We start from the raw sequence: 44,987 nt of genomic DNA, 5'->3' as shown, positions 1-44,987 counted from the left end.
CCGTCACCCAAGTTCCACGAGACTCGGGACATGCTCTTTCACTCGACACGGCCTGACTACCAAGTAATGGGCATCGCCGGGATGTGCCTGGCCGCCGAAACTCACCGCAACCCTTTGCGGGTCGATCTCGACGGCGCCGGTGGGGTGGCTGCCTCACCGGAGTTCAACTCCTATGTCGACGGGTTGTACCGGTTAGAGTTGGCGACGCACCGCCGTCTGTATCGGCTGTTCTACGGGCTGTGCGCCCATGTGGGCTTCGACCTCAGTAAGGATCCGCACTTATTCCACAGTCCCGATGACGTGGACCGGCGGGAGTTGTGACGGTGGCGACGAAATTCAGCTGCGGCCGAGGCCTTTTCGGTCACGACGATCGTGCGAGGTGGACGTATGGGTGACAAGATCAGGGTTGCCGCTGAGGAATTGGAAAAGCGGGCCCAGTGGATCAAGGGCAGAGATTGGCCGAAGGACATCCCGAAAGCCACTCCGCCGGACGGGTTGGGGTCGACGCAAACGGCGATCGCCAATCTCAACGCCTATGGGGAATGGTTACAGCAGTACACCGAAGCCACCAAGCAAGAAAGCATGCGCTTGGGCGAGACAATAGGTAGTTGCGCCCAGGCGTATAGGGAAGTCGACGAGGCGTCCCAAGATGCGATTGAACGATTGCAGCGGGTGGAGGCCGTGACAATTCGGCAGCCCGATACTCCTGCGCCGCAGTTGCCGCCGTCGCAGCCGCCGCCGCAGTCTGTTGTCGCCGATGGGGCCGCATCGGTGCCTGACACCGAGGAGATGCTGCACAACCCAGGTGACACCGCGTCACTGAACGACGCGGTGACGGCCGCGGAGAACGCGCAAACCGCCCTTAAGGCCGCCGCGCCCGACCCTGAGATAGGCGATTGGGAAGGCGACGCCGCGGATGCGGCGTTTGCGAAGTTCAACAAGTTCCGCGCCTGGATCGACGACCTCTCGGCGGCGTGGGGTAACTACGCCGACGCGGCGAGGGCCATCAGGGACGCCCACAACAAAGCGGTGACCGATCATCACCCGATCTATGAGGCGTACAAGTCCCTGGAAGACGCAATGGACGATGCGCTGGCGGGGACGACGCGCAATCAGGCTGACATCAACGCCATCGCCAAGGCCATGGAAGCCGAGCATCAGAAATCCGTTGAAGTCCGCGAAACGCTGGCGCGGGAGGAAAGCCCGGATATGCCGCCGGTGCCCAATCCGCCGTTCGGGCGGTCATCGGCGACAGGGCCGGGAACCCAAAGGAGTGGCGACGGCAGCCCCGGGGGCGGTGGCCCCGCGGGTGGGGCACCGCAGGATAAGCCGGCCGTATCACCGGCCAGCGCGGATACCGCTGCAGCACAACCGAAGTCGGGATCACCGGCCGGGGGTGGCGCACCATCCGGTGGCGGGGCGCCGTCTGGTGGTGGAGCTCCCTCTGGCGGCGCGCCAGGCGGGATGCCCGGTGGTCTGCCCGGTGGCGGCGATACCGGCCCGTCAAAGCTAGACGACCCCAGCCTCCAACCCGCCAGCTTCGGCGGTGGTGGCGGTGGTGCTGGCGCCGGTGGTGGAGGTGCCGGTGGTGGAGGTGCCGGTGGTGGTGGCGGTGGCTCGCCGGCCTCGCCCATGGGGCCAGCGGTCACCGCCGAAACGGTTGCGCCATCCCAACCCGGAGGTGGCGCCCGGGCCGGCGCGGCTCCGGGCGGCGCGTCGCCCGGCGGCGGCATGATGGGCGGCATGGGCCCGATGGGTGGCATGGGCCACGGCGCCCAGAACCAAGGCAAAGAGAAACGTCGCGACCCCAACCTCGCGCCCGACGAAGATCTCTACACCGAGGACCGTCCCTGGACCGAAGCTATTATCGGCCAGCGTCCCCGAAGCCAGCGAAAAGAAGCGCAGGACAGCACGGACAAGTAGGAGCCCCAGCTACCTCGGTGCCACAAATCCGACCGGCCCCGGCGAGATGCACACCGACAGCGCGGCGGTGTTCGCCCGCACGTTGATCACATTCCCGGCACCGGACAGCCGCACGTACACCCGGTTGAGGCCCGGCCGCACGGGCACCCTTGTCTCGCTTCCCTCGGAGAGCGACATGCTCAGTGAGCCCTCGGTGTTGGCAAGGTAGTTGATCTCCGCCGTCCAATCCGCCGGCAGCAGCGGCCCATCCAACGGCACACGCACCGGAAAATCGGGCTGGATGAAGTAGCCGCACTGCGGCGCCGGCCCCGGCGTGATCGCGCGCACCCACGTCACATGCGCATCCACCACATGTCCCTGCGCATTGATCATCCGCAGTTCCGTTGTCGTGCTAGCGAATTCAGGTCGATCGCGCAGCAGGGCAAACATGTGGCTCGCCAGATGCTCCGGCGCCACCACCCTCTGCAGGATCAACGGGTCCACTTCCTGATCCAACATCGGCGCCGACGACTCGGCATGTGCCGCCGCCAGCCCTGCCCGCGCATTCTGCAAGTAAGCCGGCACCGGGCTGTCCCGCCATATCGTGTAAAACGTCGCCGTCGAATACAGACTGCTCGCCACGAAAGCCCCTGTTGCACCGGCAATTACCGCCGTCCGCGCCCGCGACGCATTCAGCCAGTCGGATCCTGGGCGGTTCGGTGCGCACAATCCCACCGCCAACAGCAGCGCCAGCACCACGACAAGATCCGGCAAGTACCGCAGCGTCTGCGCCAACTCGAGTGCGGTGAACCTCGACGAGCGCAACAGATAGATCGGGATCTGGCATGCCACTGCATATCCCGCCGCCACCAGCCACACCGGCCAAATACGTTCCTTGCGAATCAGCGACACCGCGAATACCACCGCCAGCGCCACCCAGCCCAGCACCATCACCGCAAGACCCGGTGTCGCCCAAGGAGATGCCGGTGCCCAACGCTGCCAATCCCACGGCCCCCCAACCAGTCCCGGCACGATCCCGTGAGTGACCGACCTGCTCAACAGGTTCCACGTCATCGCCACGTCGAAGCTCCACCGCTTCTCGTCGACGACGATGAGATACACGACGACCCACGCCACGGTGAGTGCAAAAGACCACGCCCACAGCCGAAAACCACGCCGCCACACCACCGCAACGCCCGAGCCGTTCACATAGGACAACAACGCGACGACGGCAAACGCCACAAACGGAATCACCGCCGACTTCTCAAAGAACAGCAGCCCACCGAAATACACCAGCACACCAGTTACGGCATAGCGTTGATTCCCGTTGCGCACCAACAGAATCGCATCCGCGCACACCCACGCCAGCGCCGCCAGCATCGGCAGCGAGTTCAGCCCCGCCGCCCACCACGCGAACGCGGGCACACCCAATGGCGTGAACAATGCGAACGTCAGCGGCAGCAGCAGCACCGGCCGCCAGCCCAGGATGACGTACAACGCCCGCAGCAACGCCAGCGACGCCAACAGCTGCAGCACGACCAAGCTCACTGCCGGAAGGATCCAGTTCAGCGGTGCCAGCCGGCTGATGCCCCCCGCGACCAGGAACGCCGCCGGCATGACGTGGCCGTCGTGGTCGTCGAACAGATACCCCGGCGACAGCAGATTCTGCGTACCCGCGCGGCCGATCAGGATGAGGTCGTCCCAGTAGAAATAGCCGCCGAACGCCAGCACCCCACGGATCAGCAACTGCACCGCGATCAACGCGACGGCGGTGCGGGCGACCCAGTTCACGCTTGCCGACTGTACGGAAGCCGCACAGCTGCCGTCGGTATGGTGACCCCGTGCGAACACTGGTGACGGGAGCAGCAGGCTTCATCGGATCGACGCTGGTAGACCGCCTGCTCGCGGACGGACACACCGTCGTGGGCCTCGACGATCTCAGCACCGGCAGTGCCGCCAACCTGGCCAAAGCCGAACAGCACGCGGACTGCGACTTCGTCAAGGCCGATATCGTCGACGCCGACCTGATCGGCCTGCTCGCCGACGCCAAGCCCGAGGTCGTCTACCACCTGGCCGCCCAGATCTCCGTGCGCGTGTCCGTCGACGACCCGCCGTTCGACGCCTCGGTCAACGTGGTGGGCACCGTGCGCCTCGCCGAGGCCGCCCGCCGCGCCGGGGTGCGCAAAGTCATCCACACCTCCTCGGGCGGATCGATCTACGGCACCCCGCCGACCTACCCGACCAGCGAAGCCATCCCCACCGACCCCGCGTCGCCGTACGCGGCGGGCAAGGTCGCCGGCGAGGTCTACCTCAACACCTTCCGCAACCTCTACGGCCTGGACTGCTCGCACATCGCACCGGCCAACGTCTACGGCCCCCGCCAAGACCCGCACGGCGAGGCCGGCGTCGTCGCCATCTTCGCGAAGGCGCTGCTGGCTGGCCGCCCCACCAAGATCTTCGGCGACGGCACCGACACCCGCGACTACGTCTACGTCGACGATGTCGTCGACGCCTTCGTCAGAGCATCCGGCGACCAGGGCGGCGGGCAGCGGTTCAACGTCGGGACGGGGGTGGAAACCTCTGTGCGCCAACTCCATACGGCGATCGCCAAGGCCCTCGGCGCGCCCGACGATCCCGAATTTCACCCGCCGCGGCTCGGCGACCTGAAACGATCGTGCCTCGACATCAGCGCCGCCGAACAAGTGCTGGGGTGGCGGCCGCAGGTCACGCTCGACGACGGGATCGCCCGGACCGTCGCGTTCTTCCGCGACGTCCACGAGCAATCCGGATAAGTGGTATCGCCGGCGCCACCGCATTTCAGAGGCATATACCAATCGCTCCAGGTGCCAGTGTGGCCGTTGTGACGGCTGTGGCTATCGACGCGCCACTCAGCGCTCGTCGGGCACCTGCGCGTTCTGCAACGCGACTTCCCGCGCCAGCCGCGCGTACTTCAATTCGATGTCCTTGAACCGCATATAGGTGCTCAACGTGGTGAACGCGAACGCGACGATCAGCATGTAGGTGATGAGATCCGCTCCACGGTCTACGCCAAGCCAATTCGCGACGACGGTGGTGTCATCCGGCCGAAGAATCGCATAGATGCTGACGATCACGAACACGATGTAACCGACCTTCACCCACGCTTTCGACCGCGCGCTGCGGCGTGACCGCAACAGATAGACCAGCAGCGCCAGCACCGACGCGATCAGCAACACCTGGATCCAGTTCATCGGGATAGCCTCCCTCGCAGCAGTCCGTCGAAGAGGATGTTGACGCCGTTGAGCAGTGGCTGGCCCTTGGACTTCGCGTAGTCGGTGTAGAGAATCTCGACCGGCTCTTCGGTTACCCGCCAACCGTTTTCATACGCCAGCGCGATGAACTCACTGGCATGGCTCATGCCACTCATGGTGATGTTCAGCGCGTCGGCCACCGTCTTGTTGAACACCCGCAGCCCGTTGTGCGCGTCGGTCAAACCCAGCTTGCGGCTGTGCGGGCTCAGAGATGCCGCCAACCGCAACAATATTCGCTTCGCCACCGGCGTGCGGCTGACGACGCCGGCGAACCGGGTGCCGATCACCAGATCGACGTCCTCGGCGCTCAACCGGTCGATCATCCGGACGACGTCTTTGACCTGATGCTGGCCGTCGGCGTCGAACGTCACGAACACCTGCGCGCCGGGTTGACGGCGGGCGTACTCGACGCCGGTCTGGATCGCCGCGCCCTGGCCCAGATTCACCGGATGACGCACCACATGCGCGCCCGCCCGCAACGCGATGTCGCCGGTGCCGTCGCGGCTGCCGTCGTCCACACACACCACGTGAGCAAAAACGGAGCGAACGTCGGAGATGACGTCGCCGATGACGCTCGCCTCGTTGAAGGCGGGGACGACGATCCAAACGTCGTGGTAACGCATGTCGATGCGACTAAGTTACACGCCTGCTCAATGTCGCGGCCGACGCCGCTCCGTCAACCTGCGGGTCCTCTGGCAAGCGCGGCCAAGTGCACGGCGATTCCCACCAGCGGCCCGCACAGCAGCGCGACCACCGTGCGCGTCTCCAAGCTGACCGGCAGCAACAGCAGCAGCACCGACGCAACCGTCGCACCCACCCACCCCAGCGCATACGCCCGATGCAGCGCCGCCGCCACCGTCGCGGCCCCGGTCAACGTCAACAACGCGATCGCGACCGCCGCCGCCGTCAGCCACGCCAGCAGCGCTCCGTCGGCCCGGTATTCGGGCCCGAACGCCGCCCGCAACAGCCACGGCCCCAGCAACCCCGCGGCCACCACACCCACCAGCCCGAGGCCGACGACCACCGCGGCCGGTGCCACCAGCGCCCGCAACCGCTCGTCGCGCTGATCGACGAAATGGGCGATCAGATTGCCCTGCATCGCGGTCAGCGGCACCAGCAGCGGCGCCCGGGTCAACGTCACCGCCAGAATCACCACACCGCCCGCCGCTCCGAGATCGCCCGATGTCGCCTTGAGTAGCACCGGGAAACCCATCACCAGAATCGCGCTGGCGCCCGCGGCGGTGATCGAATGCGCCGCGCCGCGCAGGAAAGTCACCGCCCCGCCGGCGGTGAGCAGTCGCGCCGCCGCCCGGGCCGCCGGCGACGCGAGAACCATGAGCAGCCACGCCACCGCGCCTGCCACGGTGGCCCACAAATAGCCGACCAAACCCCACCCGACGACGAACGTCGCCGCCGCAACGGCCACCCTGATGCCGGCGTCGGTCACCATCAGCGATCCGTACTGGGTCCAGCGGTTCACCCCGGCCAGCATGCCGAGCAGCGTTGCGTGCACACAGAATCCGGCCAGCCCGACGCTCAACAAAACGACGCTGAGCCACGGTGATTCGACGAACACGTGCGACGACCACAGCGGCGAACTCCCCGCGATCACCAGTGCCGCAACGACACCGACCATCGCGGCCACCCGCATCGGGTGCGTCCGCGGCCCTACGGCAACGTCAGTGGACTGCGCCGACCGCACTTCGCGCGTGGCCTCCTGCAGCAGCCCGTTGGCGGCACCGGTGACCAGTCCGAATGCGCCCCAGAACACGCCGAACACCGAGAAGCCCTCCGGTTCCAGGTCGCGGGCGGCCAGATACAGCACCGCGTACCCGCACAGCGCGGTGAGCGCGGTGGCCACGCCGACGCGCGCGACGCTGCCGCGGGTGATCGGGCCCGTCGCGGGAGGACCGCCGACATCGGTCACAACGCCGGCACGTCCTTGGAATACAGCCACGCGTCCCACAGCCCGCGCAGCGAGTCGTCGGCGTAGTTGGCAGCCAATCCGGTGAAGTCGTCGGTCAGCACGGTGGCGTGACGGTACCGACTCGTCCAATCGCGCAGCAGCGCAAAGAATTTCTCGTCACCGATGCGGCCTCGCAAGACGTGCAGCGTCAGTGCGCCGCGCTTGTATACCCGGTCGTCGAACATGTCGCGCGGCCCGGGATCGGCCAGTAGCAGATCCTGCGGCGAGTCGAGCAGCCGCTGGTGGTAGTGACGCGCCCACTCGTCGGCGCTGCGGCCGCCGGAGTGCTCCGACCACAGCCACTCCGCGTAGCAGGCGAATCCCTCGTGCAGCCAGATGTCGCGCCAACGCCGCGCGGTCACCGAGTTGCCGAACCACTGGTGGGCCAGCTCGTGTGCGATCAGTCGCTCCGCGCTGCGGTGCCCGTCGCAGTGGTTGGCGCCGAAGATCGAGATCCCTTGCGCCTCAAGCGGTATCTCCAGATCATCGTCGGTGACCACGACCGTGTAGCCGGAGGCCAGCGGATACGGCCCGAACAGCTTGACGAACAGCTTCATCATCTGTGGCTGGCGCGCGAAGTCATGCTCGAAGTTGCGCCGCAGCCGGGCCGGTAGCGCGGCGCTGATCGGCACGCCGTTCTTGGCCAGCCGATGCGTGTCGTACATGCCGATCTGCAGCGTGATGAGATAGCTCGATGTCGGCTCGGCCAGCTCATAGGTCCACGTGGTCATCCCGGCGCGCGCCCGGCGGGACACCAACTCGCCGTTGGCGATCGCGCGATACGGGCCTTCGGTGCTGATCCGGATGCGGTAGCTGGCCTTCGAGCTGGGGTGGTCGTCGCAGGGAAACCATGACGCCGCGCCGTTGGGCTGCCCCGCGACCAGCGCCCCGTTGGTCAGCTCCTCGAAACCGACGTCGCCCCAATAGGATCTGATGGGCCGAGGGGATCCGCTGTAGCGCACGACGATGGTCATCGCGGCCCCGGCCGGAAGCGGGGAGGACAACCCGATGTGCAGTTTTCCTGCCGCGCAGCTGAACTGGGAGGGGCGGCGGCCGTTCACCGACACTTTGCTCACCGTGAGGGCGTCCGAGAGATCCAGCGTGAACGTGCGCAGCGCCGCCAACGTCACCGCGGTGATGGTCGCAGTGCCGGACAGCCGGTTGATGGCGACCTTGTATTCCAGGTCCAGTTCGTAGCGCGACACCCGGTAGCCGAAGTTGCCGTTGCCCGGTAGGTACGGGTCGATGACGGGAGCAGTTGAAGCCTTCTTCTTGGATCTCGTCACGCGGCGGATTCCTTGGGCGCCTTGTCGGCCCGGGTGTCGCGGTGCTTCTTGCGGAACACGTTCCACGGCGCGATCGGGTTGCCTTGCCAGCGGGTCGACGGCGGGACTTCGTCGCCGCGCATCACCAGTGACGCGGGGCCGACGGTCGCGCCGGCGCCCAACCGCGCCGCGGGTAGCGCCACACAGTGCGGCCCCAGCGTCGCACCCTGCTCGAGCACCACGGTGTCCATCCGCATGATGCGGTCGTGGAACAGATGCGTCTGCACCACGCAACCGCGGTTGACGGTGGCGCCCTCGCCGAGGGTGACCAGGTCCGCCTCGGGCAACCAGTATGTCTCGCACCAGACGCCGCGCCCGATCTTCGCCCCCAGCGCCCGTAGCCAGAGATTCATCACCGGGGTGCCGCTGGCCGCACGTGCGAACCACGGGGCGGCGACGGTCTCGACGAAGGTGTCCGACACCTCGTTGCGCCAGACGAACGCCGACCACAGTGGATGTTCGATCGCCCGAATCCGCCCGACCACAACCCATTTCGCGATGACCGCGACCGCACCCGCGAGAGCCCCTGCGGCCAGCAGCACCACACCGCCGCCGAGCGCCGCCCACAGCCAGCCGAACGAGACCGCCAGCCATTGCAGCGCGAACAACACTGCGACGCCGATCGTGAACGTCACCATCACCGGTATCAGCCGGCACGTTTCAACCGCCGAGCGCATCAACTTCAGCCGCAGTGGCGGGTGGAAGGTGCGCAAGGCGTCGGCCGCAGTGGGCTTGCGGCGCAACCGGACCGGCGGACTGCCCAACCACGACGAGCCCTTCTTCGCCTTGTGTGGTGCTGCCGAGAGCACGGCGACCAGACCGTCGTCGGGCACCTTGCGGCCGGGCTGGGTGATGCCCGAATTGCCGAGGAATGCGCGCTTGCCGATGGTCGCCGGGGCGACGTGAATCCAGCCGCCGCCCAGCTCGTAGGACGCCACCATGGTGTCGTCTGCGAGGAATGCCCCGTCCTGCACGACGGTGAACTTCGGGGTCAGCAGCGCGGTCGAAATCTCGGTGCCCTGACCGACTTTCGCGCCCAACGCGCGCAACCACCACGGTGTCAGCAGGCTGGCGTACAGCGGGAACAAGTAGTTGCGGGCGGCGTCCATCAGCCGTTCGGTGGCCCACACCTGCCAGCCCACGCGGCTGCGCACCGGGTGATAGCCCTCACGCAGCCACAGTGCCAATGTCCGCACCCCGAGGATCGTCAACCCCGCGTAAGTGATCAGCGCCGCCAGCGTCGCGACCGGCGTCCACAGCGCGGCGGGCAGGATGGCAGCGGTCAACGAGGTGGCGTCGCGAACACCCCAGCCGATCACCACCAGACCAACGGCCAATGCCACCAACGGCAATCCGCTCAACACCACCGACGTCAGCCCGTACACCGCGACCCACAGCGGTGCCCGGCGCGGTCGGTGATCGGGCCAGGGATGGCGCGCCTTGCCGGACTTCACCGCGGGCGAGCCCTTCCAGTACTGGCCGCTCTTCACCTTGCCCACGACGCCGGAACCCGGTGCGACGTCCGCGTTCTTGCCGACGACGGACCCAGGCAGCAGCGTGGTGCGGGCACCGACGGTCGCGTCGTTGCCGACGGTGATCGGGCCGACGTGAAAGCGGTCGCCGTCGATCCAATGGCCGGACAGGTCGACCTCGGGCTCGATGGAACAGCGATGGCCCAGCGTCAGCATGCCCGTCACCGGCGGCGTCGAATGCAGGTCGACACCCTTACCGACCTTGTTGCCCAGCGCGCGGGCGTAGTACACCAGCCACGGCGCCCCGGCCAGATTCTCCGCGCCGCTGGCCTCGGCCAGCCGTTCGGCCAGCCACACCCGCAGGTGCACCGAGCCGCCGCGGCGATACGTGCCCGGCTGCAGACCGGTGAGCAGCATGCGGGCGAACAGCACCGCGATGCCCATCCGGCCCAGCGGTGTCACGAACAGCAGGAAGCCGCCGAGGATCCACCACCAGTTCACGCTGACCAGCCACGGCATCGGGCGCACGGCGTTGACGACGTTGTTGACCAGCGCCAGCCACACCACCCACTGCAAACCGGTCAACGTGGCCAGCGGCAACGACAATGCCAGCTGAACCGCCTGCGTCCACCGCGAAACAGGCTTCACCACACGGGTTTTCACCTGCGGCGGCGGGTCGAGGTCGTCGAGGAATCCGGCCAGCGAGCCCAGCCGTGGGTGGTCGTAGAGATCGGCGACTGTCACCTGCGGGTAGCGCTGCCGCAGCGCCGCGACGAGTTGAGCCGCCGACAGCGAGCCGCCGCCCAGTGCGAAGAAGTCCGCTTCGGGCCCGTCGACCGCGGCGCCCAGCACGTCGCGCCACAACCCGGCCAGCCAGCCCGCCGTGCCGGCCAGCTCCGGAACGTCGTCCTCCGCGACCGGCCACGGCAGCGCGTCGCGGTCCACCTTGCCCGAGGTGCGGGTCGGCAGTTCGTCGACGAGCACCAGCCGCGGCACCAGCGCGGCGGGCAGCGTCTCGGCAAGCGCGGCGCGCGCCGCCGCCACGTCGAACTCGGGGTCGGCACTGGCGACGTATCCAACCAACAGCGGGGCGCCGCTGGCGGTATGCCGAACCGCGGCCGCCCCACCGGACACACCCGGCAGGTTCACCAGCGCGGCGTCCACTTCGCCCAACTCGATGCGACGTCCACCGACCTTGACCTGGTCGTCGGCGCGGCCCATGAAGTACAGGCCGTCGGATTCCAGACGCACCAGATCGCCGCTGCGATACGCGCGGTCCCAGCCCAGCGTCGGCATCGCGGCGTATTTCTCGGCGTCCTTGTCGGGGTCGAGATAGCGGGCCAGACCGACCCCGCCGATGACGAGTTCGCCGACCTCGCCGTTGCCGACGGGCACGCCGTTGCGGTCGACCACCGCCAGATCCCAGCCCGGCAGCGGCAACCCGATGCTGACCGGGCCGCGACCGTCGAGCTTGGCCGCGCACGCCACCACCGTGGCCTCTGTGGGGCCGTAGGTGTTCCACACCTCGCGACCGTCGACCGCCAGTCGCGCCGCCAGCTCCGGCGGGCAGGCCTCGCCGCCGAAAATCAACAGCCGCACCGCTTCCAACGCCTCGGCGGGCCACAGCGCCGCCAACGTCGGCACCGTCGACACGATGGTGATGTCGCGGGATACCAGCCACGGGCCCAGGTCCATCCCGCTGCGTACCAGCGATCGCGGCGCCGGCACCAGGCAGGCGCCGTGCCGCCAGGCCAGCCACATCTCCTCACACGACGCGTCGAACGCCACCGACAACCCGGCCAGCACGCGATCGCCCGGCCCAATCGGGTTGTGCTGCAGAAACATCTGCGCTTCGGCGTCGACGAATGCGGCGGCGCTGCGATGCATCACCGCGACACCCTTCGGCGTGCCGGTGGACCCGGACGTGAAGATGATCCACGCGTCGTCGCGCGCCAACGGGCGTGCGGCGCGCCAGCCGCGGGAGGCGCCGGCCGCGCGGATGAGTCCCTGCTCGGTGATCACCGCCACCACACCCGCTTCGCCGAACACCAGCGCCGCCCGCTCGTCGGGATCGTCGGCGTCGACGGGCACGTACGCGGCACCGGTGGCCAGCGTCGCGAGAATCGCCACGTACAGCGCGTAACTGCCCGACGGCATCCGGATGCCGATGCGGTCGCCGCGGCCGATGCCCCGGGCGGCCAGCCACGCGACGGATTCCTCGATGTCGGCGATCAGCTCGCCGTAGGTGAGTTGCACGGTGCCGTCGTCGATGGCCGGCGCGTCGGGATAGCGCGCGGCGGTGTCGTAGAGGATGTCGACGAGCGTGCGTGGTTCGGGGGCGTATGGCGACAGCACGTACTGAGCCGGAACGTCGGTCACAGAATCCCCAGCCACGCATACAACGTACTAAGCGGGTTGCCTGTCAGCGCGGCGCCGAGACGGGTGTCGCGGATCGGCCCACCGGCGCGCGACTTCGCCACAATGGTGGTGGTGAGGAGTTGCGACCATGGAATGGTTCACGGCACCCGAGTACTGGTTCGGCCGGCTGGTACTGGAACGCGGCCTTGCCGCCCTCTACCTCATCGCCTTCGTCGCCGCCGCCCGCCAATTCCGCGCCCTGATCGGCGAGCACGGCATGCAGCCCATCCCGCGGTTCCTGCAACTGCAGTCTTTCCGCCAGGCGCCCAGCATCTTCTATCTGCACTACTCCGACCGCTTCTTCGCGGCGGTGTCCTGGGTGGGCGCGGCGCTGTCGGCGACGATCGTTGCCGGGCTGGCCGACGTCGTGCCGCTGTNGGCGCCCAGCATCTTCTATCTGCACTACTCCGACCGCTTCTTCGCGGCGGTGTCCTGGGTGGGCGCGGCGCTGTCGGCGACGATCGTTGCCGGGCTGGCCGACGTCGTGCCGCTGTGGGCGGCGATGCTGATGTGGCTGGTGCTGTGGGTGCTTTACCTGTCCATCGTCAACGTCGGGCAGTCGTGGTACTCGTTCGGCTGGGAGGTCTTGCTGCTCGAGGCCGGTTTCCTCGCGATCTTCCTGGGTAATGACAGCGTCGCTCCGCCGGTGCTGACGATGTATCTGGCGTGGTGGCTGCTTTTCCGCGTCGAGTTCGGCGCCGGACTGATCAAGATGCGCGGCGACCGGTGCTGGCGCGACCTGACGTGCCTGTACTACCACCATGAAACGCAGCCGATGCCCGGTCCGCTGAGCTGGTTCTTCCACCATCTGCCCAAGCCACTGCATCGCGTCGAGGTGGCGGGCAACCACTTCGCCCAACTCGTGGTGCCGTTCGGGTTGTTCGCGCCTCAACCGGTGTCGAGCATCGCCGCGGCGATCATCATCGTCACCCAGCTGTGGCTGGTGATTTCGGGCAATTTCGCCTGGCTGAACTGGATCACCATCGTGTTGGCGTGCAGCGCCATCTCCAATCCCGTTGCGTCGCAGTTCCTTCCAGTGCCACAGGACCCCGCGCTGCCCGATCCGCCGGCCTGGTTTGTCGTGCTGGTGATCGCCTTCACGGTGCTCGTCGCGTTCCTGAGCTACTGGCCGGTGCGCAACATGTTGTCGCACCACCAACGGATGAACCTGTCGTTCAACCCGTTCCGGCTCGTCAACACCTACGGGGCGTTCGGCAGCGTCGGCCGGACACGCTTCGAAGTCGTGGTGGAGGGCACCGATGAACCGGAGATCACCGAAGAGACCGTGTGGAAGGAATACGAGTTCAAAGGCAAGCCCGGCTCGGTGCGTCGGGTCCCGCGGCAATGGGCGCCCTACCACCTGCGCCTGGACTGGCTGATGTGGTTCGCCGCCATCTCGCCGGCATACGCCGAGGGTTGGCTGGGTCCGTTCATCGTGCGTCTTCTGAAGAACGACCGGGCGACGCTGCGCCTGCTGCGGCACAATCCGTTCCCCGACGAGCCCCCGCGCTTCGTGCGTGCGCTGTTCTACCGGTACCGCTTCACCACCTGGCAAGAGCTACGGCACGACCGGGCATGGTGGCACCGCACGCTGGTGGGGGAGTACCTGCTGCCGGTGGCGCTCGCGAAAACGGCTCAGCCACCCAAGGCCGGTGACTGAAATATGCATCGATCACAATAGGTTATCTATTAAAGAAGCATAGATTGCTTGGAGGTGACGACGATGTTTGGGCTCGACCCATACTTCCGTGACCTTGACCGTCTTACCGATTGGCTGTGGGGAACCGCGGCGGGCACCCCGTCCCGCCCGTTGACGATGCCGATGGATGTTTGGCGCGAGGGTGAGAAGTTCGTGGCGGAGTTCGACCTGCCCGGTATTTCCGAGGACTCGCTGGACGTGAGCGTCGAGGGCGACGCGGTGACGGTCCGCGCCGAGCGGCCCGACGCGGGCGACGACCGCACCCGGTTGGTTGCCGAGCGCCCCGTCGGGATGTTCACGCGGCGGCTGCAGTTGGACAGCCGGATCGATGTCGACAAGGTCAGAGCCGACTACAGCGATGGGGTGCTGCGCGTGACGCTGCCGTTGGCAGAGGCGGCCAAACCGCGCAAGATCGCCGTCGTACCAGGATTGCGGGAGGCAATCAGCGCCTGACGAGGCTTGCGGGACCTTGGGGCCGCTCACCCAACCGACCGCGGAGCGGCCCCGCCCCTTGCCGTGATCGTTGGGGATGTGGCCATGCAGATTGATCAGCCCGGAATCCTTCAGGTGTCCAAGGCGATGGTCGATGACCACTGCGTGCTCACGGTGCGAGGTGTGCTCGACAGCAACACCTATCTTTCCTTGCGCGACACCATCATTGGGGCGGCCTTGAGCCGGCCCCTCGCGGTCATCGTGGACGTCAACGAGCTGTCGGTGCCGGCCACCTCCGCGTGGACCGTGTTCAGCAGCGCCCGCTGGCATGTCAGCCGCTGGCCCGACGTCCCCGTGGCGCTCGTCTGCTATCGCCACCGTTATCGTCGAGAAGCATTGGCGGACAGCAAGATCAGTCGCCACGTCCCGGTGCATCCGACGGTCGAGTCAGCGATTGCGCAGGTGTCGCGGACCGGGCGGCACCGCTATCGCCTGCACGCCCGTGCCGAGCTGATGCGCGGTCAGCCGAGCATCTGGCGGGCGTGTGAACTGACGGCCGAATGGCTGCGGGCGTGGTCCAAACCCGAACTCATCCCGGCGGTGCGGTCGGTGGCGGCGGTGCTGGTGGAAAACGCCGTCGCGCACGCCGGTGGCGCGGTGGCGATCCGGCTGGAGACCGACGGGTCATCGGTGATCGTCGCCGTCGAGGACACCAGCAGCGCCGTCGCGATCCGGCGCGAAGCCAGCGCCACCCGGGGCCGCATCGGCGGTCTGGAAGTGGTGGCGGCGGTCTGCGACGCATGGGGCAACGCGCCGACAACCACGGGTAAGACGGTGTGGGCGCTCATTTCTCGGACGGCCGACGTCTGAGCGCGTCACCAATTGTCGTAGCCGCCCTCCGGGCCGAGCATGCGGTCCAATCGCGTGCGGTTGATCTTGGCCAACTCATTGCGCACGATCTTGCGCTCGGTGTCGCGGTCGTTGTGCAGACGGTCGGTCATCGCCGCGAGTACGTCGTCGGCGCTGTAGCCGTTGACGAACATCACGAAGCCGAAACCGAAATGCTCCAGGTAGCGCGCGGCGGCGCCCTCCAGCGCGGCCATCATCTCCGGACGCTCGTCGAACACCGCACACTGCTCGGCCCGTGACTTCTCGCTGCCCGGCCTGCGGCCGATGTCGGGATAGGCCTGCAGGATCGAGTCGATGGAATCCTCGCCCAGCGCGAACAGCAGCGCGTCGGCGCGCCGGAACAACTGGTCATGGTTGGCATACGGGCGCCCACGCGCCAGATCGGCGGCCAGCGACACGCTGTAGCAGCATTCGTAGACCGCGTGCACCGCGCGCTGCAACGGCATTTTGTTGTATGCGTCCAGACCGATGCCTTGATGCAACAACACACCGCAATGATCGAACCCGCAGAGAACGTGGGCGTTACGGCGTGTTACAGCGGCGCAAAATCCTCTAAGGGGTTGATTACTCGCACCTGGCGCGAGCAATCAACCCCTTAACGCATTGAGAGCTCAGTGGCCAGAGCTTTTGAAGCGCTCCAGCGACCGCTGCACCTCGGCTTCGGCCTCGGCGCGGCCCACCCAGTCGGCGGCCTCGACGAACTTGCCCGGCTCGAGGTCCTTGTAATGCACGAAGAAGTGCTTGATCGCGTCCAGCTCGTACGACGAGACGTCGTCGATCTCCTTGATGTGGTCCCAGCGCACGTCGCCCGCGGGCACGCACAGCACCTTGTCGTCACCGCCGGCGTCGTCGACCATCTTGAACATTCCGACCGGGCGCGCCTCCACGAGGCATCCGGGGAACACCGGCTCGGGCAGCAGCACCAGAGCGTCGAGCGGATCGCCGTCCTCGCCGAGGGTGTGCTCGATGAACCCGTAGTCGGTGGGATACCCCATCGCGGTGTACAGGTAGCGGTCGAGTTTGACCCGCCCGGTTTCGTGGTCTACCTCGTACTTGTTGCGTGAACCCTTCGTGATCTCGATCACTACGTCGAACTGCACCGCCGCGGCTCCTTGCCCTGTGCTCCGGTCTGGGGGACGGGGGTAACCCTAATTGAGCGATACGCTGCTTTACGGGGGAGGTTCGGCAGGTCAATCAAGAGCAGGAGAGATATGCGGCCCACGCGGTGGCGGCGGTCCACCCATGTGCTGATCGGGGTGGCGGTACTGCTGCTGGTCGCGGCGCTGGTGGCGGTTGCCGCGGTGATCACCACCGGGCATTCGACCAGTGACGCCGCAGTCAAACCGGTGCCCCCGCCCGCGACGGCCGAGCCGGGCATCGTTCCGGTCGCCGACAGCGCCGACAAGCCGACACCGGAGGGTCTCGCCGCCACACTCGCGCCTGCGCTGGCCGATCCGAACCTCGGCGATCTGACCGGACGCGTCACCGACGCGCTCACCGGCGCGCAGCTGTGGGCGCTGGGCGCCGACGTCCCGATGCAGCCGGCGTCCACCAACAAGGTGCTCACCGCCGCGGCCGCCCTGCTGACGCTGGACCGCGACGACCGGCTGACCACCCGGGTGATGAGCGGAAGCCGACCCGGTGTCGTCGTGCTCAAGGGCGGCGGCGACACCACGCTGTCGGGGGCACCGCCCGGCACCGAGACCTGGTATCCCGACGCCGCCCGGATCAGTGACCTCGCCGACCAGGTCCGGCGCAGCGGCGTCGACGTGACCGCGGTGCAGGTCGATGTCAGCGCCTACACCGGCCCGACGATGGCGCCGGGATGGGATCCCGCCGACATCGAGGGGGGCGACATCGCCCCGATCCAACCGGTGATGCTCGACGGCGGCCGCACCCAGCCGGTCAGCGAGGAATCCAAGCGCTCGCCTACCCCTGCCCTCGACGCCGGCCGCGCACTGGCTGCCGCGTTGCGCGTCGACCCCGCCACGGTCACGGTGTTGCCGTCGGCCTACACCGGCGGCCAACAGCTCGCGGCGGTCGAGTCGCCACCACTGATGGAGCGGCTGAGGGTGATGATGGTGGCATCCGACAACGTGCTGGCCGAGGCGATCGGCCGAGAGGTGGCCGCCGCGATGAACAGGCCGCAGAGTTTCGAAGGCGCCGTGGCCGCCGTGTTGGATCGCCTCGAAACCGCCAAAATCGACACCACCGGGGCGACGCTGGTCGACTCCAGCGGGCTATCCGTCGATGACCGGCTGACGGCTGAAACGCTCGACGAGGTCATTACCGCCGCCGCCGGCAGCAGCCACCCCGAGTTGCGGCCGCTGGTCGATTTGCTGCCCATCGCTGGCGGCAGCGGCACGCTGTCCTACCGCTATCTCGACAGCGAACCCGGCCGCGCCGCCGTGGGCTGGCTGCGCGCCAAGACCGGATCGTTGACCAACACCAACGCGCTGGCCGGGATCGTCACCGACGCCAGCGGTCGGGTGCTGACGTTTGCGCTGATCTCCAACAATGCCGGCCCGACCGGACGCGTCGCCATCGACAACCTGGCCGCGGCACTGCGGTCGTGCGGATGCCGTACATGAGTCCCACAACCAAGACCAAGACCAAACTCACCGTCGGGCGCGCCGTCGACTGGCAGTTCGCCGCCACCGTGGGCGCGAAGCTGGCCCGGCCCGGGCCGGACTCCACCGACTACACCCGCCGCCAGGTCATCGACGAGCTCGCCGGCGCGTCCCGCAGCGCTGAGCTGCCGGTGCGCGAGGTGACCGGGCTCATCGAGGGCGGCGAGATTCCCGACGCGCGCATCGTGGACCGGGTCCAGTGGATCCGCGCGGCCACCCAGTCGATGCGGGTGATGACGGGCGGGGCGGACGACGGGGCCAAACCGCATTTCATCGCGGGCCGCATCACCGGCGCGCAGACGGGCGCGGTGCTGGCGTTCGTGTCGTCGGGAATCCTCGGCCAGTACGACCCGTTCGCCCCCGACGGCGGCGAACTGCTGCTGGTGTATCCCAACGTGATCTCCGTCGAGCGCCAATTGCGGGTGCTGCCCGCGGATTTCCGGCTGTGGGTGTGCCTGCACGAGGTCACCCACCGGGTGCAGTTCCGGGCCAATCCCTGGTTGGCCGATCACATGGCGCAGTCGCTGGCAGTGCTCACCGATGAGACCGGCGAAGACGTCGGCCAGGTGCTATCGCGGCTCGCCGAGTTCGTTCGCAGTCAACGCAACGGCAATGCGGCAGAACCGAATTCGGGCGGGGTGCTGGGACTGCTGCGGGCGGTGCAGTCCGAGCCGCAGCGCCGCGCCCTGGATCAACTGCTGGTGCTGGGCACGCTGCTCGAAGGCCACGCCGACCATGTGATGGATGCGGTCGGTCCGGCCGTGGTGCCGTCGGTGGCCACCATTCGGCGCCGATTCGACGACCGGCGCCAGCGCAAACAGCCGCCGCTGCAGCGCTTGCTGCGGGCCCTGTTGGGTATCGACGCCAAGATCAGCCAGTACACCCGCGGCAAGGCGTTCGTCGACCACGTGGTGTCGCGCGTCGGGATGGCCAGGTTCAACGCCGTCTGGTCGGGGCCCGAAACACTGCCGCTGCCAACGGAAATCGAAGATCCGCAACGATGGATCGACAGGGTCCTGTAGCCGGTGTGACGAGAGCGGTGGCCACGTTCGCCCGGACGTACGCCACCGATGACGACCGCTGGTGTGTGGCGCTGTCGGGCGGTGCGGATTCGCTCGCGTTGACCGCCGCCGCCGTCGCCGTCAAACCCACCACCGCGTTGATCGTCGACCATGGGCTGCAATTCGACTCCGCATCGGTGGCGGCCACCGCCCAACAGCAGGCGTTGGCGCTGGGATGTGTTGACGCACACATTCTTCCGGTTCAGGTCGGCACCACCGGCGGCCCGGAGGCCGCGGCGCGCACCGCGCGGTACGCCGCATTGCAGTCTGCGCGCGACGGGGCGCCGGTGCTGCTCGGCCACACCCTCGACGATCAGGCCGAGACGGTGCTGCTCGGGCTCGGTCGCGGCTCGGGGGCCCGCTCGATCGCCGGTATGCGACCGTACGATCCACCGTGGTGTCGCCCGCTGCTGGGCGTTCGGCGCAGCGTCACGCAGGCGGCGTGCGGCGAACTCGGGGTGGCGCCGTGGCAGGACCCGCACAATGCCGACCGCCGATTCACCCGGACCCGGTTGCGGCTGGACGTGATGCCGCTACTGGAGGACGTGCTCGGCGGCGGGGTGGCCGAAGCGCTGGCCCGCACCGCGACCGCGCTGCGTGAGGATACCGACACGCTCGACGAGTTCGCCGAGCTGGCGCGGTCGGAAGTGGCCGTCGGGGAGGGGCTCGACACGGCGCGGCTGGCGGCGCTGCCGACGGCGATCCGGCGCCGGGTGATCCGCGGCTGGCTGCTGGCCGGCGGGGCCTGCGATCTGACCGACAAGCAGATCCGCGGCGTCGACGCGCTGGTCACCGCGTGGCGCGGGCAGGGCGGGGTCGCGGTCGGCTCGCCGCTGCGCAGTCAGCGGTTGATCGCCGGCCGCTGCGACGGCACTCTCACGCTGCACACCGAAGCCGTCCGCTAAAGCGTTGCTTGGGTGGAGGATCGGTGCCACTATGTGGCCTCAATCCTCGATCTAAACGGTTGGGTTTGTTTTGCCGCGGCCGCGTTGGTTATGCGGGGTATCGCATGGCACGCTGTGGACGTGGCTGCGCACACCACCGAGCTGTATCCGGGCGACATCAAGTCGGTTCTGCTTTCGTCGGATGAGATCCAAGCCAAGGTCGCCGAGCTCGGCGCACAGGTCGGCGCGGACTACCGCGACGTCATCGCCGAGAATTCCCAGGACCTGCTGCTCATCACGGTGCTCAAGGGCGCGGTCTTCTTCGTGACCGACCTGGCGCGGGCGATCCCGGTACCCACCCAGCTTGAGTTCATGGCGGTCAGCTCGTATGGCTCGTCGACGTCGTCGTCGGGCGTGGTGCGCATCCTCAAGGACCTCGACCGCGACATCAACGACCGCGACGTGCTGATCGTTGAGGACGTCGTCAACTCGGGCCTGACGCTGTCGTGGCTGCTGCGCAACCTGGCCACCCGCGGGCCGCGGTCGCTGCGGGTGTGCACGCTGCTGCGCAAGCCCGACGCGGTGCGCGCCGACGTGGACATCGCCTACGTCGGCTTCGACATCCCCAACGAGTTCGTCGTCGGCTACGGGCTGGACTACGCCGAGCGCTACCGCGACCTGCCCTACATCGGCACGCTCGACCCGAAGGTCTACGAACAGCAGTAGTTCCTTTTCGGCGCAGGCTGGGCGCAAGATGAACTGATGACCACCACAGCCCTGCGGATCTGCCCCCTGTGCGAGGCCACCTGCGGCCTGACGCTCACCATCGACGACGGCCGCGTCACCGGTGCCCGCGGTGACAAAGACGACGTCTTCAGCAAGGGCTTCATCTGCCCGAAGGGCGCGAGCTTCGCCGAACTCGACAATGACCCCGACCGGTTGACGCGCCCACTGGTTCGGCGCAACGGTGAACTGACCGAAGCCACGTGGGACGAGGCTTTCGCGGCCGTCGCTGAGGGTCTCGGCGGGGTCATCAGTCAGCACGGCGGCGCATCGGTGGGCGTGTACCTCGGAAACCCCAACGCGCACACCGTCGCCGGCGCGCTGTACACGCCGGTGGTCGTGCGGGCACTTGGCACCCGGCAGGTGTTCAGCGCCAGCACCCTCGACCAGATGCCCAAGCACGTCGCACTGGGCTACATGTTCGGCAGCCCGGTCGCATTCACCGTGCCCGACCTCGACCGCACCGACTACCTCGTCATCATCGGCGCCAATCCCGTCGTGTCCAACGGCAGCTTGGCCACCGCTGCCGATTTCCCCGGCAAGCTGCGGGCGCTGCGCAAGCGCGGCGGGCGGCTCACCGTGATCGACCCGGCCCGCACCCGCACCGCCGAAATGGCCGACCGTCACATCGCCCCGCGCCCCGGTACCGACGCCGCGCTGCTGATGGCCGTCGTGCACGTGCTTTTCGACGAGGGCCTCGTCGATCTCGGGGCGGTGGCCGAGCACGTCAATGGCGTCGACGAGGTTCGCGAGCTGGCCGCCGGGTTCGCCCCCGAGGACGTCGCCGCGTACTGCGGTGTGGCCGCCGACGACATTCGTGGCTTGGCCCGCGAAATCGCTAATGCCCCCACGGCGGCCGTCTACGGCCGAATCGGTACCTCCACAGTGGAATTCGGCACACTCGGCAGCTGGCTGGTCGACGTCGTCAACACCCTCACCGGCAACCTCGACCGGCCCGGCGGCGCGATGTTCCCGCTCTCGCCCGTCGCGCCCGCTCCGCGCCCGCCGAAGGCCGGCCGCGGATTCGCCACTGGCCGGTGGCATAGCCGCGTCTCCGGCTACCCCGAGGCGCTGTCCGAACTGCCCGCCGCGGCGCTCGCCGAGGAGATCGACACCCCCGGCGACGGGCAGATCAAGGCGATGATCACGATCGCCGGCAACCCGGTGCTCTCCGCCCCGGACGGCGATCGGCTCGACCGTGCGCTCGACGGGCTCGACTTCATGCTCAGCGTGGACCCGTATCTCAACGAGACGACGCGGCACGCCGACGTCATCCTGCCGCCACCGCCGCCATCGCGAAGCGCGCATTTCGACGTCGCGCTCAACAATCTCGCGGTGCGCAACAACGCGCGGTATTCGCCGCCGGCGCTGCCGCTCGACGGGCGTCCCGACGAGGCGGAGATCCTGTCCCGTATCGCCTTGATCCTGTACGGCGTCGGTTACGACGGCGACCCGAAGCTCGTCGACGACCAGGTCATCGCGGCCACGCTCGCGAAGGAGACCGGAGATCCGACGTCGCCCGTCGCCGGTCGCGCCGTCGAGGAGTTGACCGCGATGCTGATCGACGGCCCCGGCTACGAACGGCGCCTCGACATGATGCTGAGGCTCGGACCGTACGGCGACTGGTTCGGCGCTCGCCCCGACGGGCTGACGCTGACGCGGCTGAAGGCGGCGCCGCACGGCATCGATTACGGGCCGTTGCAACCTCGTCTGCTGGAGGTGTTGCGAACACCATCCGGGCGCGTCGAACTCGCACCGCCGCAACTCGTTTCGGAAGTGGGGCGGCTGCGGGAATCCCTGGGGCGCCGCGACGACCGGTTCATGCTCATCGGCCGACGGCATCTGCGCTCCAACAACAGCTGGATGCACAACCTGCCCGCGCTCGCGGGTGGGACCAACCGGTGCACGCTGCGGATCCACCCCGACGACGCCGCCGAGCTCGGCCTCACCGACACCGCGGTCATCAAGGGCCCCGGCGGTGAACTACTCGCGCCTGTCGAGGTGAGCGACGGGATGCGGCGCGGGGTGGTGTCGCTGCCACACGGCTGGGGCCACGACCGCGGCGGCACGCGACTGGGCTTCGCCGCGGGGCAGCCGGGCGGCAACGTGAATCAGCTCAACGACGGCAATCATCTGGACCCGCTGTCGGGTACCGCCGTGCTCAACGGCATCCCCGTCGACATCGCCCCGGTGGGCTGAGTCGGACGCCTAGGTCAGCTCCCAGACCACCGTCACATTGAAGCCGACGGTCTGCTGGCCGGGCTCCAGCGGCACCGCCTCCATCGCGGCTCGCGGCATCGGCGTGGGTGTCGGCGGCGTCGTCCCGGCGGCGACCTCCGATATCGAGATCACGTCGCCCAACGTCAGACCGGACAGCTCCGCATACTGCTCGGCGCGTGCCCTGGCGTCTTCGAAGGCCCGTGCGCGGGCGTCGATCACGAGCTGGGAATCGTCCTCGATCGTGTAGTTGACCGAGTTGATGCGGGTGGCGTCGCCGCCGGTGCTGACGATCAGCGCCAGCTTCTGCGATGCGGAGCTCAAATCGCGGATCTTGACGTCGATCGAGTTGCTGGCCCGATACCCCACGATCGACTGGGGGTTGTCGCCGCCGCCGGCGAACTGCGGCTGCAGGCTGACCTCGGTGGTGCTGATGTCATCGCGATCCACGCCGGCGCCCGTCAGCGCGTTGATGACGGCCTGCTGCCGCTCGCTGGACTGGTTCATCGCCCCGGTGACGTCGGGCGCGATGAATTCCATCGAGACATTGGCGGTCAGCGTGTCCGGGGTACCCGACACTTTGCCGGCGCCGACCACGGTGACCTGCCGAGTGTCGCTGTCGGAGGTCAGGGCGGGACCCGAGGATGAGTCACACGCTGACAGTCCGGCGATGGCCAGTCCCGCGGCGATGACGAGGAATCGGACACGCATCTTCCCTGGGATCGGCATGGCTGGCACCCTACTTCAGGGCTCCACCAGGATCTTGCAGTGCCGGTCGGGGTCGGCCAGCGCGTCGAATGCCTCACCGACGCCGTCGAGCCCGACCTCGCCGGTGATCATCGGGGCCACGTCGATCTCACCTTCGGCGATCGCCCGCAGGGAATCCGCGAACTCCGTGGGGTCGTACGCGAGTACGAACTGGATGTTGATCTCCTTGGCGATGGCGAAGAACGGGTGCATCGTGTCGGGCTGCATGCAGACGCCGGCGACGACGGCCCGGCTGCCGACCGGGGCGCGGCGCATCACGTCGTCGAGGATGCCCGGCACGCCGACGGCTTCGAAGATCACCTTGGGTGAGACGGTGTCGAATGGCGAGCCCTGCTGCGGGTCGATGATCTCGGTGGCTCCCATGGCGTTGGCCAGCTCGCGTCGTTTGGTCGAATAGTCCGCGGCCGCAATGCTTTCGACGCCCTTGCTCCTCAGCGCAGCGATGATGGCGATGCCGATCGGGCCGCATCCGATCACCAACGCCGGTTCGCCGCGTTCGATGTGGGACTTGTTGACCGCGTGCAGACCCACCGCCATGGGTTCGGTGAGCGCGGCGTGGCGTGGATCTAATCCGTTGGGGATTGGCATAAGTAGCGGCGCCGAGAGCAGCATCCGCTCCGAGTAGCCGCCGATCATGGTGTTGGAGTAGACGATCGGGTCGATGCCGGTGGCCGATATCAGCACCGGAAGCGATGTCACCAGCGTGCCCGGCGCGGGAGCGTCGGTGTCCGGACCTGCTTCGAGCACCTCGGCGCTGAACTCGTGGCCCATGAAGATGTCGCGGTGCAGGTCGATGTCCATACTCCCGCCGGCGGGATAGCCACTGATCTGACCGGTGAGCTCCAGCACGTCCTTGCCGTGCTTGGCGAAGTGCAGGTCCGACCCGCAGATTCCGCATGCCTTCACCCCGACGAGCACCTGGCCGGGGCCGGGCACAGGTTCGGGCACGTCATCGCGCAGCACCATCCGCCCTTCGCGTAATACCGCTGCTCGCATCACTTTTGCTCCCTTTCCTTCAGTTCGTCGGTGTGCTCGGAGATCGCCTTGACGATCGCCTCGCCCGCACGGCCGAGCAACTGGTCGCGCATGCCTTTGGCCCAGTCGTGTGACGCGCGCGGCGCGACGAGCTGACCTTTGAAGTGCGGCATCACTTCTCGGGCGAACAGCTCGTAGGAGTGATACGTCGCCTGCGGTGACGCCCAGTCATGGCCCAGCAGCAGCAGGGTGCCGAACCCGCCGGAGGTGTCCAAGAGATCTTGGATGTAGGTGATCGCGTCGCCGGGCGTTCCGATGCAGCAATTGCCTTTGCCCGCATACTCTTCGACGAACTCGCGGGGGGATTGATCCCCTTCCACCGCATTGGACAGCGGCACAAAACCCGCCGCGCCGAAGTAGTTGGCGAAATCCTGCAGGCCGTAGGTGCAATCGTCGATGGCCTGGTCGCGGGTATCGGCGAGGTGCACGATCGCCAGCACCCGCCAGTCGTCGCGGCTCGGCTCGTCGCGACCCGACTTCTCGGCCTGGTCGACGACGATCTCCCAGGTGTTCTCCAGCGCGGCATACCCGCCGGGCACCGACATCGACAACGACAGCAGCGACGTGCCCAGTGCGCCGGCCAGCCGTGGACCCGACGGCGAAATCATTGCCGCCGTAGAGATCTCGGGATACGGCCAGGTGTAGGGGCGAATGTGCAGCTGCGCGTCGCGCAGGGTGAACCAATCCGACTTGCGGCTGATCCGCTCGTCGGGCGCGGCCCGGAACAACGCCAGGATCGCCTCCAGCGACTCCTGCATCATCTTGCGCTGGTCGACGGGATCGATGCCCATCATGTAGGCATCCGACGGCAGCGCGCCGGGTCCGGTGCCGAACATGACTCGGCCCCGCGTGAGGTGATCGAGCAGCACCCAGCGATCGGCCACCATCAGCGGGTGGTGATAGGGCAGCGACACCACGCCGGTGCCCAGCCGGATGTGCTTCGTCCGCTCGGCGGCCGCGGCGATGAACACCTCGGGGCAGGCGATGAGTTCGTAACCGCCGGAGTGGTGTTCACCGAACCACACTTCGTCGAAGCCGAGCCGGTCCAGGGCGACCGTCCGTTCGAGGTCGTATTCCAGTGCGACAGTGGGGGATTGACCGACAGGGTGGAAGGGGGTGATGAAGACCCCGAAGTTCAGCGGGCGTGTCACTTCAACTCCAATCCGGCCAGGAACTCGAGCAGCAGCTTGTTGACATCCTCGGCGCGCTCCTGCTGGATCCAGTGGCCCGCACCGTCGATGAGCACCTCGCGGTACTCGCCTGTGACGACATCGGACACCCGATCGCGGGGGATGAACGCGAAGAACGGGTCGGCGGTGCCGGCGATGAGCAACGACGGGGCCGTGATGGTGGCCGCCGGCGTGTTCTCGGTCAGCTCCCAGTTGCGATCGAAATTGCGATACCAGTTCAGCGCGCCGGTGAATCCGGTTCGGGAGAACTCGGTGATGTAATGGTCGAGCTCCTCCTTAGTCATCCAATCGGGTAGCGGCGGCGGTTCGGCGGGCCGCGCATCGGGCCCGGCCAACGCGGTACCGGTATCTGCGAACACTAGCTGCATGGTGAACGCGGGATCTTCGCCGAGCTCGGCGTCGGCCACTCCCGGCTCCTGGAAATGCAAGATGTAGAAGAAGTTGTCGCCGAAGATCTGCTTCCAGATCTGCACCGGCGGGGCGGGTGGGCGAGGCACCGGCGGCACGCTCATGCCGACCACCGCGGCAACCCGGTCCGGGTGCAGCAGCGGCATGTTCCACGCGACGACGGCTCCGAAGTCGTGGCCGACGATCACCGCCTTCTCGGCGCCGGCGTCATCGAGCAGGCCGGCGATGTCGCCGGTCAATTCGACGATGTTGTACGCCTCGACGTCCTCCGGCGCCGACGATCGTCCGTAGCCCCGCTGGTTGGGGGCCAGCACGTGGTAGCCGGCGTCGGCCAGTACCTGAATCTGGTGTCGCCAGGAGTAGGCCAGTTCGGGGAAACCGTGGGCCAGCACCACCACCGGGGCACCACGATCGCCGGCTTCGGTGACGTGCAGCTGCACACCGTTGGTGTCGACTAACCGTTCGGTAGATGTGATCACGGTCTCACCAAAGCACAGGGCGAGGCGCGCTGGAAGTCTCATAAGTCGCCGAAACTGAGCTTGTGTTCGACATTTCGCCGCAAGTTCAGACATAACCTCAGATTCGTCGCTGAAGTATCTCGGGAACTGCCAGACGTTGGTCTAGCGGTAGCCTGAACTAATCCCAGCTGCACGTATTGGAAGGACTTGGCCGACTCCCCCTGCTGGCCGATATAAGCGATGAACCGTAAAAATGTGATCCGCACACTGACCGTGATCGCGGTCGTGCTGTTGCTGGGCTGGTCGTTCTTCTACTTCAGCGACGACACCCGCGGATTCAAGCCCGTCGACACGTCGGTGGCGATTGCCCAGATCAACAGCGGCAACGTCGAAAACGCGCATATCGACGACCGCGAACAACAGCTGCGCCTGGACCTCAAGAGCGGCAACGCCGAGACCGAGAACGCCGACAAGGTCATCACCAAGTTCCCGACCGGGTACGGCGAAAAGCTGGCCGACCAGCTGACCGCCAAGAACATCAAGTTCGGCACCACCGTGAATACCGGCAGTGTGCTGGGCTTGCTGCTGATCTACATGCTGCCGCTGCTGCTGCTGGTCGCGCTGTTCGTGATGTTCTCCCGCATGCAAACCGGCGGACGGATGGGCTTCGGCTTCGGCAAGTCCCGGGCCAAGCAGCTGTCCAAGGACATGCCCAAGACCACCTTCGCCGACGTCGCCGGCGTCGATGAGGCGGTTGAGGAGCTCTACGAGATCAAGGACTTCCTGCAGAACCCCAGCAGGTATCAGGCGCTGGGCGCCAAGATCCCCAAGGGCGTGCTGCTCTACGGCCCGCCCGGTACGGGTAAGACGCTGCTGGCCCGCGCCGTCGCAGGCGAGGCAGGTGTCCCGTTCTTCACCATTTCGGGCTCGGACTTCGTCGAGATGTTCGTCGGCGTCGGCGCGTCTCGCGTGCGCGATCTGTTCGAGCAGGCCAAGCAGAACGCCCCATGCATCATCTTCGTCGACGAGATCGACGCCGTCGGTCGCCAGCGTGGCGCCGGCCTCGGCGGCGGCCACGACGAGCGTGAGCAGACGCTGAACCAGCTGCTGGTCGAGATGGACGGCTTCGGCGACCGCCAGGGCGTCATCCTCATCGCGGCCACCAACCGGCCCGACATCCTCGACCCCGCGCTGCTGCGGCCCGGCCGCTTCGACCGCCAGATCCCGGTGTCCAATCCCGATCTCGCCGGCCGTCGCGCCGTGCTGCGCGTGCATTCGGCGGGCAAGCCGATCGCACCCGACGCCGACCTCGACGGGCTGGCCAAGCGCACCGTCGGCATGTCCGGCGCCGACCTGGCCAACGTAATCAACGAGGCCGCGCTGCTCACCGCCCGGGAAAACGGCACGGTCATCACCGGGCCGGCGCTCGAGGAAGCCGTCGACCGCGTCGTGGGCGGGCCGCGCCGTAAGAGCCGCATCATCAGCGAACACGAGAAGAAGATCACCGCCTACCACGAAGGCGGCCACACGCTGGCGGCCTGGGCGATGCCCGACATCGACCCCATCTACAAGGTGACGATCCTGGCGCGCGGGCGCACCGGCGGGCACGCGATGGCCGTGCCCGAGGACGACAAGGGCTTGATGACCCGCTCGGAGATGATCGCGCGGCTGGTGTTCGCCATGGGCGGACGCGCCGCCGAGGAGCTCGTGTTCCGCGAGCCCACCACCGGTGCGGTGTCCGACATCGAGCAGGCCACCAAGATCGCCCGGGCGATGGTCACCGAGTACGGCATGAGCTCCAAACTCGGCGCGGTGCGCTACGGCACCGAGCACGGCGACCCGTTCCTGGGCCGCACGATGGGCACTGCCCCGGACTACAGCCACGAGGTGGCCCGCGACATCGACGACGAGATCCGCAAGCTGATCGAGGCCGCTCACACCGAGGCGTGGGAGATCCTCACCGAATACCGCGATGTGCTCGACATCCTCGCCGGTGAGCTGCTGGAGAAGGAAACCCTGCATCGCGCCGAGCTGGAGGCCATCTTCGGCGACGTGAAGAAGCGGCCACGGCTGACGATGTTCGACGACTTCGGTGGCCGGGTGCCCTCCGACAAGCCGCCGATCAAGACGCCGGGCGAGCTGGCGATCGAACGCGGCGAACCGTGGCCCAAGCCGGTGCCCGAACCGGCGTTCAAGGCCGCGATCGCGCAGGCCACGAAAGAGGCCGCAACGTCGGGTCAGAACGGCTCAAATGGCGTCGGCGCCAACGGGACTCCGAACGGCCCGACCCAGCCCGACTACGGCGCTCCCGCGGGCTGGCACGCCCCGGGCTGGCCGCCGCAACAGCAGCAGCCGGCCCAGCACCCGCAGGGGTACTGGTACCCGCCGCCACCGCCCCCGGGGTGGCACAACCCGAACGCTGCCGGGGCGGTGCCGCCGTATCCGCCGTACCAGCCGTACCCGCAGCCCGGGCAACCGGCAGCACAGGGAACCCCACCCGCGCCGAAGAACGACGAACCGGAGCACGATCCCAGTCGGTCCAATCCGCCGGCGCACGGCTGAACACGAACGGAGACCTCGATGACGCGGTCGCGCAACAACTCCGCGACGGTGCACACCGCAGTGTTCGACCAACCACGCGCGGAGGCGGCCGTCCGGGAGTTGTTGATCGCCATCGGGGAGGATCCCGACCGGCATGGGCTGGAGGACACCCCGGCGCGCGTAGCGCGGGCCTACAAGGAGCTCTTCGCCGGGCTCTACACCGACCCGGATGCGGTGCTGGACACCACCTTTGACGAACAGCATGACGAATTGGTGCTGGTCAAGCAGATCCCGCTGTATTCGACATGCGAGCATCACCTGGTGTCGTTTCACGGGGTGGCGCATGTGGGGTACATCCCCGGGCACGACGGCCGGGTCACCGGCCTGTCGAAGATCGCCCGGCTGGTGGACCTGTACGCCAAGCGCCCGCAAGTGCAGGAGCGGTTGACCGCGCAGATCGCAGATGCGTTGATGCGCAAACTGAATCCGCGCGGCGTCATCGTCGTCGTCGAGGCCGAACATCTCTGCATGGCTATGCGCGGCGTGCGCAAGCCCGGCGCGGTGACCACCACCTCGGCGGTGCGCGGCCAGTTCAAGACCGACAATGCATCGCGGGCCGAAGCCCTGGATCTGATATTGCGGAAGTGAGCACGACGCGCGTGCAGGTGATGGGGGTCGTGAACGTCACCGACGACTCCTTCTCCGACGGGGGACTGTTCCTCGACCGGGACCGCGCCATCTCACACGGCCTGGCGCTGGCGGCCGACGGAGCCGCGATCGTCGACGTCGGCGGTGAGTCCACCCGTCCCGGCGCCACCCGCATCGATCCGCGCATCGAAACCTCCCGTGTGCTGCCCGTCATCAAAGAACTCGCCGGGCAAGGGATCACCGTCAGCATCGACACCATGCACGCCGAGGTGGCGCGGGCGGCGCTGGAGAACGGGGCGGCGATCGTCAACGACGTCTCCGGCGGGCGGGCCGATCCGAAGATGGTCTCGGTGGTCGCCGAGGCGAACGTGCCGTGGGTGCTGATGCACTGGCGGTCGGTGGGCGCGGCCCAGCCGCATGAGGTGCCGCCGTACGGTGACGTGGTCGCCGAGGTGCGTTCTGAGCTGCTCGCGGGTGTCGACGCTGCGGTGGCGGCGGGTGTCGATCCGGCCAAATTGATCATCGACCCGGGGCTGGGTTTCGCCAAAACGGCACAACACAATTGGGCCCTGCTGCACGCGCTGCCCACGTTCGTCGACACCGGAATCCCGGTGCTGGTCGGCGCGTCACGTAAGCGTTTTCTCGGCGCGCTGCTGGCCGATGCCGACGGCACGCCGCGGCCGCCGGCCGGCAGGGAAACCGCTACCGCGGTGATCTCGGCGCTGGCCGCGTCGCACGGGGTGTGGGGCGTGCGGGTGCACGACGTGCGCGCGTCGGTCGATGCGCTCAAGGTTGTGGAGGCCTGGCAGCGTGGCGGGCAGGAGCGAAGCGACTCGGGGAATAGCGGTGGCTGATCGAATTGAGTTGCGCGGCTTGACGGTACGCGGGCACCACGGGGTATTCGACCATGAGCGCCGCGACGGGCAGGACTTCGTCGTCGACATCACGGTGTGGGTCGACTTGGCGGCGGCCGCGGCCAGCGACGACCTCGCCGACACCCTGGACTACGGCGCCCTCGCGCAGCGCGCCGCCGACATCGTCGCCGGACCGCCGCGCAAACTGATCGAATCCGTGGCCGGCGCGATCGCCGACGACGTCATGGCCGACGGCCGGGTGCAGGCCGTCGAAGTGGTGGTGCACAAACCGCAAGCCCCGATTCCTTTGCAGTTCAACGATGTTGCCGTGACAGCGCGCAGGTCACGGCGATGAGCCGCGTGGTGCTGTCGATCGGGTCGAATCTCGGTGACCGGTTGGCGCGGCTGCAGTCTGTTGTCGACGGGCTCGGCGGCGCGGTCCGGGCGGTGTCACCGGTATACGAGACCCCGCCGTGGGGTGGCGTCGAGCAGGGGCCGTTCCTCAACGCGGTGCTGATCGCCGACGATCCATCGCTGGACTGCTACGACTGGCTGCGTCGCGCCCAGGAGTTGGAGCGGGCCGCCGGCCGGGTTCGTGAACAGCGCTGGGGCCCAAGAACTCTCGATGTCGATCTGGTTACCTGTCATGAAGGCGCGACCGAAGTGCACTCAGATGCCGAGAAACTCACGCTTCCGCACCCGATGGCGCATCGGCGGGCGTTCGTGCTCATTCCCTGGCTGGCGGTGGAGCCCGACGCCACACTGACGGTCGGCGGTGTCGCGCAACCTGTCTCGGACGTGCTTGCCGACATCGACCCCGCCGAACGCGAGGGGGTCCGGCTCACCGACCTCGTGCTCGAGTTGCAACCGGCGGATCACTGATGGGACCGACTCGTAAGCGTGACCTCACGGCGGCGACGGTGGCGGCCGCCGTCGTCGGCTACCTGTTGGTGATCCTGCTGTACGGCTGGTTCCCACCGATCACCCTGTGGACGGGGCTTTCGCTGCTGGGTGTGGCGATCGCCGAAGCCGGCTGGGCCTTCTACGTCCGGGCGAAGATCAACGACGGGCACATCGGCGACGGGCCGGGCCGGCTGCATCCGCTGTCGGTGGCGCGTTCGGTGGTGATCGCCAAGGCCTCGGCGTGGGTGGGCGCGCTGGTGCTCGGCTGGTGGGTGGGGGTGCTGGCTTACCTGTTGCCGCGGCGCACCACGCTGCGGGTGGCCGGCGAGGACACCCCCGGTGCGGTGGTTGCTGCGGCCAGCGCGCTCGCGTTGGTGGTGGCCGCCCTGTGGCTGCAGCATTGCTGCAAGTCGCCACAGGAGCCACCGGAGAATGGCGACGCCGCGACGGAATAGCCGGCAGCGAGCTGGTCAACGGCGAATCGCCGTGGCAGTCGACACGCGAGATGACCTGTGACGGGTACAGTCGCCCCATGACCGTTCTGTCCCGCGGCGCCAGAGGTCGGCGCAGCGGTCGCAGGCCGGGATGGACGCTGCTGACGGCGTTGCTGGTGCTCGCCATCGCGGCGAGTTCGGCTTTGGTGTTCACCAACCGGGTGGAGCTGTTGAAGCTGGCGGTGATCCTGGCCCTGTGGGCCGCTGTCGTCGCGGCTTTTGTATCGGTCATCTACCGCCGCCAAAGCGATATCGACCAGGCCAAAGCCCGCGACTTGAAGCTGGTCTACGACTTGCAGCTGGACCGTGAGATCTCAGCGCGCCGTGAGTATGAACTGACGGTGGAAACCCAGCTGCGCCGCGAGCTGGCCTCCGAGTTGCGCGCCCAGGCCGCCGACGAGGTGGCGGCGTTGCGCGCCGAGCTCGCCGCGCTGCGGACCAACCTGGAGATCCTGTTCGACACCGACCTGGCGCACCGGCCGGCGATCGAAACCGACCGCAAGACGGTGCGCGCCTACAGCGACTGGGCCCGCGATTCCGAAACCACGGGCCGGGTCAGCAGCACCAGGATCGACACCGAAGACCGGGCGCCGTTCGAGGACCGCACGGAGGAAAGCCCGATCATCGACGTGCCCGCCGAACCGCAGCCACCGGAGCCCGAGTGGGCGCCGAGTCTCGGTGGGTCGCACCGCAGGCCGTCGGAATCCGAGCCGCAGGGGCGTCGGCATCGCCCAGAACAGCCGACCCACGAAACCCAAGGCCGTCGGCGCCGTCGAGAAGAGCCCGTTGCGGAGCAGCCGCCGCCGCCCCCACCACCTCCACCGCCTCCGACCTGGCAGCCGCCGCCCAAGCCGGCGGACGCGCCCAAACCGGCGGACGCGCCCAAACCGGCTGACGCGCCGAAGCCCGCCGCGGCGGCATCGTCGCACCCCGAGCCGCCGCCCGAACCGCTGTTCCCGTGGCTGCCGCCCGAGCCGAAACCCGCGGCCACGTCACAACCGTCGCAGCCGTCGCAACCTGTGCCGTCGCAGCCGGCTTCATTCAGCGAATGGCAGCCGGCACCGGCCGAGGGCAAGTTCATCCCGGCGGGTGCGCCGGGGAGCAACTGGGCATCCCCACCCGCCGCGGAGAACGGCTCGTCCGACGAATACGTCGGCAAGCGCCGCGCACCCGAACCGGCGGACGATGTTGCACCGGCTCAGCCGGTGATGTCCACCCCGCCCGCCGATCCGCCGCGCGGCCGCCACTCCGCGCCGCCGGATGCCGCGGACCCGGGACGCCCGCCGCAGCCCACGTTGGCCACGCCGCCGCCGCAGCCGTCACAGCCACCCGAAGAGCCCGCACCGCGGCGCCATCGCAGCGCCGAGGAAACCGCGGATGCCAACGGTCAGCACGCCGGCGGTCTGTCCGCGGCCGAGCTGCTGGCCCGCTTCCACGCCACCCCCACCGGTGGCGGCCGTCGCCGCCGCCGCGAGGAGTGAGCTACTCTTGATCGACCGTCCGGTACCCGCAACGCGGGACCGGAACGACGTTACTAAGGACATTCAGCGAGGTCGTCTGCATGGGGACCCCCGACGGACTGCGCCCGGCGCGGCTCACGATCGGCATCATTTCCGCTGGTCGAGTGGGCACAGCGCTGGGTGTCGCGCTTGAGCGCGCCGACCACGTGGTGGTGGCATGCAGTGCCATCTCCCGCGCGTCCCGTGAACGGGCGCAGCGCCGGCTGCCCGACACCGCGGTGCTGCCCGTGCACGACGTCGCGAACCGGGTGGAGCTCCTGTTACTGGCGGTGCCCGACGCGGAGTTGGCGGGGCTGGTCTCCGGTTTGGCCGCGACCGGGTCGGTGCGGCCCGGCACCATTGTGGCCCACACCTCCGGCGCCAACGGCATCGCGGTTCTGGCTCCGCTGACCGAACAGGGCTGCATTCCGCTGGCCATCCACCCGGCGATGACGTTCACCGGGTCCGACGAAGACATCGCCCGGCTACCCGACGCCTGTTTCGGCGTTACCGCCGCCGACGAGGTGGGCTATGCGATCGCCCAATCGCTGGTACTGGAGATCGGCGGCGAGCCTTTCCGGGTGCGCGAGGACGCCCGCACGCTGTACCACGCCGCGCTCGCGCATGCGAGTAACCACATCGTCACCGTCGTGCTCGACGCGGTGGAGGCGTTGCGCACCGCGCTGTGGGGCCAGGAGCTACTCGGGCAGGAACTCGTGGGCGATGCGCCGGGCGGCATCGCCGAACGCGTCGTCGGCCCGCTGGCGCGCGCGTCGCTGGAGAACGCGCTGCAGCGCGGCCAGGCGGCGTTGACCGGTCCGGTCGCGCGCGGGGACGCGGCCGCCGTGGCCGGACACCTGGCGGCGCTGGCCGAGGTGGATCCCCAACTGGCGCAGGCGTATCGGGCCAACTCGCTGCGCACGGCGCAACGCGCGCACGCACCCCAGGCGGTATTCGCAACGCTGGCTGAAGCGGGGCAGCCATGACCATGCAGCGGCCGCAATTCACTGCGGGTGAGCTCAACACCTACACCCCGCCGCGCGATGTCGCCGACGTCACTCGCGCGCTGCGGGCCACCGGGCGGCGCGTGATGCTGGTGCCCACCATGGGCGCACTGCATGAGGGGCACTTGGCCCTGGTCCGCGCCGCGAAGCGGGTGCAGGGTGCAGTCGTGGTGGTGTCGATCTTCGTCAACCCCTTGCAATTCGGTGCCGGCGAGGATCTGGACGCCTATCCCCGCACCCTCGACGAGGATCTCGCCGCGTTGCGCGGTGAGGGAGTCGAAATCGTGTTCGCGCCGACGGTCGCGGACATGTACCCCGAGGGGCAACGCACCTCGGTGCATCCGGGGCCGCTCGGCGATGAACTCGAAGGCGCCTCGCGCCCAGGGCATTTCGCGGGTGTGCTGACGGTGGTGCTCAAGCTGCTGCAGATCGTGCGACCGGACCGGGCGTTCTTCGGCGAGAAGGACTATCAGCAGCTGGTGCTGATCCGCCAGATGGTCGCTGATCTCAATGTCGACGTCCAGATCGTCGGAGTGCCGATTGTCCGAGAGGCCGACGGGCTGGCCCTGTCGTCGCGCAACCGCTACCTCACCGACGTCGAACGCGAACAGGCGGGCGCACTTTCGGCTGCCCTGCTGGCCGGCATGTATGCGGCGGGTGAGGGCACGGCGGCCGCGCTGGATGCGGCCCGCGCCGTGCTCGACGAGGTGCCCGCCATCGACGTCGATTATCTGCAAGTGCGCGACACCGGCCTCGGGCCCGCTCCGGCGGAGGGTATGGCCCGGATGGTCATCGCGGCCCGGCTCGGCCGCACCAGGCTGCTGGACAACATCGCCATCGACATTGGAACACCTTCCGGTCCCGGACCCCAGGTCGAATACGACGAACACGAACTTCCTTGGAGGAATTGATGTTACGGACAATGCTGAAATCGAAGATCCACCGCGCGACGGTCACGCAGGCGGACCTGCACTACGTCGGCTCGGTGACGATCGACGCCGATCTGATGGACGCCGCCGACCTGCTCGAAGGTGAGCAGGTCACCATCGTCGACATCGACAACGGAAACCGCTTGGTTACGTATGCGATCACCGGCGAGCGCGGCAGCGGCGTCATCGGAATCAACGGTGCCGCAGCGCATCTGGTGCATCCCGGCGACCTGGTCATCCTGATCGCTTACGGGACGATGGAGGACGCCGAGGCCCGCGAGTACCAGCCGCGCATCGTGTTCGTCGACTCCGAGAACAAGCAGATCGACCTCGGTCACGATCCGGCGCACGTGCCCGACAACGCTGCTGATTTGATGTCGCCGCGGTAATGCTGCTCGCAATAGACGTCCGCAACACCCATACCGTGGTGGGGCTGGTCTCGGGCTCCGGCGACCACGCCAAGGTGGTGCAGAACTGGCGTATTCGCACCGAATCCGAGGTGACCGCCGACGAATTGGCGCTGACCATCGACGGGCTGATCGGTGACGATTCGGAGCGGTTGACCGGCGCGGTCGGGCTGTCCACGGTGCCGTCAGTGCTGCACGAGCTTCGGGAAATGCTGGGCCAGTACTGGCCGTCGGTGCCGCATCTGCTGATCGAGCCGGGGGTGCGCACCGGCATTCCGCTGTTGGTCGACAACCCCAAAGAGGTCGGCGCGGACCGCATCGTCAATTGCCTTGCGGCTTACCATAAATTCGGCAGCGCGGCGATCGTGGTCGATTTCGGTTCGTCAATCTGCGTCGACGTCGTCTCGGCCAAGGGCGAGTTTCTCGGCGGCGCCATCGCACCTGGTGTGGAGGTGTCGTCGGATGCGGCCGCCGCGCGGTCGGCGGCGCTGCGGCGGGTTGAATTGGCCCGCCCGCGTTCGGTCATCGGCAAGAACACCGTCGAATGCATGCAGGCCGGCGCGGTGTTCGGCTTCGCCGGGCTGGTGGACGGATTGGTCAACCGCATCCGCGAGGACGTCGACGGATTCGGCGGCGACGACGTGGCCGTGGTCGCGACGGGCCATATCGCGCCGCTGCTGCTGCCCGACATGCACACCGTCGAGCACTACGACCAACACCTCACGCTCGACGGCCTGCGGCTGGTGTACGAGCGCAACCGCGACAGCCAGCGCGGCCGCCTCAAGCAAGCCCGCTAGAAGAAGGTGCGCACGAGCTCGACCACGCGATGGTCGTTGTCCAGCACCGGGATCATCGGCCACTTGTCGAAGGTGGTGCACGGGTGCGAGATGCCGAACTCCAGCCAGTCGCCAACCGCGACGCGGCCCTGATCGGCGGGGCTGAGTCGTAGATATGCGTGCTGATCGTTGAGTTTGACGACGTGACTGTCCGACAACCCGTACGGCACGGGCAGATCCTGGTCGTACGACACGTCGCGGCGGCCCATCGTCAGCAGAGCCAGGTCCGGCTCCGGTCGCGAAATCATCTGGGCCCACACGCTCATCGCGGGTAGCAGCCCGTCGCGCAGCGGTGACGTTCGCCGGTACAGCCCATCGTCGTGCGTGAGGTAGCAGCCGCTGCGCACGACCGTGCGGACCGTCAGCCCTGCCGGCCAGTCACCGGTGAGCACGTCGGCGACCGCGTCGAAATACGTGCTGCCGCCCGCCGTCACGATCACTTCTTCGCTCTCGAACACATCGGCCAACCGCACGACGGCGTCACGCAGTTCCGCCAAGTAGGAGCGCACGCGCGTCACCGCCTCAGCATTCACGTCGTGCCCACACGCGGCCTCGTACCCCGCCACCCCGACCAGCCGCAGGTGAGGCGATGAAGCCGCCGCGCGGGCCACCTCATCGACGGCAGCAGCTCCGCGGCAACCGGTGCGACCGCCGGAAAGGCCGACCTCCACACACACGTCGACCGGCCGTGAAGCCCCGGCATCGGCCAGCGCCGACGACATGTTCTCGACACCGGCCACGGAATCCACCCAGCACACCAGATGAAATGCCGGGTCGGCATCCAAAACGCCTGCGAGCCAGCGCAATCCGGCAGGGTCTACCAGCTCGTTGGCCAGCACCACCTCCGAGACCCCGAACGCGCGGAACACCCGCACCTGGCTGAGGGTGGCCACGGTGACCGCGTGTGCGCCCGCACCGAGCTGGCGTGCGAGCAGCTGGGGCGACATGTGGGTCTTGGCGTGCGGCGCGAGCTCGACGCCGTTTCGGCGGCACCAGCGCGCCATCGTCACCATGTTGTGCGCGAGCGACGTCAACCGCAGCACGCAGACCGGGGATACGGCGCCATCGTCGAACAGGTTGGGTGACTGCCGGCAGATCTGCGCGGGGGTGCGGCCCCACCACGACGCCGGCAGTCCCTTGAACCGCCAGTCCAACGGCTCGTCGGCCAGCGCGGCGACGCGCGCCGAGTCGATTCGGGAGGCCATGAGTCTCATCTAAGTACGGTGGGGCGCCTCACCGTCGAATCGGTGTGAACCGCCTCCCCGGTTAAGCTGGCACCTCGTGACCCCGACCGACCAGCCCAACCCCGGAGCCGCCCGGCCGGCGACTTCAGATCCCGCTGCGGATATCCCCGAGCAGTTCCGGATCCGTCAGGCCAAACGGGAACGGCTGCTCGCCGAGGGCCGCGATCCGTACCCGGTGGAGGTTGCCCGCACCCACACGCTGGCCGAGATCCGGCAGGCGTATCCGGACCTGCCGGTCGACACCGCAACCGGCCAGATCGTCGGCACGGCGGGCCGAGTGGTCTTTGCCCGCAACTCCGGCAAGCTGTGCTTCGCGACACTGCAGGAGGGTGACGGGACGCAGCTGCAGGCGATGATCAGTCTGGCCCAGGTGGGGCAGGAGTCGCTGGACGCCTGGAAGTCCGATGTCGACCTCGGTGACATCGTGTTCGTGCACGGCGAGGTGATCAGCTCACGCCGTGGCGAGCTGTCTGTGCTCGCCGACTCCTGGCAAATCATCTCCAAGGCTTTGCGCCCTCTTCCCGTTGCTCATAAGGAGATGAGCGAAGAGGCCCGGGTGCGGCAGCGCTACGTCGACCTGATCGTCCGGCCCGAGGCGCGCACGGTTGCTCGCCAGCGAGTGGCGGTGGTGCGCGCGGTGCGTTCGGCCCTCGAACGGCGCGGCTTCCTCGAAGTCGAGACCCCGATGCTGCAGACGCTGGCCGGTGGCGCGGCCGCCCGCCCGTTCGTCACGCACTCCAATGCACTAGACGCCGATCTCTACCTTCGTATCGCCCCGGAACTGTTCCTCAAGCGGTGTTTGGTTGGTGGTTTCGAGCGCGTGTTCGAGTTGAATCGCGTGTTCCGAAACGAAGGTGCGGATTCCACACATTCGCCCGAATTTGCGATGTTGGAGACATATCAGGCCTACGGCGACTACAACGATTCCGCGATCGTCACCCGGGAACTTATTCAAGAGGTCGCCGACGAAGCCATCGGAACCAGAAGGGTGCCATTGCCCGATGGCACAGTCTACGACCTGGACGGCGAATGGGAGTCGATACAAATGTATCCATCCCTGTCCGAGGCTTTGGGTGAAGAGATCACCCCGGACACGCCTGTCAGCCGGCTGTGGGAGATCGCTGATCGGCTTGATGTCGAGATTCCCCGTGACCGTGGTTACGGGCATGGAAAATTAGTGGAAGAACTGTGGGAGCACACCGTCGGCAACAAGCTCTGGGCGCCGACGTTCGTCCGGGACTTCCCCGTTGAAACCACGCCGCTGACACGCGCTCACCGCAGCATTCCCGGCGTCACCGAGAAGTGGGACCTATACGTCCGTCGCATTGAGCTCGCGACGGGTTATTCCGAACTGATCGATCCGATTATCCAACGGGAAAGATTCGAAGCCCAAGCCCGGGCGGCGGCCGCCGGGGACGACGAGGCAATGGCGCTCGACGAAGATTTCCTCGCCGCATTGGAGTACGGGATGCCACCGTCCACCGGAACTGGAATGGGCATCGATCGGTTGTTGATGGTGCTGACCGGACTCTCAATTAGAGATACAGTATTGTTCCCGATAGTTCGCCGACACAGCAACTGAACTGCTTCGTTTGAGAAGTTGTTGAGGGCTGTGCTGTGATATGGCACATTGGGGTCTGGTTCGAAGTACTTCAGAAGGGTCAGTGAGGTAATGGCAAAAAAAGTGACCGTCACGTTGGTCGATGATTTCGACGGCGAAGGTACGGCAGATGAGACGGTCGAATTCGGCCTCGACGGCGTCACCTACGAAATCGACCTTTCTGCCAAGAACGCCGCAAAGCTTCGCAACGACTTGAAGCAATGGGTCGAGGCCGGCCGTCGGGTCGGCGGGCGGCGACGCGGACGTTCGGCCAGCTCCGGCCGCGGCCGTGGAGCGATCGATCGTGAGCAGAGCGCAGCCATCCGCGAGTGGGCCCGCCGCAACGGGCACAACGTCTCCACCCGCGGACGCATCCCCGCCGACATCATCGACGCCTTCCACGCGGCAACGTAGCCGGCCGTTGCCACGACACGCCGGCGGCGCACCGTCGGCATGAGTGGAGCATCGGCTTTCGCTAGCGGCGAACTCGTCACCAGGTGAGCGCGGAAACGTTTGGCGCGCGCCCGGCGTTGGTCTTCTGCAGCACTGGGTAGCAGGGCAAACAACGCGATTCCCGCGACGTTGGAAGTCCCGGGTCGGCCGGACAGAACAGACCGGCCAAGCAAAGCACCCGGGGCGGCCGCCCATTAGAGTGGACGGCAGGTAGTACGCACATGTCGTGCTGCCTATGTGATGGAGAGCAGGTAACCACCGATGTTTGAGAGATTTACCGACCGTGCCCGCAGGGTCGTCGTCCTGGCGCAAGAAGAGGCCAGGATGCTCAACCACAACTACATCGGGACCGAGCACATCCTGTTGGGACTTATTCACGAGGGTGAGGGCGTAGCGGCCAAGTCGCTGGAGTCGCTTGGCATCTCGCTGGAAGGCGTGCGCAGCCAGGTCGAGGAGATCATCGGCCAGGGCCAGCAGGCGCCGTCCGGTCACATCCCGTTCACCCCGCGCGCCAAGAAGGTGCTGGAGCTGAGCCTGCGCGAGGCGCTGCAGCTCGGCCACAACTACATCGGCACCGAGCACATTCTGCTCGGCCTGATTCGCGAAGGCGAAGGCGTGGCCGCCCAGGTTCTGGTCAAGCTCGGCGCCGAGCTGACGCGCGTGCGTCAGCAGGTCATCCAGCTGCTCAGCGGCTATCAGGGCAAAGAAGCCGCGGAAGCCGGCACCGGTGGCCGCGGCGGCGAGTCGGGCAATCCGTCGACGTCACTGGTCCTCGACCAGTTCGGCCGCAACCTGACCGCGGCCGCGATGGAAGGCAAGCTCGACCCGGTCATCGGGCGCGAGAAGGAAATCGAGCGGGTGATGCAGGTGCTGTCCCGGCGCACCAAGAACAACCCGGTGCTGATCGGTGAGCCCGGCGTCGGCAAGACCGCCGTCGTGGAGGGCCTGGCGCAGGCCATCGTGCACGGCGAGGTCCCCGAGACGCTGAAGGACAAGCAGCTCTACACGCTGGACCTCGGCTCCCTGGTGGCCGGCAGCCGTTACCGCGGTGATTTCGAGGAACGCCTGAAGAAGGTGCTCAAGGAGATCAACACCCGCGGCGACATCATCTTGTTCATCGACGAGCTGCACACGCTCGTCGGTGCCGGTGCCGCCGAGGGTGCGATCGACGCGGCCAGCATCCTCAAGCCGAAGTTGGCCCGCGGCGAGCTGCAGACCATTGGTGCGACGACGCTCGACGAATACCGCAAGTACATCGAGAAGGATGCCGCCCTGGAGCGCCGGTTCCAGCCGGTCCAGGTCGGTGAGCCGACGGTCGAGCACACCATCGAGATCCTCAAGGGTCTGCGCGACCGCTACGAGGCGCACCACCGCGTGTCGATCACCGATTCCGCGATGGTGGCCGCCGCCACGCTGGCCGACCGCTACATCAACGACCGGTTCCTGCCGGACAAGGCCATCGACCTGATCGACGAGGCCGGCGCCCGGATGCGGATCCGGCGGATGACGGCACCGCCAGACCTGCGCGAGTTCGACGAGAAGATCGCCGAGGCCCGCCGCGAGAAGGAGTCCGCGATCGACGCGCAGGACTTCGAGAAGGCTGCTGCGCTGCGCGACAAGGAAAAGCAGCTGGTCGCCCAGCGTGCCGAGCGCGAGAAGCAGTGGCGCTCAGGCGATCTCGATGTGGTCGCCGAGGTCGATGACGAGCAGATCGCTGAGGTGCTGGGCAACTGGACCGGCATCCCGGTGTTCAAGCTCACCGAGGCCGAGACCACGCGCCTGCTGCGCATGGAGGACGAGCTGCACAAGCGGATCATCGGCCAGGAAGACGCCGTCAAGGCCGTCTCCAAGGCGATCCGGCGCACGCGTGCCGGGCTGAAGGATCCGCGGCGCCCGTCGGGCTCGTTCATCTTCGCCGGCCCGTCCGGTGTCGGTAAGACCGAGCTGTCCAAGGCGCTGGCGGAGTTCCTGTTCGGCGACCAGGACGCGCTGATCCAGATCGACATGGGCGAGTTCCACGACCGGTTCACCGCCTCGCGGCTGTTCGGTGCCCCTCCGGGCTACGTCGGCTACGAGGAGGGCGGCCAGCTCACCGAGAAGGTGCGGCGCAAGCCGTTCTCGGTGGTGCTGTTCGACGAGATCGAGAAGGCCCACCAGGAGATCTACAACAGCCTGTTGCAGGTCCTCGAGGACGGCCGGCTCACCGACGGACAGGGCCGCACCGTCGACTTCAAGAACACCGTGCTGATCTTCACGTCCAACCTCGGCACGTCGGACATCAGCAAGGCGGTCGGCCTGGGCTTCTCCAAGGGCGGCGGCGAGAACGACTACGAGCGGATGAAGCAGAAGGTCAACGACGAGCTGAAGAAGCACTTCCGCCCGGAGTTCCTCAACCGCATCGACGACATCATCGTCTTCCACCAGCTGACTCAGGACGAGATCATCCGGATGGTGGACCTGATGATCGGCCGCGTCGCCACCCAGCTCAAGAGCAAGGACATGGAGCTGGAGCTGACCGACAAGGCCAAGGCGCTGCTGGCCAAGCGCGGGTTCGACCCGGTGCTGGGTGCCCGCCCGCTGCGGCGGACCATCCAGCGCGAGATCGAGGACGCGCTCTCCGAGAAGATCCTCTTCGAGGAAGTCGGTCCCGGGCAGCTGGTCAAGGTCGACGTCGACAACTGGGACGGCGAAGGCTCCGGCGAGGACGCCGTGTTCACCTTCGTCGGGACCAAGAAGCCGCCCCAGCCGGTCGAACCGGATCTGGCCAAGGCCGGCGCCGCCGGTGCGCCGAGTACGACCGCGGCTCCCGAGTAACGACAACTGCGACAACGGGCGGTACCCCCAGCGGGTGCCGCCCGTTTCGCATGCCGCCTGGCAAATCTCTGGACCGAATGCTTAGGATGCTGATGTAATCGGCGGGCGAAGGAATCTGGTGAGAATCCAGAACGGTCGCGCCACTGTGTCAAGTCAGACCCGACGTCCGCCGTCATCCCTGAAGCTGGGACGCGAAATCCCGGAAAGGACACTCAATGACCTCCTCTGAGGCGCACAAGACCGCTGCGGTCCCTCTTGACTTCTCCGCCACGAAGGCGGCCGTCTGGTTGACGCTCACGGCATTCTTCGCGTTGCTCGTTCTCTACTTCGTCGGTCTGGACCAGGGTGCGACGTCGATATTCGGCAACAACACCGTCATCCACGAATTCGTGCACGACGCCCGGCATCTGCTCGGCTTCCCCTGCCACTGAGCACAATGGAAAAACACATCATCGGGCGCGGCGTGTTGGCCGGCGCCCTGGCCGGAGTTGTCGCGTTCGTCTTCGCGCGGATCTTTGTCGAGCCCGTCATCGAACGGGCGATCGCCTATGAGGACGGCGTCGGCGCCGCGCACGAGGCGCTGGGCCATGCGCACGGACATGAGCACGGCGGCGACGGCTTCGAAGGGTTCACCCGAGGGGTGCAGGCCAATATCGGCATGGGTTTCGGGGTGCTGGCGTTCGCCGTGGCGATGGGCGCGCTGTTAGCGGTCGTGTTCGCGGTGGCGTACGGACGCGTCGGCAATATTTCGGCACGCTTGCTGTCGGTGTACGTGGCAGGCGGAATGCTGTTGAGCCTCTACGTCATTCCAGCGTTGAAGTACCCGCCCAGCCCGCCTGCGCTGAGCCTCGACGAGACGATCCGGCAGCGCACGCTGTTGTACGTGCTGATGGTCGCGCTGTCGGCGGCGCTGTTCGTCGGCGCGGTCTATCTCGGCCGACGCCTCGCGGAACGGTTGGGCGCGTGGAACGCGACGCTGGCGGCCGCCGGTGCCTACATCGTCGCCGTGCTGGTCGTTATGTCGATCCTGCCCACCATCGAGGAGACGCCCGGCCCACTGCGCGATGACGCCGGGAACATCATCTACGAAGGCTTTCCCGCCGACGTGCTCTACGAGTTCCGGCTCTTCTCGCTGGGCACGCAGGTCGTGATGTGGGCGACGATCGGCCTGGTGTTCGCCTCGCTGGTGTCACGGCTGTTGGACGCCAGGCGGGAGACAATCCACGCGTGAGGGAGCACGTCCGGCTCACCCTTGTGTCGCATGCCATGACCGATGCGATGGCGGCCGGACGTTTCCCTACCGACGAGCCGCTCAGCCCGGTGGGCCATCGCCAAGCCGACGCCGCGGTCGAACTAGGCAACGCCGACGCGGTGTATTGCGGGCCCGAGAAGCGCACCAGGCAGACCGCGGAATTGCTTGGCCTGCAAGCCCGTATCGAGCCGCGGCTGGCCGATCTGGACTGCGGCCGGTGGCGCGGCGACGTGCTGGGCGGTGTGCGCCCGGCCGACCTCGCGGTGTGGCTGACGGACCCGACGCGGGCGCCGCACGGCGGCGAGTCGGTGGTGGACCTGATCGGCCGGGTTCGCGGTTGGCTGGACTCGATCACCAGTGGCCGCGGCCGCGTCATCGCGGTGACGCATCCTGCTGTGGTCCGCGCGGCGATCCTCGTCGCGCTCGACGCACCACCGAAGTCGTTCTGGCGCATAGACATCGCGCCGGTGAGTCGCACGGTGATGCATTTCCGCGGCCACGCGTGGACGCTGCGGTCGAACTCCTGATCAGTCCGCGAGATTGCGTTTCGGCAGGTCCGCACTCGCACTTCCGCTGCCGGATTGCAATCTCGCGAACTAGGCGATGGGCGCCATTGCGAACGCGCGCTTGGCGATTGACAACAGCCAGCCCGCGGCGGTCGG

At 67.5% G+C, this 44,987-nt stretch carries 42 protein-coding genes (1 of these 42 only partly in view); 28 read left to right on the top strand and 14 right to left on the bottom strand.

Features of this window, described 5'->3' with window-relative positions:
• Together CWS39_RS04640 and CWS39_RS30000 are read left to right on the top strand one after the other, a co-directional pair.
• Positions 1-321, top strand: a 321-nt coding sequence (locus CWS39_RS04640; RefSeq protein ID WP_233213356.1) for a hypothetical protein, incomplete at its 5' end; no start/stop codon positions are given.
• Positions 322-387: 66 nt separating this feature from the next.
• Positions 388-1,923 carry a PPE domain-containing protein gene (locus CWS39_RS30000; protein WP_158240318.1) on the top strand — a complete coding sequence of 512 codons (1,536 nt, stop codon included), beginning with the start codon at positions 388-390 and terminating at the stop codon, positions 1,921-1,923.
• 9 nt (positions 1,924-1,932) lie between these two features.
• Here the strand turns inward: CWS39_RS30000 and CWS39_RS04630 are convergent, their stop codons facing one another.
• Positions 1,933-3,693, bottom strand: a complete 1,761-nt coding sequence (locus CWS39_RS04630) for a hypothetical protein (RefSeq protein WP_102141716.1) — start codon at positions 3,691-3,693, stop codon at positions 1,933-1,935.
• Positions 3,694-3,743: 50 nt separating this feature from the next.
• Between CWS39_RS04630 and CWS39_RS04625 the strand changes: the two genes are divergently transcribed.
• Complete coding sequence (locus CWS39_RS04625; RefSeq protein ID WP_102141715.1) at positions 3,744-4,694, top strand: NAD-dependent epimerase/dehydratase family protein; 951 nt, start codon at positions 3,744-3,746, stop codon at positions 4,692-4,694.
• A 96-nt stretch (positions 4,695-4,790) separates the two neighbouring features.
• Here the strand turns inward: CWS39_RS04625 and CWS39_RS04620 are convergent, their stop codons facing one another.
• Genes CWS39_RS04620 through CWS39_RS04600 form a run of 5 tightly spaced genes read right to left on the bottom strand, consistent with a single transcriptional unit; the run spans position 4,791 to position 12,349 of the window.
• On the bottom strand, positions 4,791-5,132 hold the full coding sequence (locus CWS39_RS04620; protein ID WP_102141714.1) for a DUF2304 domain-containing protein: 342 nt from the start codon (positions 5,130-5,132) through the stop codon (positions 4,791-4,793).
• Positions 5,129-5,815, bottom strand: a complete 687-nt coding sequence (locus CWS39_RS04615) for a glycosyltransferase family 2 protein (RefSeq protein ID WP_102141713.1) — start codon at positions 5,813-5,815, stop codon at positions 5,129-5,131. Before CWS39_RS04615 ends, CWS39_RS04620 begins: the two co-directional genes overlap by 4 nt.
• A gap of 53 nt (positions 5,816-5,868) precedes the next feature.
• Positions 5,869-7,158, bottom strand: a complete 1,290-nt coding sequence (locus tag CWS39_RS04610) for a hypothetical protein (RefSeq protein WP_199177957.1) — start codon at positions 7,156-7,158, stop codon at positions 5,869-5,871.
• A complete protein-coding gene (locus tag CWS39_RS04605) occupies positions 7,116-8,444 on the bottom strand; it encodes a M1 family metallopeptidase (RefSeq protein WP_102141711.1) in 1,329 nt (442 codons plus the stop codon). The genes CWS39_RS04610 and CWS39_RS04605 overlap by 43 nt, the downstream gene beginning before the upstream one ends.
• Complete coding sequence (locus CWS39_RS04600) at positions 8,441-12,349, bottom strand: Pls/PosA family non-ribosomal peptide synthetase (protein WP_102141710.1); 3,909 nt, start codon at positions 12,347-12,349, stop codon at positions 8,441-8,443. The genes CWS39_RS04605 and CWS39_RS04600 overlap by 4 nt, the downstream gene beginning before the upstream one ends.
• 112 nt (positions 12,350-12,461) lie before the next feature.
• On the opposite strand from CWS39_RS04600, the gene CWS39_RS04595 reads away from it, so the two are divergent.
• From CWS39_RS04595 to CWS39_RS04585, 3 genes are all read left to right on the top strand, one after another.
• Positions 12,462-14,033: a lipase maturation factor family protein gene (locus tag CWS39_RS04595; protein ID WP_233213355.1), complete on the top strand. Its 1,572-nt coding sequence runs from the start codon at positions 12,462-12,464 to the stop codon at positions 14,031-14,033.
• A 54-nt stretch (positions 14,034-14,087) separates the two neighbouring features.
• Complete coding sequence (locus tag CWS39_RS04590) at positions 14,088-14,525, top strand: Hsp20/alpha crystallin family protein (protein ID WP_431306084.1); 438 nt, start codon at positions 14,088-14,090, stop codon at positions 14,523-14,525.
• Between the two features lie 84 nt (positions 14,526-14,609).
• The gene (locus tag CWS39_RS04585; RefSeq protein WP_233213354.1) at positions 14,610-15,374 is read left to right on the top strand and encodes an STAS domain-containing protein; all 765 of its coding nucleotides are present in this window, start codon (positions 14,610-14,612) and stop codon (positions 15,372-15,374) included.
• A gap of 5 nt (positions 15,375-15,379) precedes the next feature.
• On the opposite strand, the gene CWS39_RS04580 is transcribed toward CWS39_RS04585, so the two are convergent.
• Positions 15,380-15,901 (bottom strand): 2-oxo-4-hydroxy-4-carboxy-5-ureidoimidazoline decarboxylase, encoded by a 522-nt coding sequence (locus CWS39_RS04580; RefSeq protein ID WP_102141708.1) that lies wholly within the window; start codon positions 15,899-15,901, stop codon positions 15,380-15,382.
• 123 nt (positions 15,902-16,024) lie between these two features.
• Positions 16,025-16,513 carry an inorganic diphosphatase gene (locus CWS39_RS04575; RefSeq protein WP_102141707.1) on the bottom strand — a complete coding sequence of 163 codons (489 nt, stop codon included), beginning with the start codon at positions 16,511-16,513 and terminating at the stop codon, positions 16,025-16,027.
• A 111-nt stretch (positions 16,514-16,624) separates the two neighbouring features.
• Here CWS39_RS04575 and dacB point away from each other — a divergent pair, with 111 nt between their 5' ends.
• The 5 genes from dacB to CWS39_RS04550 all read left to right on the top strand — a co-directional run bounded on the left by dacB (position 16,625) and on the right by CWS39_RS04550 (position 22,970).
• Positions 16,625-18,004, top strand: coding sequence for a D-alanyl-D-alanine carboxypeptidase/D-alanyl-D-alanine endopeptidase (gene dacB, locus CWS39_RS04570; protein ID WP_102141706.1), 1,380 nt, complete (start codon positions 16,625-16,627; stop codon positions 18,002-18,004).
• Positions 17,992-19,065 (top strand): zinc-dependent metalloprotease, encoded by a 1,074-nt coding sequence (locus CWS39_RS04565; protein ID WP_102141748.1) that lies wholly within the window; start codon positions 17,992-17,994, stop codon positions 19,063-19,065. Before dacB ends, CWS39_RS04565 begins: the two co-directional genes overlap by 13 nt.
• Complete coding sequence (tilS, locus tag CWS39_RS04560; RefSeq protein WP_102141705.1) at positions 19,044-20,009, top strand: tRNA lysidine(34) synthetase TilS; 966 nt, start codon at positions 19,044-19,046, stop codon at positions 20,007-20,009. Before CWS39_RS04565 ends, tilS begins: the two co-directional genes overlap by 22 nt.
• 90 nt (positions 20,010-20,099) lie before the next feature.
• Positions 20,100-20,714, top strand: coding sequence for a hypoxanthine phosphoribosyltransferase (gene hpt / locus CWS39_RS04555; protein ID WP_102141704.1), 615 nt, complete (start codon positions 20,100-20,102; stop codon positions 20,712-20,714).
• A 36-nt stretch (positions 20,715-20,750) separates the two neighbouring features.
• Positions 20,751-22,970: a molybdopterin-dependent oxidoreductase gene (locus CWS39_RS04550; RefSeq protein WP_102141703.1), complete on the top strand. Its 2,220-nt coding sequence runs from the start codon at positions 20,751-20,753 to the stop codon at positions 22,968-22,970.
• 9 nt (positions 22,971-22,979) lie between these two features.
• On the opposite strand, the gene CWS39_RS04545 is transcribed toward CWS39_RS04550, so the two are convergent.
• The 4 genes from CWS39_RS04545 to CWS39_RS04530 are packed head-to-tail and all read right to left on the bottom strand — an operon-like array spanning position 22,980 to position 26,910.
• Positions 22,980-23,717, bottom strand: coding sequence for an SIMPL domain-containing protein (locus tag CWS39_RS04545; RefSeq protein ID WP_102141702.1), 738 nt, complete (start codon positions 23,715-23,717; stop codon positions 22,980-22,982).
• Positions 23,718-23,732: 15 nt separating this feature from the next.
• Positions 23,733-24,752 (bottom strand): zinc-binding dehydrogenase, encoded by a 1,020-nt coding sequence (locus CWS39_RS04540; protein ID WP_102141701.1) that lies wholly within the window; start codon positions 24,750-24,752, stop codon positions 23,733-23,735.
• A complete protein-coding gene (locus CWS39_RS04535) occupies positions 24,752-25,942 on the bottom strand; it encodes an LLM class flavin-dependent oxidoreductase (protein WP_102141700.1) in 1,191 nt (396 codons plus the stop codon). The genes CWS39_RS04540 and CWS39_RS04535 overlap by 1 nt, the downstream gene beginning before the upstream one ends.
• Positions 25,939-26,910 carry an alpha/beta fold hydrolase gene (locus tag CWS39_RS04530; protein WP_431306083.1) on the bottom strand — a complete coding sequence of 324 codons (972 nt, stop codon included), beginning with the start codon at positions 26,908-26,910 and terminating at the stop codon, positions 25,939-25,941. Before CWS39_RS04530 ends, CWS39_RS04535 begins: the two co-directional genes overlap by 4 nt.
• A 177-nt stretch (positions 26,911-27,087) precedes the next feature.
• On the opposite strand from CWS39_RS04530, the gene ftsH reads away from it, so the two are divergent.
• The 11 genes from ftsH to CWS39_RS04475 all read left to right on the top strand — a co-directional run bounded on the left by ftsH (position 27,088) and on the right by CWS39_RS04475 (position 36,923).
• Positions 27,088-29,409 (top strand): ATP-dependent zinc metalloprotease FtsH, encoded by a 2,322-nt coding sequence (ftsH, locus tag CWS39_RS04525; protein ID WP_102141699.1) that lies wholly within the window; start codon positions 27,088-27,090, stop codon positions 29,407-29,409.
• A gap of 18 nt (positions 29,410-29,427) precedes the next feature.
• Positions 29,428-30,036, top strand: coding sequence for a GTP cyclohydrolase I FolE (gene folE / locus CWS39_RS04520; RefSeq protein WP_102141698.1), 609 nt, complete (start codon positions 29,428-29,430; stop codon positions 30,034-30,036).
• Positions 30,033-30,890: a dihydropteroate synthase gene (gene folP / locus CWS39_RS04515; RefSeq protein ID WP_199177955.1), complete on the top strand. Its 858-nt coding sequence runs from the start codon at positions 30,033-30,035 to the stop codon at positions 30,888-30,890. Before folE ends, folP begins: the two co-directional genes overlap by 4 nt.
• Positions 30,883-31,245 (top strand): dihydroneopterin aldolase, encoded by a 363-nt coding sequence (gene folB, locus CWS39_RS04510; protein ID WP_102141697.1) that lies wholly within the window; start codon positions 30,883-30,885, stop codon positions 31,243-31,245. The genes folP and folB overlap by 8 nt, the downstream gene beginning before the upstream one ends.
• Positions 31,242-31,772 carry a 2-amino-4-hydroxy-6-hydroxymethyldihydropteridine diphosphokinase gene (gene folK / locus CWS39_RS04505; protein ID WP_102141696.1) on the top strand — a complete coding sequence of 177 codons (531 nt, stop codon included), beginning with the start codon at positions 31,242-31,244 and terminating at the stop codon, positions 31,770-31,772. Before folB ends, folK begins: the two co-directional genes overlap by 4 nt.
• Positions 31,772-32,248, top strand: a complete 477-nt coding sequence (locus CWS39_RS04500) for a DUF3180 domain-containing protein (RefSeq protein WP_102141695.1) — start codon at positions 31,772-31,774, stop codon at positions 32,246-32,248. The genes folK and CWS39_RS04500 overlap by 1 nt, the downstream gene beginning before the upstream one ends.
• 77 nt (positions 32,249-32,325) lie before the next feature.
• Positions 32,326-33,768 (top strand): DUF6779 domain-containing protein, encoded by a 1,443-nt coding sequence (locus CWS39_RS04495; RefSeq protein ID WP_199177954.1) that lies wholly within the window; start codon positions 32,326-32,328, stop codon positions 33,766-33,768.
• Positions 33,769-33,848: 80 nt separating this feature from the next.
• Positions 33,849-34,772: a Rossmann-like and DUF2520 domain-containing protein gene (locus CWS39_RS04490; protein ID WP_102141693.1), complete on the top strand. Its 924-nt coding sequence runs from the start codon at positions 33,849-33,851 to the stop codon at positions 34,770-34,772.
• Positions 34,769-35,701, top strand: a complete 933-nt coding sequence (panC, locus tag CWS39_RS04485) for a pantoate--beta-alanine ligase (RefSeq protein WP_102141692.1) — start codon at positions 34,769-34,771, stop codon at positions 35,699-35,701. Before CWS39_RS04490 ends, panC begins: the two co-directional genes overlap by 4 nt.
• Positions 35,701-36,108 carry an aspartate 1-decarboxylase gene (panD, locus tag CWS39_RS04480; protein WP_102141691.1) on the top strand — a complete coding sequence of 136 codons (408 nt, stop codon included), beginning with the start codon at positions 35,701-35,703 and terminating at the stop codon, positions 36,106-36,108. Before panC ends, panD begins: the two co-directional genes overlap by 1 nt.
• Positions 36,108-36,923 carry a type III pantothenate kinase gene (locus CWS39_RS04475; RefSeq protein WP_102141690.1) on the top strand — a complete coding sequence of 272 codons (816 nt, stop codon included), beginning with the start codon at positions 36,108-36,110 and terminating at the stop codon, positions 36,921-36,923. The genes panD and CWS39_RS04475 overlap by 1 nt, the downstream gene beginning before the upstream one ends.
• Here the strand turns inward: CWS39_RS04475 and CWS39_RS04470 are convergent.
• The gene (locus tag CWS39_RS04470) at positions 36,920-38,167 is read right to left on the bottom strand and encodes an alanine racemase (RefSeq protein ID WP_102141689.1); all 1,248 of its coding nucleotides are present in this window, start codon (positions 38,165-38,167) and stop codon (positions 36,920-36,922) included. The two genes, CWS39_RS04475 and CWS39_RS04470, sit on opposite strands and share 4 nt — an antisense overlap.
• Positions 38,168-38,243: 76 nt before the next feature.
• Here CWS39_RS04470 and lysS point away from each other — a divergent pair, with 76 nt between their 5' ends.
• The 6 genes from lysS to CWS39_RS04440 all read left to right on the top strand — a co-directional run bounded on the left by lysS (position 38,244) and on the right by CWS39_RS04440 (position 44,852).
• Positions 38,244-39,788, top strand: a complete 1,545-nt coding sequence (gene lysS, locus CWS39_RS04465) for a lysine--tRNA ligase (RefSeq protein ID WP_102141688.1) — start codon at positions 38,244-38,246, stop codon at positions 39,786-39,788.
• Between the two features lie 90 nt (positions 39,789-39,878).
• Positions 39,879-40,220 (top strand): histone-like nucleoid-structuring protein Lsr2, encoded by a 342-nt coding sequence (gene lsr2 / locus CWS39_RS04460; protein WP_102141687.1) that lies wholly within the window; start codon positions 39,879-39,881, stop codon positions 40,218-40,220.
• Positions 40,221-40,520: 300 nt separating this feature from the next.
• A complete protein-coding gene (gene clpC1 / locus CWS39_RS04455) occupies positions 40,521-43,073 on the top strand; it encodes an ATP-dependent protease ATP-binding subunit ClpC (RefSeq protein ID WP_102141686.1) in 2,553 nt (850 codons plus the stop codon).
• A gap of 215 nt (positions 43,074-43,288) precedes the next feature.
• Positions 43,289-43,504: a CbtB domain-containing protein gene (locus CWS39_RS04450; protein WP_102141685.1), complete on the top strand. Its 216-nt coding sequence runs from the start codon at positions 43,289-43,291 to the stop codon at positions 43,502-43,504.
• A 5-nt stretch (positions 43,505-43,509) separates the two neighbouring features.
• Positions 43,510-44,304, top strand: coding sequence for a CbtA family protein (locus CWS39_RS04445; RefSeq protein ID WP_102141684.1), 795 nt, complete (start codon positions 43,510-43,512; stop codon positions 44,302-44,304).
• Positions 44,301-44,852: a histidine phosphatase family protein gene (locus CWS39_RS04440; RefSeq protein ID WP_102141683.1), complete on the top strand. Its 552-nt coding sequence runs from the start codon at positions 44,301-44,303 to the stop codon at positions 44,850-44,852. The genes CWS39_RS04445 and CWS39_RS04440 overlap by 4 nt, the downstream gene beginning before the upstream one ends.
• 69 nt (positions 44,853-44,921) lie before the next feature.
• Here the strand turns inward: CWS39_RS04440 and CWS39_RS04435 are convergent, their stop codons facing one another.
• On the bottom strand, positions 44,922-44,987 hold the final stretch of the coding sequence (locus tag CWS39_RS04435; RefSeq protein ID WP_199177953.1) for a serine hydrolase. It continues 1,290 nt past the right edge of the window; 66 of the gene's 1,356 nt are visible here — the last part of the coding sequence; its start codon lies off the right edge, out of view; it ends in the stop codon at positions 44,922-44,924.

Origin of the sequence: Mycobacterium hubeiense (assembly GCF_002838065.1) — a bacterium.
Lineage (GTDB): Bacteria > Actinomycetota > Actinomycetes > Mycobacteriales > Mycobacteriaceae > Mycobacterium > Mycobacterium hubeiense.
Note: the sequence above shows the minus strand (reverse complement) of the source record. Positions and strands in the feature narration are given on the sequence as shown.

Excerpts from the sequence above, each read along its gene's own strand:
- CWS39_RS30000 (WP_158240318.1), top strand. The coding sequence starts at position 388 with ATGGGTGACAAGATCAGGGTTGCCGCTGAGGAATTGGAAAAGCGGGCC.
- CWS39_RS04620 (WP_102141714.1), bottom strand. The coding sequence starts at position 5,132 with ATGAACTGGATCCAGGTGTTGCTGATCGCGTCGGTGCTGGCGCTGCTG.
- CWS39_RS04615 (WP_102141713.1), bottom strand. The coding sequence starts at position 5,815 with ATGCGTTACCACGACGTTTGGATCGTCGTCCCCGCCTTCAACGAGGCG.
- CWS39_RS04585 (WP_233213354.1), top strand. The coding sequence starts at position 14,610 with ATGCAGATTGATCAGCCCGGAATCCTTCAGGTGTCCAAGGCGATGGTC.
- dacB (WP_102141706.1), top strand. The coding sequence starts at position 16,625 with ATGCGGCCCACGCGGTGGCGGCGGTCCACCCATGTGCTGATCGGGGTG.
- CWS39_RS04565 (WP_102141748.1), top strand. The coding sequence starts at position 17,992 with ATGCCGTACATGAGTCCCACAACCAAGACCAAGACCAAACTCACCGTC.
- tilS (WP_102141705.1), top strand. The coding sequence starts at position 19,044 with ATGGATCGACAGGGTCCTGTAGCCGGTGTGACGAGAGCGGTGGCCACG.
- hpt (WP_102141704.1), top strand. The coding sequence starts at position 20,100 with ATGCGGGGTATCGCATGGCACGCTGTGGACGTGGCTGCGCACACCACC.
- CWS39_RS04550 (WP_102141703.1), top strand. The coding sequence starts at position 20,751 with ATGACCACCACAGCCCTGCGGATCTGCCCCCTGTGCGAGGCCACCTGC.
- CWS39_RS04545 (WP_102141702.1), bottom strand. The coding sequence starts at position 23,717 with ATGCCGATCCCAGGGAAGATGCGTGTCCGATTCCTCGTCATCGCCGCG.
- CWS39_RS04540 (WP_102141701.1), bottom strand. The coding sequence starts at position 24,752 with ATGCGAGCAGCGGTATTACGCGAAGGGCGGATGGTGCTGCGCGATGAC.
- CWS39_RS04530 (WP_431306083.1), bottom strand. The coding sequence starts at position 26,910 with ATGAGACTTCCAGCGCGCCTCGCCCTGTGCTTTGGTGAGACCGTGATC.
- ftsH (WP_102141699.1), top strand. The coding sequence starts at position 27,088 with ATGAACCGTAAAAATGTGATCCGCACACTGACCGTGATCGCGGTCGTG.
- folE (WP_102141698.1), top strand. The coding sequence starts at position 29,428 with ATGACGCGGTCGCGCAACAACTCCGCGACGGTGCACACCGCAGTGTTC.
- folK (WP_102141696.1), top strand. The coding sequence starts at position 31,242 with ATGAGCCGCGTGGTGCTGTCGATCGGGTCGAATCTCGGTGACCGGTTG.
- CWS39_RS04500 (WP_102141695.1), top strand. The coding sequence starts at position 31,772 with ATGGGACCGACTCGTAAGCGTGACCTCACGGCGGCGACGGTGGCGGCC.
- CWS39_RS04495 (WP_199177954.1), top strand. The coding sequence starts at position 32,326 with ATGACCGTTCTGTCCCGCGGCGCCAGAGGTCGGCGCAGCGGTCGCAGG.
- CWS39_RS04490 (WP_102141693.1), top strand. The coding sequence starts at position 33,849 with ATGGGGACCCCCGACGGACTGCGCCCGGCGCGGCTCACGATCGGCATC.
- panC (WP_102141692.1), top strand. The coding sequence starts at position 34,769 with ATGACCATGCAGCGGCCGCAATTCACTGCGGGTGAGCTCAACACCTAC.
- panD (WP_102141691.1), top strand. The coding sequence starts at position 35,701 with ATGTTACGGACAATGCTGAAATCGAAGATCCACCGCGCGACGGTCACG.
- CWS39_RS04475 (WP_102141690.1), top strand. The coding sequence starts at position 36,108 with ATGCTGCTCGCAATAGACGTCCGCAACACCCATACCGTGGTGGGGCTG.
- CWS39_RS04470 (WP_102141689.1), bottom strand. The coding sequence starts at position 38,167 with ATGGCCTCCCGAATCGACTCGGCGCGCGTCGCCGCGCTGGCCGACGAG.
- lsr2 (WP_102141687.1), top strand. The coding sequence starts at position 39,879 with ATGGCAAAAAAAGTGACCGTCACGTTGGTCGATGATTTCGACGGCGAA.
- clpC1 (WP_102141686.1), top strand. The coding sequence starts at position 40,521 with ATGTTTGAGAGATTTACCGACCGTGCCCGCAGGGTCGTCGTCCTGGCG.
- CWS39_RS04450 (WP_102141685.1), top strand. The coding sequence starts at position 43,289 with ATGACCTCCTCTGAGGCGCACAAGACCGCTGCGGTCCCTCTTGACTTC.
- CWS39_RS04445 (WP_102141684.1), top strand. The coding sequence starts at position 43,510 with ATGGAAAAACACATCATCGGGCGCGGCGTGTTGGCCGGCGCCCTGGCC.